The sequence below is a fragment of the Actinoplanes sp. NPDC051537 genome, from assembly GCF_055586105.1.
Genome location: NZ_JBVJIU010000011.1, coordinates 265,996 through 322,214, shown reverse-complemented (window position 1 = coordinate 322,214; position 56,219 = coordinate 265,996). Strand labels below are relative to the sequence as shown.

53 protein-coding genes, 1 tRNA gene and 1 other RNA gene (2 of these 55 only partly in view) are annotated in these 56,219 nt (G+C 71.8%); 36 read left to right on the top strand and 19 right to left on the bottom strand.

The window, feature by feature from the left end; genetic code table 11:
- From ACZ6TB_RS27770 to ACZ6TB_RS27755, 4 genes are all read left to right on the top strand, one after another.
- Positions 1-2,154, top strand: the 3' portion of a protein-coding gene (locus tag ACZ6TB_RS27770) for a thiamine pyrophosphate-dependent enzyme (RefSeq protein ID WP_465558642.1). 33 nt of this gene lie to the left of the window's left edge; the window shows 2,154 of its 2,187 coding nt (coding positions 34-2,187); its start codon lies beyond the left edge, outside the window; it ends in the stop codon at positions 2,152-2,154.
- Positions 2,155-2,255: 101 nt separating this feature from the next.
- Positions 2,256-2,687: a DUF3052 domain-containing protein gene (locus ACZ6TB_RS27765; protein ID WP_465558528.1), complete on the top strand. Its 432-nt coding sequence runs from the start codon at positions 2,256-2,258 to the stop codon at positions 2,685-2,687.
- A gap of 65 nt (positions 2,688-2,752) precedes the next feature.
- Complete coding sequence (locus ACZ6TB_RS27760; protein ID WP_465558526.1) at positions 2,753-3,217, top strand: peroxiredoxin; 465 nt, start codon at positions 2,753-2,755, stop codon at positions 3,215-3,217.
- A 42-nt stretch (positions 3,218-3,259) separates the two neighbouring features.
- Positions 3,260-3,331, top strand: a tRNA-Val gene (locus tag ACZ6TB_RS27755).
- A gap of 1,116 nt (positions 3,332-4,447) precedes the next feature.
- Here the strand turns inward: ACZ6TB_RS27755 and ACZ6TB_RS27750 are convergent.
- Positions 4,448-4,966 (bottom strand): hypothetical protein, encoded by a 519-nt coding sequence (locus tag ACZ6TB_RS27750; protein ID WP_465558524.1) that lies wholly within the window; start codon positions 4,964-4,966, stop codon positions 4,448-4,450.
- An 83-nt stretch (positions 4,967-5,049) separates the two neighbouring features.
- The gene (locus tag ACZ6TB_RS27745; protein ID WP_465558522.1) at positions 5,050-5,556 is read right to left on the bottom strand and encodes a DUF402 domain-containing protein; all 507 of its coding nucleotides are present in this window, start codon (positions 5,554-5,556) and stop codon (positions 5,050-5,052) included.
- Positions 5,557-5,789: 233 nt separating this feature from the next.
- Between ACZ6TB_RS27745 and ACZ6TB_RS27740 the strand changes: the two genes are divergently transcribed.
- Positions 5,790-6,641 (top strand): hypothetical protein, encoded by an 852-nt coding sequence (locus ACZ6TB_RS27740; protein ID WP_465558521.1) that lies wholly within the window; start codon positions 5,790-5,792, stop codon positions 6,639-6,641.
- Positions 6,638-7,219 (top strand): helix-turn-helix domain-containing protein, encoded by a 582-nt coding sequence (locus ACZ6TB_RS27735; RefSeq protein ID WP_465558519.1) that lies wholly within the window; start codon positions 6,638-6,640, stop codon positions 7,217-7,219. Before ACZ6TB_RS27740 ends, ACZ6TB_RS27735 begins: the two co-directional genes overlap by 4 nt.
- A 165-nt stretch (positions 7,220-7,384) precedes the next feature.
- Here the strand turns inward: ACZ6TB_RS27735 and ACZ6TB_RS27730 are convergent, their stop codons facing one another.
- Positions 7,385-8,065, bottom strand: coding sequence for a bifunctional DNA primase/polymerase (locus ACZ6TB_RS27730; RefSeq protein ID WP_465558640.1), 681 nt, complete (start codon positions 8,063-8,065; stop codon positions 7,385-7,387).
- A gap of 244 nt (positions 8,066-8,309) precedes the next feature.
- Here ACZ6TB_RS27730 and ACZ6TB_RS27725 point away from each other — a divergent pair, with 244 nt between their 5' ends.
- From ACZ6TB_RS27725 to ACZ6TB_RS27700, 6 genes are all read left to right on the top strand, one after another.
- Positions 8,310-9,536, top strand: coding sequence for a helix-turn-helix domain-containing protein (locus ACZ6TB_RS27725; protein WP_465558517.1), 1,227 nt, complete (start codon positions 8,310-8,312; stop codon positions 9,534-9,536).
- Between the two features lie 16 nt (positions 9,537-9,552).
- Complete coding sequence (locus ACZ6TB_RS27720; protein WP_465558515.1) at positions 9,553-10,134, top strand: flavoprotein; 582 nt, start codon at positions 9,553-9,555, stop codon at positions 10,132-10,134.
- A gap of 19 nt (positions 10,135-10,153) precedes the next feature.
- A complete protein-coding gene (locus ACZ6TB_RS27715; protein ID WP_465558513.1) occupies positions 10,154-11,008 on the top strand; it encodes a Nif3-like dinuclear metal center hexameric protein in 855 nt (284 codons plus the stop codon).
- Complete coding sequence (locus ACZ6TB_RS27710) at positions 11,005-11,739, top strand: zinc ribbon domain-containing protein (RefSeq protein WP_465558511.1); 735 nt, start codon at positions 11,005-11,007, stop codon at positions 11,737-11,739. Before ACZ6TB_RS27715 ends, ACZ6TB_RS27710 begins: the two co-directional genes overlap by 4 nt.
- Entirely contained in the window at positions 11,736-12,839 is a 1,104-nt protein-coding gene (locus ACZ6TB_RS27705; RefSeq protein ID WP_465558509.1) for a bifunctional RNase H/acid phosphatase, read from the top strand. Before ACZ6TB_RS27710 ends, ACZ6TB_RS27705 begins: the two co-directional genes overlap by 4 nt.
- Before the next feature lie 90 nt (positions 12,840-12,929).
- The gene (locus ACZ6TB_RS27700) at positions 12,930-13,340 is read left to right on the top strand and encodes an SHOCT domain-containing protein (protein ID WP_465558507.1); all 411 of its coding nucleotides are present in this window, start codon (positions 12,930-12,932) and stop codon (positions 13,338-13,340) included.
- Positions 13,341-13,432: 92 nt separating this feature from the next.
- On the opposite strand, the gene lipB is transcribed toward ACZ6TB_RS27700, so the two are convergent.
- The gene (gene lipB / locus ACZ6TB_RS27695) at positions 13,433-14,068 is read right to left on the bottom strand and encodes a lipoyl(octanoyl) transferase LipB (protein WP_465558639.1); all 636 of its coding nucleotides are present in this window, start codon (positions 14,066-14,068) and stop codon (positions 13,433-13,435) included.
- A gap of 39 nt (positions 14,069-14,107) precedes the next feature.
- Between lipB and ACZ6TB_RS27690 the strand changes: the two genes are divergently transcribed.
- Entirely contained in the window at positions 14,108-14,959 is an 852-nt protein-coding gene (locus ACZ6TB_RS27690; RefSeq protein ID WP_465558505.1) for a 1-aminocyclopropane-1-carboxylate deaminase/D-cysteine desulfhydrase, read from the top strand.
- Here ACZ6TB_RS27690 and ACZ6TB_RS27685 read toward each other — a convergent pair.
- Positions 14,949-15,524, bottom strand: a complete 576-nt coding sequence (locus tag ACZ6TB_RS27685) for a TetR/AcrR family transcriptional regulator (RefSeq protein WP_465558503.1) — start codon at positions 15,522-15,524, stop codon at positions 14,949-14,951. The genes ACZ6TB_RS27690 and ACZ6TB_RS27685 overlap by 11 nt on opposite strands.
- A gap of 46 nt (positions 15,525-15,570) precedes the next feature.
- Here ACZ6TB_RS27685 and ACZ6TB_RS27680 point away from each other — a divergent pair, with 46 nt between their 5' ends.
- The 6 genes from ACZ6TB_RS27680 (at position 15,571) to ACZ6TB_RS27655 (ending at position 19,546) form a co-directional block, all read left to right on the top strand.
- Positions 15,571-16,740: an MFS transporter gene (locus ACZ6TB_RS27680; protein WP_465558501.1), complete on the top strand. Its 1,170-nt coding sequence runs from the start codon at positions 15,571-15,573 to the stop codon at positions 16,738-16,740.
- 9 nt (positions 16,741-16,749) lie between these two features.
- Positions 16,750-17,214 (top strand): MarR family winged helix-turn-helix transcriptional regulator, encoded by a 465-nt coding sequence (locus tag ACZ6TB_RS27675; RefSeq protein WP_465558499.1) that lies wholly within the window; start codon positions 16,750-16,752, stop codon positions 17,212-17,214.
- 30 nt (positions 17,215-17,244) lie between these two features.
- Positions 17,245-17,937, top strand: coding sequence for a DUF4097 family beta strand repeat-containing protein (locus ACZ6TB_RS27670; RefSeq protein WP_465558497.1), 693 nt, complete (start codon positions 17,245-17,247; stop codon positions 17,935-17,937).
- A gap of 10 nt (positions 17,938-17,947) precedes the next feature.
- Positions 17,948-18,508 (top strand): GNAT family N-acetyltransferase, encoded by a 561-nt coding sequence (locus tag ACZ6TB_RS27665; protein WP_465558495.1) that lies wholly within the window; start codon positions 17,948-17,950, stop codon positions 18,506-18,508.
- Positions 18,509-18,599: 91 nt separating this feature from the next.
- Positions 18,600-18,821 carry a hypothetical protein gene (locus tag ACZ6TB_RS27660; RefSeq protein WP_465558493.1) on the top strand — a complete coding sequence of 74 codons (222 nt, stop codon included), beginning with the start codon at positions 18,600-18,602 and terminating at the stop codon, positions 18,819-18,821.
- Complete coding sequence (locus ACZ6TB_RS27655) at positions 18,818-19,546, top strand: hypothetical protein (protein WP_465558491.1); 729 nt, start codon at positions 18,818-18,820, stop codon at positions 19,544-19,546. Before ACZ6TB_RS27660 ends, ACZ6TB_RS27655 begins: the two co-directional genes overlap by 4 nt.
- Here ACZ6TB_RS27655 and ACZ6TB_RS27650 read toward each other — a convergent pair.
- Positions 19,543-23,202: a CHAT domain-containing protein gene (locus ACZ6TB_RS27650; RefSeq protein ID WP_465558489.1), complete on the bottom strand. Its 3,660-nt coding sequence runs from the start codon at positions 23,200-23,202 to the stop codon at positions 19,543-19,545. The genes ACZ6TB_RS27655 and ACZ6TB_RS27650 overlap by 4 nt on opposite strands.
- 174 nt (positions 23,203-23,376) lie before the next feature.
- Here ACZ6TB_RS27650 and ACZ6TB_RS27645 point away from each other — a divergent pair, with 174 nt between their 5' ends.
- The gene (locus ACZ6TB_RS27645; RefSeq protein ID WP_465558487.1) at positions 23,377-24,153 is read left to right on the top strand and encodes a phosphotransferase family protein; all 777 of its coding nucleotides are present in this window, start codon (positions 23,377-23,379) and stop codon (positions 24,151-24,153) included.
- A gap of 68 nt (positions 24,154-24,221) precedes the next feature.
- On the opposite strand, the gene mctP is transcribed toward ACZ6TB_RS27645, so the two are convergent.
- The 4 genes from mctP to rnpB all read right to left on the bottom strand — a co-directional run bounded on the left by mctP (position 24,222) and on the right by rnpB (position 28,481).
- Entirely contained in the window at positions 24,222-25,868 is a 1,647-nt protein-coding gene (gene mctP, locus ACZ6TB_RS27640) for a monocarboxylate uptake permease MctP (RefSeq protein WP_465558485.1), read from the bottom strand.
- A 4-nt stretch (positions 25,869-25,872) separates the two neighbouring features.
- Positions 25,873-26,211 carry a DUF3311 domain-containing protein gene (locus ACZ6TB_RS27635; protein WP_465558637.1) on the bottom strand — a complete coding sequence of 113 codons (339 nt, stop codon included), beginning with the start codon at positions 26,209-26,211 and terminating at the stop codon, positions 25,873-25,875.
- Between the two features lie 360 nt (positions 26,212-26,571).
- A complete protein-coding gene (locus ACZ6TB_RS27630; protein ID WP_465558483.1) occupies positions 26,572-27,867 on the bottom strand; it encodes a glycoside hydrolase family 18 protein in 1,296 nt (431 codons plus the stop codon).
- A 220-nt stretch (positions 27,868-28,087) separates the two neighbouring features.
- Positions 28,088-28,481, bottom strand: an RNA gene (gene rnpB / locus ACZ6TB_RS27625) — RNase P RNA component class A.
- 43 nt (positions 28,482-28,524) lie between these two features.
- On the opposite strand from rnpB, the gene ACZ6TB_RS27620 reads away from it, so the two are divergent.
- The gene (locus ACZ6TB_RS27620) at positions 28,525-29,289 is read left to right on the top strand and encodes a sulfite exporter TauE/SafE family protein (protein ID WP_465558481.1); all 765 of its coding nucleotides are present in this window, start codon (positions 28,525-28,527) and stop codon (positions 29,287-29,289) included.
- 143 nt (positions 29,290-29,432) lie between these two features.
- On the opposite strand, the gene ACZ6TB_RS27615 is transcribed toward ACZ6TB_RS27620, so the two are convergent.
- Positions 29,433-30,353, bottom strand: a complete 921-nt coding sequence (locus ACZ6TB_RS27615) for a threonine/serine dehydratase (RefSeq protein WP_465558479.1) — start codon at positions 30,351-30,353, stop codon at positions 29,433-29,435.
- 11 nt (positions 30,354-30,364) lie between these two features.
- On the bottom strand, positions 30,365-31,423 hold the full coding sequence (locus ACZ6TB_RS27610) for a type I glyceraldehyde-3-phosphate dehydrogenase (protein ID WP_465558477.1): 1,059 nt from the start codon (positions 31,421-31,423) through the stop codon (positions 30,365-30,367).
- A gap of 538 nt (positions 31,424-31,961) precedes the next feature.
- On the opposite strand from ACZ6TB_RS27610, the gene ACZ6TB_RS27605 reads away from it, so the two are divergent.
- From ACZ6TB_RS27605 to ACZ6TB_RS27595, 3 genes are all read left to right on the top strand, one after another.
- On the top strand, positions 31,962-33,098 hold the full coding sequence (locus ACZ6TB_RS27605; RefSeq protein WP_465558475.1) for a hypothetical protein: 1,137 nt from the start codon (positions 31,962-31,964) through the stop codon (positions 33,096-33,098).
- Positions 33,099-33,136: 38 nt separating this feature from the next.
- Positions 33,137-33,739: a GTP cyclohydrolase II gene (locus tag ACZ6TB_RS27600; protein ID WP_465558473.1), complete on the top strand. Its 603-nt coding sequence runs from the start codon at positions 33,137-33,139 to the stop codon at positions 33,737-33,739.
- A gap of 90 nt (positions 33,740-33,829) precedes the next feature.
- Positions 33,830-34,456 carry a M15 family metallopeptidase gene (locus ACZ6TB_RS27595; protein WP_465558471.1) on the top strand — a complete coding sequence of 209 codons (627 nt, stop codon included), beginning with the start codon at positions 33,830-33,832 and terminating at the stop codon, positions 34,454-34,456.
- On the opposite strand, the gene ACZ6TB_RS27590 is transcribed toward ACZ6TB_RS27595, so the two are convergent.
- Positions 34,453-35,250 (bottom strand): class I SAM-dependent methyltransferase, encoded by a 798-nt coding sequence (locus ACZ6TB_RS27590; protein ID WP_465558469.1) that lies wholly within the window; start codon positions 35,248-35,250, stop codon positions 34,453-34,455. The two genes, ACZ6TB_RS27595 and ACZ6TB_RS27590, sit on opposite strands and share 4 nt — an antisense overlap.
- Positions 35,251-35,362: 112 nt before the next feature.
- Between ACZ6TB_RS27590 and ACZ6TB_RS27585 the strand changes: the two genes are divergently transcribed.
- The 4 genes from ACZ6TB_RS27585 to ACZ6TB_RS27570 all read left to right on the top strand — a co-directional run bounded on the left by ACZ6TB_RS27585 (position 35,363) and on the right by ACZ6TB_RS27570 (position 40,379).
- Positions 35,363-36,403 (top strand): aspartate-semialdehyde dehydrogenase, encoded by a 1,041-nt coding sequence (locus ACZ6TB_RS27585; RefSeq protein WP_465558467.1) that lies wholly within the window; start codon positions 35,363-35,365, stop codon positions 36,401-36,403.
- Between the two features lie 142 nt (positions 36,404-36,545).
- Positions 36,546-36,752 carry a hypothetical protein gene (locus ACZ6TB_RS27580; protein WP_433377019.1) on the top strand — a complete coding sequence of 69 codons (207 nt, stop codon included), beginning with the start codon at positions 36,546-36,548 and terminating at the stop codon, positions 36,750-36,752.
- A 91-nt stretch (positions 36,753-36,843) separates the two neighbouring features.
- Entirely contained in the window at positions 36,844-38,877 is a 2,034-nt protein-coding gene (locus ACZ6TB_RS27575) for a hypothetical protein (RefSeq protein ID WP_465558464.1), read from the top strand.
- An 80-nt stretch (positions 38,878-38,957) separates the two neighbouring features.
- Positions 38,958-40,379 (top strand): RNB domain-containing ribonuclease, encoded by a 1,422-nt coding sequence (locus ACZ6TB_RS27570; protein WP_465558463.1) that lies wholly within the window; start codon positions 38,958-38,960, stop codon positions 40,377-40,379.
- A gap of 419 nt (positions 40,380-40,798) precedes the next feature.
- Here ACZ6TB_RS27570 and ACZ6TB_RS27565 read toward each other — a convergent pair whose 3' ends face one another.
- Together ACZ6TB_RS27565 and ACZ6TB_RS27560 are read right to left on the bottom strand one after the other, a co-directional pair.
- Positions 40,799-41,224, bottom strand: a complete 426-nt coding sequence (locus ACZ6TB_RS27565) for a DUF350 domain-containing protein (RefSeq protein ID WP_465558461.1) — start codon at positions 41,222-41,224, stop codon at positions 40,799-40,801.
- A gap of 28 nt (positions 41,225-41,252) precedes the next feature.
- Positions 41,253-42,605 carry a glutamine synthetase family protein gene (locus ACZ6TB_RS27560; RefSeq protein WP_465558459.1) on the bottom strand — a complete coding sequence of 451 codons (1,353 nt, stop codon included), beginning with the start codon at positions 42,603-42,605 and terminating at the stop codon, positions 41,253-41,255.
- 123 nt (positions 42,606-42,728) lie between these two features.
- On the opposite strand from ACZ6TB_RS27560, the gene ACZ6TB_RS27555 reads away from it, so the two are divergent.
- The 4 genes from ACZ6TB_RS27555 to ACZ6TB_RS27540 all read left to right on the top strand — a co-directional run bounded on the left by ACZ6TB_RS27555 (position 42,729) and on the right by ACZ6TB_RS27540 (position 47,415).
- Positions 42,729-44,510, top strand: coding sequence for an NAD+ synthase (locus ACZ6TB_RS27555; protein WP_465558457.1), 1,782 nt, complete (start codon positions 42,729-42,731; stop codon positions 44,508-44,510).
- 100 nt (positions 44,511-44,610) lie between these two features.
- Positions 44,611-45,441, top strand: a complete 831-nt coding sequence (gene panB / locus ACZ6TB_RS27550; protein ID WP_465558455.1) for a 3-methyl-2-oxobutanoate hydroxymethyltransferase — start codon at positions 44,611-44,613, stop codon at positions 45,439-45,441.
- Between the two features lie 145 nt (positions 45,442-45,586).
- Complete coding sequence (locus ACZ6TB_RS27545; RefSeq protein ID WP_465558453.1) at positions 45,587-46,447, top strand: MEDS domain-containing protein; 861 nt, start codon at positions 45,587-45,589, stop codon at positions 46,445-46,447.
- Between the two features lie 2 nt (positions 46,448-46,449).
- A complete protein-coding gene (locus ACZ6TB_RS27540) occupies positions 46,450-47,415 on the top strand; it encodes an anti-sigma factor RsbA family regulatory protein (RefSeq protein WP_465558451.1) in 966 nt (321 codons plus the stop codon).
- Between the two features lie 97 nt (positions 47,416-47,512).
- On the opposite strand, the gene ACZ6TB_RS27535 is transcribed toward ACZ6TB_RS27540, so the two are convergent.
- A complete protein-coding gene (locus ACZ6TB_RS27535) occupies positions 47,513-48,667 on the bottom strand; it encodes a low temperature requirement protein A (RefSeq protein WP_465558449.1) in 1,155 nt (384 codons plus the stop codon).
- 47 nt (positions 48,668-48,714) lie between these two features.
- Between ACZ6TB_RS27535 and ACZ6TB_RS27530 the strand changes: the two genes are divergently transcribed.
- The gene (locus tag ACZ6TB_RS27530) at positions 48,715-49,410 is read left to right on the top strand and encodes a helix-turn-helix transcriptional regulator (protein WP_465558447.1); all 696 of its coding nucleotides are present in this window, start codon (positions 48,715-48,717) and stop codon (positions 49,408-49,410) included.
- Positions 49,411-49,414: 4 nt separating this feature from the next.
- On the opposite strand, the gene ACZ6TB_RS27525 is transcribed toward ACZ6TB_RS27530, so the two are convergent.
- Positions 49,415-49,807, bottom strand: a complete 393-nt coding sequence (locus ACZ6TB_RS27525) for a VOC family protein (RefSeq protein ID WP_465558445.1) — start codon at positions 49,805-49,807, stop codon at positions 49,415-49,417.
- A gap of 99 nt (positions 49,808-49,906) precedes the next feature.
- Between ACZ6TB_RS27525 and ACZ6TB_RS27520 the strand changes: the two genes are divergently transcribed.
- Positions 49,907-50,692, top strand: a complete 786-nt coding sequence (locus ACZ6TB_RS27520) for a type 1 glutamine amidotransferase (protein ID WP_465558443.1) — start codon at positions 49,907-49,909, stop codon at positions 50,690-50,692.
- On the top strand, positions 50,692-53,769 hold the full coding sequence (locus ACZ6TB_RS27515) for a bifunctional [glutamine synthetase] adenylyltransferase/[glutamine synthetase]-adenylyl-L-tyrosine phosphorylase (protein ID WP_465558441.1): 3,078 nt from the start codon (positions 50,692-50,694) through the stop codon (positions 53,767-53,769). Before ACZ6TB_RS27520 ends, ACZ6TB_RS27515 begins: the two co-directional genes overlap by 1 nt.
- A 21-nt stretch (positions 53,770-53,790) precedes the next feature.
- Here the strand turns inward: ACZ6TB_RS27515 and ACZ6TB_RS27510 are convergent, their stop codons facing one another.
- Positions 53,791-54,807: a Glu/Leu/Phe/Val dehydrogenase dimerization domain-containing protein gene (locus tag ACZ6TB_RS27510; protein WP_465558439.1), complete on the bottom strand. Its 1,017-nt coding sequence runs from the start codon at positions 54,805-54,807 to the stop codon at positions 53,791-53,793.
- Between the two features lie 108 nt (positions 54,808-54,915).
- Between ACZ6TB_RS27510 and ACZ6TB_RS27505 the strand changes: the two genes are divergently transcribed.
- The gene (locus ACZ6TB_RS27505; RefSeq protein WP_465558437.1) at positions 54,916-55,374 is read left to right on the top strand and encodes an Lrp/AsnC family transcriptional regulator; all 459 of its coding nucleotides are present in this window, start codon (positions 54,916-54,918) and stop codon (positions 55,372-55,374) included.
- Here ACZ6TB_RS27505 and ACZ6TB_RS27500 read toward each other — a convergent pair.
- Positions 55,371-56,219, bottom strand: the 3' portion of a protein-coding gene (locus ACZ6TB_RS27500; RefSeq protein ID WP_465558636.1) for a hypothetical protein. It continues 660 nt past the right edge of the window; 849 of the gene's 1,509 nt are visible here — the last part of the coding sequence; its start codon lies beyond the right edge, outside the window; its stop codon occupies positions 55,371-55,373. The genes ACZ6TB_RS27505 and ACZ6TB_RS27500 overlap by 4 nt on opposite strands.

The window sequence follows — 56,219 nt, the reverse complement described above, 5'->3', positions numbered from 1 at the left end:
GACGCCGTCCGCGACGGCGCCCTGCTCACCGGCGGCCGGGCCGCCGAGCTCTTCGACGCGCAGCTGGCCAGCCGGCATCTCGACCTGGCCGCGCGCTGGCTGCGCAGCTTCAACGAGGGTTTCTACACGATCGGCTCGTCCGGCCACGAGGGAAACGCGGGCGTCGCGGCGGCGCTGCTGCCCACCGATCCGGCGCTGCTGCACTACCGGTCGGCGGCGTTCTTCTGCGCCCGGGCCAAGAGCATCGGCGACGCCGCCCGCGACGTGCTGCGCGGGGTGGTCGCCTCGGCCCACGAGCCGATCGCGGGCGGCCGGCACAAGGTCTTCGGCAGCGCCGACCTGCACATCGTCCCGACCACCTCGACGATCGCCTCGCACCTGCCCCGGGCGGTCGGTCTGGCCTGGTCCCTGGCCCGGCCGCGCTCGTCGCAGCGGCGCTGGCCGGCGGACGCGATCGCGGTCGCCTCCTTCGGGGACGCCTCGGCCAACCATGCGTCGGCGACGGCCGCGTTGAATGCCGCGGGGTGGTTCGAGCATTCGGCCGTACGGCTGCCGCTGCTCTTGATCTGTGAGGACAACCGCCTCGGCGTGAGCGTGCCGTCGCCCGATGGCTGGCTGGCCGCGATGCTCGCGTCGCGCCCCGGCGTGCGCTACACGTCCGCCGACGGCTGCGACCTGGCCGCCACCTACGACGCCGCGGTCGAGGCGGCCGGCTTCGTCCGGCGCGAGCGACGCCCGGCCGTGCTGCATCTGTCCACCGTGCGGCTCATGGGGCACGCCGGCGCCGACGCCGAGGTCGCCTACCGCACCACCGAGGAGATCAACCGCGATCTCGAGCGCGACCCGCTGGTCGGCACCGCGCGGCTGCTCGTCGGGGCCGGCCTGTTCAGCCCCGAGGAGGTCATCGCCCGCTACGACGAGATCGGCTGGCAGGTCCGCAAGGTCGCCGAGGAGGTGCTCGGCGAGCCCAAGCTGGCCACGGTCGCCGACGTGGTCGCCCCGCTCGCCCCGCGCCGCCCGCTCCGGGTCGCCCACGAGATCACCGAGATCGCCACCCGGGCCGTCGGTCCCGGCGCCGCGACCAGGCTCAAGGCCTTCGACGGCAAGCTGCCCGAGCAGTCCGGCCCGCTCACGCTCGCCCAGACGATCAACGCGACGCTCGCCGACTCGCTGCTGTCCCACCCCGGCATGGTGCTGTTCGGCGAGGACGTGGCGCGCAAGGGCGGCGTCTACGGCGTCACCAAGCGGCTGCAGGAGCGGTTCGGCGCCGAGCGGGTCTTCGACACGCTGCTCGACGAGACCACGATCCTCGGGCTGGCCCTGGGCGCCGGGCTCGACGGGCTGCTCCCGGTCCCCGAGATCCAGTACCTGGCCTACCTGCACAACGCCGAGGACCAGCTGCGGGGCGAGGCGGCGACGATGTCGTTCTTCTCCTCCGGGGCGTTCAAGAACCCGATGGTCGTACGGATCGCCGGGCTCGCCTATCAGCAGGCGTTCGGCGGCCATTTCCACAACGACAACTCCGTCGCGGTGCTCCGCGACATCCCGGGCCTGGTCCTCGCCGTGCCCGCGCGCCCGGTCGACGCCGCGCCGATGCTGCGCTCCTGCCTCGCCTCCGCCGCGGCCGACGGCAGCGTCTGCGTGTTCCTCGAGCCGATCGCGCTCTACCACACCCGCGACCTCTACGAGCAGGGCGACAACGAGTGGCTGGCGCCCTACTCGGCGCCCAGTTCCTGGGCCGTCGAGCACGTGCCGATCGGCCGGGCGCGCACCTACCCCGTCGGCAACGCCGCCGATCTGACCATCGTCACGTTCGGCAACGGCCTGCGGATGTCACTGCGAGTGGCGGCGCGGCTGGCCGAGGAGGGCTACGGATCCCGCGTCGTGGACCTGCGCTGGCTGAGCCCGCTGCCGGCCGCCGACCTGGTCCGGGAGGCCGCCGCGACCGGCCGGGTGCTGATCGTCGACGAGACGCGGCGCTCCGGCGGCGTCGGCGAGGGCATTCTCGCGGCCCTGGTGGACGGCGGTTTCGTCGGTTCGGCGAGGCGGATAGCCTCGGCGGACTCGTTGATTCCGCTCGGTCCGGCCGCACAACACGTGCTGGTGGGGGAGGATGCCATCACACAGGGTGCCCACGCCCTGCTGGCGCGGTAAATTGCCACACACTCGGTGCGCCACTTGCGCACGAGGCCGCAAGTGTGTGGACTACCCCCAGGTTTCGTGCAATTTCATTCTTGGCTAGGAGGACTTAGACAGTGAGCGCGACCGCTGGTCAGGCCGACGGCGTACGCAGCCTGGCGGACCGGTTCGGCTTCGAGCCGAACATGGTGGTCATGGAGATGGGCTACGACGACGATGTCGACGAAGACCTCCGTGACGCCCTGACCGAACGAGTCGGCGAGTTGGTCGACGAAGACACCGACGAGGTCGTCGACTCGGTGCTGCTCTGGTACCGCGACGGTGACGGTGATCTGTTCGAGCTGCTCACCGATGCCCTGGGCCCCCTCGCCGACAACGGCGTGGTGTGGCTGCTGACCCCGAAGGCCGGCCGCGACGGCCACGTCGAGCCGAGCGAGATCTCCGAGTCCGCCCCCACGGCGGGCCTGCAGCAGACTTCGACGGTCAACGCCGGCAAGGACTGGACGGGTGCCCGGCTCGTCTCCCCCAGGGGTGCCAAGAAGAAGTAGCTCGCTGTCCCCTCCGTTCGCGCCGGCCGGCGTCCCTCTGGCGCCGGTCCGGCTAGGGTGGGCGCATGCCGCTGAGTGTCGGAGCCCAGGCGCCAGACTTCGAGCTGAAGGATCAGAACAATCAGCTCGTACGCCTTCGTGACTTCCGCGACCGCAAGGCGGCGCTCCTGGTCTTCTACCCTTTGACCTTCACCGGCACGTGCCTCGGCGAACTAACCGTCATTCGCGACAATATCCACTTTTATGCCAATGATTCGGTCCAGGTGCTGGCGATCAGCGTCGACTCGGTCTACGCCCACAAGGTCTGGTCCCTCCAGGAGGGCTTCGACTTCCCGCTGCTGGCCGACTTCTGGCCCCACGGCAAGGTCGCCACGGACTACGGCGTCTTCAACGCGGAGGCCGGCTTCGCCAACCGCGGAACGTTCTTGATCGACCCCCGCGGCGTGATCGTTTTCGCCCAGGAGGAGGGCCCCGGCGTCCCCCGCGACCAGCACCCCTGGCAAGACGCCATCGCCGCGCTGAGGCCCTGATCCCGGCAAGGTACGATGACCATTCCGGTCGCAAGCCGATCCGGGCGCGTAGCTCAGTGGGAGAGCACTCGCCTTACAAGCGAGGGGTCGTAGGTTCGAAACCTACCGCGCCCACGCGGGGCGGAGCCCCGCGTCCGCACAAATCGCGGACCTTGGCCCCGCGTCATGCTGGCTCCGGGGGCCGAGCCCCCGGACCCCCGCGTCAACCCCGCTGCGCGCCGCTCCGCGTGCAGCGCAGTTCCGCTCCACGTGCAGCTCCGCTCCACGTGCAGTGCTGCTCCGCTCCGCGTGCAGTGCAGTTCCGCTCCGCGTGCAGTGCAGTTCCGCTCCTCGTGCAGTGCAGTTCCGCTCCACGTGCAGTGCAGTTCCGCTCCACGTGCAGTGCAGTTCCGCTCCGCTCCGCGTTGAGTGCAGCTCCGCTCGCTCGTCCAGCGCAGCTCCGCATAGTTCCGCGCAGGCCCACCCCGCGTGTCAGCCGTGACCCGCCTGCGCGCCCGGCGCTGGAATCGCTCGCCGCGGAAGTCTGACGCCCGCCTATCGCCGGCTCGGCCCTCACCGCAGGCCTGCGTGGTTGAGCAGGCCCGTGCGGTTGAAAAGGCTCGCGCGGTTGAGCAGGGCCGCCCGGCGGAGCGGGCCCTCGGCAGAGCTGGCTCGCGCGGTTGGGCTGGCTCGCGCGGTTGGGCTGGCTCGCGCGGTTGGGCTGGCTCGCGCGGTTGGGCCGGCCCGCGCGCGCGGTTGGGCTGGCTCGCGCGGTTGGGCTGGCTCGCGCGGTTGGGCTGGCTCGCGCGGTTGGGCCGGCTCGCGCGGTTGGGCCGGCCCGCGCGGTTGGGCCGGCTCGCGCGGCGGAGCGGGCCCAGGCAGAGCAGGCCCGCGTGGTTGAGCAGGCCGCTATGCCACGCCGCGCCGCGGCAGCCCGGAGCCGCCCACCCGGTCGGCTAGGCCTGGCCGCCTGCGGTCTCAGTTCAGGGCCACCTGCGGTCTCGGTTCAGGGCCGGCCGCGGCCTCCGCCCAAGGTCGTCTGTCGCCTCGGCATGGGGTGGCCTCGCGGCGGCGGCTGGCACCGGCGCGGCCTTGTTCGGCGGCTGCCGTGTGGTCTCGTCTCCTCTGATTGGCCGGGGCGGCGGGCCGGCTTGTTGGCCCTGCCCTGGTCGGGCGGGGCCTCGATCCTGGCGCCTGCGGCCCCGCCCCAGCGCGGGACGGGGCGGGGCGGGAGCGGCGGGCGGGCGTGGGCTAGGCGGCCTGGGCTGGGAGGGGGGACGGGAGCGGGGTGGCGTGCGGCGCGGGAGTGGGCCACGGCGCCGCCACGGGGAGCTCGGCCAAGTGGTCGAGGCGGGCTCGGATGGCGGTGGGGCTGCGGCCGAAATGGGTGGCCAGGTCGCGCAGGCGGGGGTGGGACTGGAAGAGGGCGGTCAGCTGGGCGTCGTCGTCGGGGGTCCAGCGGGCTCCCTGGTTGGGGTGGCGGCCTCGGCGGTCGGGAGGTGGGGCCGGGCGGGAGGACAGCGGGGGCTGGGTCATCGCTATCAGGCCGGCCAGGGTGGAGGTCAGGACGTCGGTGAGGGGGATCAGGTCTTGGGGCGCCAGGCCGCCGCTGACCTCGCTCAAGACCTGGCCGTTGCCGTCGGTGCTGACTATGCACAGGTCTATCCGGTGGTCTTCGGTGGGGAAGGCGGTGACCTGGTAGTCGGTCTCGCCGAGCATGAGGCGGCGGTCGAGGGTGATGGGGGACTGCTGGAGTGGGGTGTCGTTCATGCGGGGGACTTTAGGGGTGGCCTATGACAGTTTTCGGGGGCGGCGGAGGCGGGCCACCAGGGTTGGCACACCGGGGCCGGGCGTCAGACCAGGGCCAGCCATTTTCGGTAGTGCTCGGTGAACGGCTCCTCGTTCTGGGCCAGCGCCGCGCGTAACGACTCGGCGCCTCGCAACGCGCCCTCGACGATCTCCTCGGGGTAGCCGAGGGACACCCGGTGCTCCTCGAACTCGTCCTCGTCCTCCACCTCGACCCGGCCGTCGGACCGGTAGCGGACCAGGTCGATGTCGAGGTCGATCAGGGTGATCTCGGCCGGGCCGGTCCACTCGGCGGGGGTGGTCACGTCGCAGTACAGGTCGCGCGTGGCGGGCTCGGCCAGGAACATCGCCATCCACCAGCCCTCGACCGGGATGAGGCGCACGGCGTCGGCGCGGGTGACGCCGGTCGGGCGGGTGCCGTAGTGGTAGCTGACCACGCTGCCGCGGGGAGTCGCCACCCACGTCCCGTACGCGTCCTCGCCGAGCAGCCGGCCGGTCACCTGCCGATGCGGCCGTCCGCCGTACTTGCACAGGACGAGATCGACCGCGGTCACCACGCGAGGCTACCGCGATCATCATCGGGCGACAGCCCCGGTGTGACCCGAATCGGCCAGGCCGAGGGCAACCGGCCCGCACCCGACGCAATCGTCAACCGCGCACCGCGGGCGCCGATCCTTGAGGTTGCCTGCGGGAGATCCCGCACGGTGGGCGGGCCCCGGTCGGATTCCCCTCGGCGATCGGGCCCGCCCGGGCGAACCAGGGGAGAATGCGAACAAGGGGAGACGCGATGCCGGACCTGCACATCGGCTCTGATGCCGAGAAGACCGTGGTCTCCGCGTACCCCCTCAAGACCCGCACCGGCCGCGCTCGCCGCCGCCGCGCCGGAAGCTTGATCGAATCCCGCCCGGTCCTCCCGAGCGGCCGCGGCCGCGAGGTCCGCGTGACCTTCCTCGCCCGTCTCAGCCTGCCGCTGTTCTTCGCCGGCGCCCTACTCATGGTGGCCGGCGTCCCCGCCTGGCTGCTCGGCGGCGCCATCATCGCCACCCTCGGCCTGGCCGGCCTGCACGACCGCCGCCGGTCCCAGCAGGCGATCTTCGAGCTTCCCAAGGACGATCAAACCCGCGTTCTGCGTACGCGTGAGGAGCGCGCCGCCTACGCGCGGGCGCTCACCATGGCCCAGCGGGTCCGTCGCACCTGGCCCGAGCTCCCGGGCATGATCGACCCGGAGGCGGCCGACCGCTCGCTGACTCTGGCCCTCGACGACCTGGCCACGCTGCTGGCCCGGCGGCAGGAGCTGCGCCGGCTCCGGGCGGGCCTGGAGGCTGTACGCCATCAGGAAGCCGAGAGCCGAGCGGGCAAAGCGCTGGCCGAGCAGGCGGACCGCGCCGACGAGCTGTGGCTCAGCACCGGCGAGCAGGCCAACCGGATCCTGCGCGCGATCGACGACGCCGCGCTGGCCGGCGAGACGTTCCTGAAGGAGCGCCGGATCGGCGCGACCGCCCGCCAGGCCGAGCTGGTGCTGGCCCGCCTCACCGCGGGCGCGCCCCCGGTCGAGGCCGCGCCCGAGCTGGCCGACCGGACCGCCGCCGTGCTCGACGCCTACCGGGAGCTGACCGATAGGGAATCATTGTTGCCATGACGGCAACGGACGACGTGCTGCGCGAGGTCGGCCCGCGGCTGCGGGCGCTGCGCCGCAAGTCGGGAATCACCCTGTCGGCGCTGGCCGAGACCACCGGGATCTCGGTGAGCACGCTCTCCCGGCTCGAGTCCGGTCAGCGCCGGGCGACCCTCGAGCTGCTGCTCCCGCTCGCCCAGGCCTATCGCGTGCCGCTGGACGAGCTGGTCGGGGCGCCGCAGACCGGCGACCCGCGGGTCTACGCACGGCCGATCACCCTGCACAACCAGCTGATCCTGCCGCTGAGCCGCAACCCGGGCGGGCCGCAGGCGTTCAAGCACATCATCGCGGCCGGCGACCGGCAGGAGCCGGAGCCCAAGACGCACGAGGGCTACGAGTGGCTCTACGTGCTCAGCGGCAAGCTGCGCCTGGTGCTGGGCGAGCACGACCTGGTGCTGCCGGCGGGCGAGGCGGCCGAGTTCGACACCCGGGTCCCGCACTGGTTCGGCAGCTCGGGCGGCGGCCCGGTCGAGTTCCTGACGATCTTCGACCGGCAGGGCGCCCGCATTCACGTACGAGCTCGCCCCAAGAAACCTCAGTAGGCGCCGCGCTCACGCACGTTCATTCCATTGAGTGACTCGACCGTCACCAGGAATGCAACTACGTTGTCTGACGACATGCGTGCTCCCACCCATGCCCGTCTACCGTCCGCCACCAGCGTCAACGATCTGGCGGTCGGACGGACGTCGTTGTCCCCGCGGCCGGCCTCAGGCGGCCCGGCGAGCGGTGGACAGCTGCCGTGGCACGGCGGGGCGGGGCGACGGCGCGGCGCCGATGGCGTCCACGAGCAGCGCCTGCACGGCGTCCGGGCCGGGCAGCCACCACCGGGTCCGCTCGGGCGGGACGGCCCAGCGCACCGGGCCCTCGAGCATCCGGCTGGGCGCGGCCGGGATCCACGATCCACGGCCGTGCCGCACCACGTCCAGCCGGTGGTCCAGCTCGGGGCGCAGCGGCGTGCCGGGCTCGACCAGGAACATCCAGCGTCCGCCCGCGGTCACGGCGACCGGGCCGCGGGCGTCGGGACCGTGGCGTCCACCCTGGAGGCGGGCGGCGCCGAGGACGCGCAGACCGAGCGAGGCCGGTACCTCCAGCGCGTCGAACTTCCAGCCGGTCGCCAGCAGCACGCTGTACGGCCGGCGCCGCCACCACTCGGCGACCAGGCCGGGGTCGGTCGTCGCCGAGTCCTCCCAGGACTCCAGCGCCGGGTGGCAGGTCATGATCGGGCAACCGGCCCGGCCGCAGGTGAACCGGTGCCCGGTGAGACAGGCACCGGGCGTCACCGCCCAGCCGTGCTCGGCGTAGCGCAGCGCGTGGCGGCGCAGGCGCACCCGGTCCAGCCGTTCGGAAATCGCCTGCGGCACGAACGGTCCGTTGGCGGTCCACTGCATGGCTCGCATTACCCCCGATCTTTGGGAGACCCACGGCCATATCAGCCGCGGGAGCCGTATCCAAGCGCGACACGCGTCGTTGGGCTCGGCAGATTCACCCTTTGCAAGTTGCAACAAAAACTACGAGCATCGGTGAGCAGGCGATCACACACGCTGTGCGACAGCCGCGCACGTGGACGATCCAAACTGCAAACGACACAAGGGCTCGCCGGCGGGGGTCGCCTGGCGAGTCGGGGGAGGCATCGTGGACGAGCTGCCGATCGGCCGCCGCGTCGCCTACTGGCGCGGCCGACGCAAGATGTCCCAGCAGGTCTTTGCCGACCGGCTGGGAAAGTCCAAGAGCTGGGTCGACAAGGTGGAGCGGGGGGTCCGCCGACTCGACAAGTTCTCCGTCGTCTACGAGATCGCTGACGTACTTCAGGTCGATGTCCAGTTGTTGCTGGGCAAGGACGTGGAACGCCGGCCGGAAACGCAGAACTGCATCGACCAGGTGGAGGTCGAGGAAATTCGGGCGGCTCTGGAGCGCTATGACCAGATGAGCGCGTTCTTCCAGGCTGTGCCCAACTCGCCACCTCTGTCGGAAATGCGCAAAGCGGTCAGCCACGCGTGGCTGACCTATCAGCACGCCAAGTACGGCGTGCTGGCGAGGGCCCTGCCCAAGCTGCTGCGCGACGCGCAGGCGGCGGACAGCGCCCACGCCAGCTCGGCCGAAGCCCGGGACGCGGCCCATCTGCTCGGGCAGGTGTACCAGATCGCGTCGTCGGCGCTGCGCAAGGTCGGCGAGCACGAGCTGTCCTGGCTCGCGGCCGACCGGTCGATCGCGGTCTCCCAGCGGGCCGGCGACCAGCTGCTGGCCGGCCTGGCCAGCTACCGCGTCGGCAGCGCGCTGCTCGCCCTCGGCCGGGTGCGTCCCGCACTGGAGGTCAACGTCAACATCGCGAACCGGCTCGCGCCCAGCCGCGACCAGGCGCAGGCCGACCGGCTCTCCGTGTACGGCATGCTGCTGCTCAACGGCGCGATGGCGGCGGCGCGGATCGGCGACAGCGCGACCGTGCGCGACCTGCTGTGCGGCGCCGAGCAGGCGTCGCTCGAGCTCGGCGGCGACTTCAACCATTACTGGACCAGCTTCGGTCCGACCAACGTGCAGCTGCACCGCTGCGCCACGGCGGTCGAGCTGGGTGACGGCCGCACCGCGGTGGAGACCCACGAGAAGATCGATCAGGTCGGGTTCCACGCGTTGCTGCCGGAGCGCCGGGCGCACCACTACCTGGACATCGCCCGCGGCTACACCCAGATCGGCAACATCGACAAGGCGAGCGAGATGCTCCTGGAGGGCGACCGACTCGCCCCGTCCGAGATCCGCTGCCGCCCGCTCGCCCACGAGGTTCTTTCCGACGTGCTGCGCCGTACGCGTGGGACGCCGCCGGCTCCGATCGCGGAACTGGCCGAGCAGATGGGAGTCGGAGTATGAGGTGGGTCCGCCAGTGATGACGAACCCTTCTGCCGGCGTGCTTTACATCCTGGTTTGTGGCTCGCCCATGGCCCGGGACGTCGGGGTCCTGGTCACTCTCGCCCAGCAGGAAGGCTGGGAGGTCTGCGTGATCACCACGCCGGACGGCCGCAAGTTCGTCGACGTCGCGGCGCTCCAGGCGCAGACCGGACATCCGGTACGTACCTACTACAAGAGTCCCGGCGACCCGGACGTCCTGCCGGACGCGGACGCCATGATCGTCGCGCCGGCGACGGTCAACACGGTCAACAAATGGGCCGCCGGGATCACCGACACTCTGGTCCTCGGCCTGCTGGTCGAGGGCTACGGGTACGGCGTGCCGACGGCCGTCGTCCCGTACACGAACAAGGTCATGGCTTTGCACCCCGCCCTGCACGAGAGCCTGGCGAAGCTCCGGGACTGGGGTGTGCACGTCCTGTACGGCGAGGATGTGTGCCGGCTGGGCGGTCCCGGCCAGACCGATCGCTTCCGCGGGCAGTTCCCGTGGCGACGCGCGCTCCAGGCGGTGAGCAATCCGGTGACGATGAGCAGCCGAGTCGAGCCGGGAACGCACGCGTAGCCCGATAGAGTTGTCGGCCGTGACCGACACTGCCGCCGCACCGACCGTCCTGGACGTGGTCAACGCCCTCGACCGGCGTTACCCCCGGGACTGGGCGGAGTCCTGGGACCGGGTCGGCCTGGTGCTCGGCGATCTCACGCACGCCGTCACCCGGGTGCTGGCCGTCGTCGACTGCGTCCCCGAGACCGTCGACCAGGCGCTCGCGGCGGGCGCCGACCTGATCGTGGCCCACCACCCGCTGCTGCTGAAACCGGTGTCGACGATCGCCCCCGATACGTACAAGGGCCGGATCATCCACCGGCTGATCCGCGGTGACGTTGCTCTCTACGCCGCGCACACCAACGCCGACGTGGCCAACCCCGGCGTCTCCGACGCCCTCGCCCACCGGCTCGAGCTGACCGGGCTGCGCCCGCTGGTGCCGGCGACCGGCGCCGCCGAGGGGGAGGGCCGCGGGCTGGGCCGCATCGGCGAGCTGCCCGAGCCGATGACGCTCGCCGAGCTCACCGGGTTCGCGGCGGTGCGCCTGCCGCAGACGGCAGCGGGCATCCGCGCGGCCGGCGACCCGGAGCGGGCGATCCGCACGGTCGCGGTCTGCGGCGGCGCCGGCGACTCGTTCCTGGCCGACGCGACCAGGGCGCGCGTCGACGCGTACCTTTGCTCCGATCTTCGCCACCACCCCGCCAGTGAGCATCTCGCCGAGGGAGGCCCCGCCCTGCTCGATGTCGCCCATTGGGCGACCGAGCGACCCTGGCTCGACGAGGTGGGCGCCTGGCTGCGCGAAGAGTTCGGCGTCGAGGTGACGGTGTCCGACGTGGACACCGACCCCTGGACGGTTCATGCTTTCAGTTCCCTTCAGAAGGAGACCCAGCCGTGAAGGCCTCCCCGGATGCCCAGCGCCGCCTGCTCGACCTGCAGGCGGTCGACACCGCCCTCGCCCAGCTCGCGCACAAGCGCAAGTCGCTGCCCGAGCTCGCCGAGATCGACGCGGCGTCCCGGGAGATCTCCGCACTCGAGGACGAGCGGGTTCGCGCCCAGGTCGCCGTCGACGACCTCGAGCGCGACATCAGCCGGTTCGAGAAGGACATCGAGCAGGTGCGCACCCGCAAGGACAAGGACCAGAAGCGGCTGGACGCGGGCGGCGCGCTCCGTGAGATCGAGGGCCTCCAGCACGAGCTCGCCACGCTCAACCGGCGGCAGTCCGAGCTCGAGGACTCCGAGCTCGAGCTGATGGAGCAGAAGGAGACGGCCGACGCGGCCCTGACCGAGGTGGGTGGCCGGCTGGCGGCGGCGGTCGAGCGCCGGGCGGCGGCCGAGCGCCGGCGCGACGAGGCGCTCAGCGACATCACCAAGGAGCAGGAGTTCAAGTCCTCCAGCCGGGGCCCGCTCGCCGCCGATCTGCCCGCCGACCTGGTCGGGCTCTACGACAAGATCCGGTTGGAGTCCGGGCTCGGCGCGGCGCTCCTGCGCTCCGGGCGGTGCGGCGGGTGCCGCATCGAGCTGTACGGCGCCGACCTGGCCCGGGTGAAGTCGGCGGACGCCGACGACGTCGTCCGGTGCGAGGAGTGCCGGCGGATCATGGTGCGAACCGCGGAGTCCGGACTGTGAGAGTGCTGGTCGAGGCCGACGGCGGGTCCCGGGGCAACCCGGGGCCGGCCGGTTACGGCGCGGTGGTCCGCACCCACCCGACCGCGGAGATCCTTCTCGAGCGGTACGGGTCGCTGGGCACCACGACCAACAACGTCGCCGAGTACACGGGCCTGATCGAGGGGCTCAAGGCGGCGCTCGAGCTGAACGCGACCGAGGTCGACGTCCGGATGGACTCGAAGCTCGTGGTCGAGCAGATGTCCGGCCGCTGGCAGATCAAGAACCCGGGCCTGCGGCCGCTCGCGGCGTCGGCGGCCGAGCTGGTCAGCCGCTTCTCCCGGGTCTCGTTCGAGTGGATCCCGCGGGAGCGCAACAAGGCGGCCGACGCGCTCGCGAACCGGGCGATGGACGAGGCGCAGGGCAAGACCCCGCGACCCGAGCTGATCGACGAGCCGGCGCCGGCGCCGGCTCCGCCGGTCTCGTGGGCGCCGCCCTCGATGGAGAACGCGACCCGCCTCATCCTGGTCCGCCACGGCGAGACCTCGCTGACCAAGCAGGGCCGCTACTCGGGCCGGGGCGACGTGCCGCTCTCCGACGAGGGGGAGGCCCAGGCGATGGCGGCCGCGGGCCGGGTCGCGGGCATCTCCCGGGACGTCACCGCGGTGCTGGCCTCGCCGCTGCGCCGGTGCGTGCGGACCGCCGAGCTGATCGCGGCCGAGGTCGGCGGCGTGCCGGTGACCGTGGTGGACGACCTGATCGAGTGCGACTTCGGCCAGTGGGAGGGGCTGACCTTCGCCGAGGTGCAGGAGCGCTGGCCGCACGAGATGAACGCGTGGCTGGGCTCGACGTCGGTGGCGCCGCCCGGTGGCGAGTCCTTCCAGGCGGTGGCGAAGCGGATCCGGTCCGCGATGGCGACGGTGCTCAAGGCGTACGCGGGAGGGGTGGTCGTGATCGTCTCCCACGTCTCGCCGATCAAGCTGATCCTGCGGGACGCGCTCGCCGCCTCGGACACCTTCCTGCACCGGCTGTACCTGGACGCGGCCGGCGTCTCGACGATGGATGCGTGGCCGGACGGGAACGTGGCGGTCCGCTCGGTGAACGAGACCGCGCACCTGCGCTAGCTCTGGCGAAGTTAGCCCTCTGAGGATGAGGCCGGAAACTCCCGTTCGCGGTGGACTGATCACAACATTCCGCGGCTCCGGGAGGGCGTCGTGTTCGACAACAATGGGTCGTTCCTGCTCGCGCTGTTCGAGTTCTTCATCTTCTTCGCCTGGTTCATGTGTCTCTTCTGGATCTTCGGAGACCTGTTCCGGAGCAAGGACCTCGGCGGTGGGGGCAAGACACTCTGGACCCTGTTCCTGATCATCCTGCCGCTGCTGGGCATGCTGGTGTACCTGATCGCCCGCGGCGGCGGCATGCAGGAGCGGGCGATGGCATCGGCGGCCGAGTCGCAGAAGCGGCAGGACGCGTACATCCGTTCGGTGGCCACATCGGACGGCAAGCGCAGCGCGACCGACGAGATCGCGTCGGCCAAGTCGCTGCTCGATTCGGGCGCGATCACGGCCGGCGAGTTCGAGAAGCTCAAGGCGACTGCGCTCGGCCAGACTCCGGCGGCCGCCTAGCCCGGCATCGGCCGCGGGTTCGCCCGCGGCCGTTCCGGCTGTTCCGGCTGTTCCGGCTGTTCCGGCTGTTCCGGCCGCTCCGGCCGGCCCGCTCAGGCGGCGAAGGCGGCGGCGATCGCTTCGCGGATCTCGGGCTCGGGCGGCAGCGGGATGCCCTGTTCCGAGGCCATCGCGCGGAGCGAGGTCATCGGGACGCCGTCCAGGCTGCAGGCCACGAAGCGGTGGTAGGCGCTCAGGTCGGGGTCGATGTTCAGCGCGAAGCCGTGGCTCGTGACGCCGTGCCGGATGCGCATGCCGATCGAGACGAGCTTGGCGTGCTCCGGGGTCCAGACGCCGACCAGGCTCGGGTGGCCCTTGGGCGTGTCGCGGCGGATCGTCCGGAAACCGAGGCCGCCCAGGGCCGTGATCAGCGAGTTCTCGACCCAGCGGACCACGTCGCCGGGGCCGCGCTCGTGCAGGTCGACGACCAGGTAGCCGACGAGCTGGCCGGGACCGTGGTACGTCGCGTGACCGCCGCGATCGACGGCCACGGTCGGAATCGGGTCGCCGGCCGAGGGCAGGTCGCCGGGCGGGGTCTGCTTGCCGTACGTGATCACTTCGGGGTGGGTGAGCAGGAACAGCCGGTCGGGCGCGATGCCGGTGCGGCGCTCCTCGACCCAGCCGGCCATGTCGTCGATCGCCCGCGTGTAGGGCACCTCGCCGAGGTCGACCCGCTTCAGGTCGGTCATCGCGTCCACGGATCGAGCGTACGTCTCTATCGTGATGGGGTGCCGATCGCGCTTCGCCTGCCGTCGCCGCTCCAGGCGCTCGACGGGGATGTCGGCGGCGTGCGTGTCCTGCTCAAGCGGGACGACCTCATCCACCCCGATTTCCCGGGGAACAAGTGGCGGAAGCTGAAGTACAACCTCGAGGCGGCGGCGGGGCACGAGACGTTGCTGACCTTCGGCGGGGCGTATTCCAACCACATCCTGGCCACGGCGGCGGCCGGGCATCATTTCGGGTTCCGGACGGTGGGGGTCATCCGGGGGGAGGAGCGGTTGCCGCTCAACCCGATCCTGCGGCGGGCCGTCGGCTTCGGCATGAGGCTGGTGTACGTCGATCGTGCGCTATATCGCGATAAATCGGGCAGGGGAGGAGTGCTGGGCAGAGGGGAGAGCGGCCGGTGCGGCGACTGCTTCGTCATCCCCGAGGGCGGCGCGAACCGGCACGCCCTGAGAGGCGCCGCCGAGTTGGTCGGTGAGATCGACGTGCCGTTCGACGTGCTGTGTTGCGCCGCGGGGACGGGGGCCACCCTGGCCGGTGCGGCCACGGCCCTGAGCGCGGGGCAGACGGCGATCGGCTTCGCCGCCCTCAAGGGCGACTTCCTGGCCGGCGACGTGCGCCGCCTCCAGGCGGACTACGGCATGCCGACCACCAACTGGCACGTCGAGGGCGGCTTCCACTTCGGCGGCTTCGCCAGATCCACGCCGGAGCTGGACGCCTTCATCGCGGACTTCCGGGACAAGCACGGCATCACCCTCGACCGCGTCTACGAGGCGAAGATGATGGCCGGCCTCTTCGCCCTGATCGCGGAAGGGCGCTTCCCGGCCGGCACGACGATCGTGGCCGTCATCGCGTGAGCTGGGTGCTCAGATGAGCCCCGACGACGGCGGCCATGTCCAGCGCCGGGTCGCCCAGCAGCCACTGGATCTGCAGGCCGTCCATCAACGCGATCAGCTCGCGGGCGGCCCGCGCCGGATCGACCCCGGGCACCAGGTCGCCGGCCGACTGCGCCTCGGCGTACGCACCCTGGATCTCGTGCAGTATGCGGCGGTAACGCTGGACGAAGTAGTCGTGCGCGGGGTGATCGGCCGCGGTCGCCTCCGCCGACAGCACCGTGAACAGCTCGACGATGCCCCGCCGGGTCTGGTTGAGCGCGACCAGGTCGACCAGCCGGCGCAGGGCCGCGACCCCGGCCGGCGAGCCCGCCGAGATGCGCTCCTGGTCGACCTCGTCGCGATGCTCGAGCACCGCCAGCAGCAGCGACTCCTTGGTCGGGAAATGGTGCAGCAGGCCCGGATGGGAGATGCCGCAGCGGGCCGCGATCTCCCGCAGGGACGTGCCCCGGTAGCCGGCCTCGCCGAACAGGGCGGTGGCCTGGTCGAGGATGTCTCGCCGCTTGGCGCGGCCCTTCGCGTACCCCACGCCTAAATACTTACCAAGCGGTTGGGATTCGTCTAGCGTCGGTCTCATGGCCGTCACTCACCTCCAGCCGGCCCCGGCCCTGCGCCGGGCGCGCGTCGCCACCTCCGCGATCTTCGCCGTGCACGGCTCGGTGACGGGCACCTTCGCGGCGCGTGTCCCCTGGGTGGCCGACCACGTCGGGGTCAGTGCCGGCGGCCTGGGCATCGCGCTGCTCATGCCCGGCGTCGGCGCGCTGCTGGCGATGCCGATCTCCGGCCGGCTCGCGCATCGTTTCGATCTGCGTCCGCTCGTACGCCTCCTGATCATCCTCTGGTGCCTGGCGCTGCTCCTCCCGGCCCTGCCGACCAACCTGCCCCTGCTCTGCGCGGTGCTGGTGATCTACGGCGCCACCGCCGGGCTCGCCGACGTGGCCATGAACGCGCACGCCGTGCTGGTCGAGGAGCGGTACGAGCGATCGGTGATGTCCGGCTTCCACGGCTGGTGGAGCGTCGGCGGCCTGGCCGGCTCGGCGGTCGCGGCGTTCGCCGCCCAGGCCGGGCTCGGCGCGCCGCTGCACTTCGCACTGACCACCGCCGCGCTCATCGTGATCGCCCTGTTCGCCTCGACCTGGCTGATCTCGCACCGGCCCGAGCCGACCGTCGACGAGCCGCCGGCATTCGCGCTGCCGTCGCGCGAGGTGCTGCCGATCGGGCTCATCGGCCTGTGCGCGGTCTTCGCCGAGGGCGCGAGCCTCGACTGGTCCGCGGTCTACGTGCGCGATCTGCTGAACCACCCGGCGTCGACCGCCGCCGCGACCGTCGCGATCTTCTCGATCTGCATGGCGGCGGCCCGCTTCGGCGGTGACTGGGTGGTGCGCCGGCTCGGGCCGGTGACGACCGTGCGGATCTCCGGCGTGCTGGCGACCGTGGGTGCGTTGACCGTGGTGCTGGCCTCGCCGGTGGCGCTGGTGATCGCCGGGTTCGGGCTGCTCGGGATCGGGATCGCGGTGGTCGTACCGCTGGTGTTCGCGGCCGCCGGCAAGCTGGACGGGCATCCGGGGCGGAACATCGCGGGGGTGGCCGGCATCGCGTACGGGAGCGGGTTGATCGCCCCTGGCATCATCGGTGCCGTCGCCCACGTGTCCAGCCTGACCGTGTCGTTTACGCTGATTGTCGGGTTGACCGCCCTGATGGGCCTCGGGGCGACGGCCCTACGCCCCCGTGCGAGGTCGCTGTAACATACAACTATGAGTGATGACGCGGTTCTGGGCACGATCGAGACGCAGGTGGCGATGCTGATGCGGCTCGGCGAGGCGACGCGCCGTTCGACCGGTGTCCAGCCGCATCGCGCGCTCGACCGCGCGGCGTACGTCATCCTCCGCCGGTTGCAGCAGGACGGCCCGATGAACGTCTCCGTGCTCGCCGCCGCGCTCAACCTCGACGGCTCGACGGTGACGCGCCAGGTCACGGCCCTGCAGCAGGACGCGCTGATCGAGCGCCGCGCCGACCCCAAGGACGGCCGTGGCACCGTCGTCGCCGCCACCCCGCTCGGGCTCGAGCAGGTCGAGGCGGTGCGACGGGCGCGGCGCGCGCTCTACGGCACCGTGCTCAAGGGCTACTCCGACGCCGAGAAGCAGGAGCTGGCCGACGCGCTCGAGCGGTTCAACGGCGCGCTGGCCGAGCACATGCGCAGCCGGGGCCGGTCGGTGTAGCTTTTCCCGCTTCCGGGAACATTCAGGGCCGTGAACATCTCCCGTCGCCGGCCCGCGGTCCTCATCGGTCTCGCGCTGGCCGCCGTCCTCGTCGTCGGTCTCGTCGCGATCCTGGCCGGCCTGCACAAGGGCGATGACACGCTGACCGGCCCGGTCGACGGCGCGCGCAACGCCACCTTCGAGGTGCTGAACGGGGCTACCTCGGTGCATGTGCGGGCGGGTTCGCTCGGTGACGACCTGTATCGGGTGACGGCGTCGGATGGGCTCACGGCTTCGGTTGATCGGGACAATGCGGACGTACGGTTGAAGCTCGCCGGAAATTCCGGAAATATCAATGTATTGCTGAACGCCGACGTGGGTTGGACGTTGCGGATGACCGGCGGCGCCCAGGACATGGGGATCGACATGGGCGCCGGCACCACCGACGCGATCCAGCTGACCGGCGGCGCGAGCCGGATCGACCTGGTGCTGGCCCGTCCGGCGCGAGCCACCGCCGTGACCATGACCGGCGGCGTCGACCAGTTCGGGGTGCGGCTCGCGGCGGGCACGCCGGTGCGGGTCGCGGCCCAGTCCGGGGCCGGCCAGGTGACCATCGACGGTCAGACCCATCAGGGCGTCGGCGGCGGCCAGGTCTTCACGGCGGACGGCTGGCAGGACGGCGCGGCCGGGGTCGACGTGCAGGCCCGGGCGGGTGCGGGCGGCATCACGATCACCGAGGGCTAACGTCAGCGGCATGGACCCTTCTGACAACCCGCTGATCGGCACCCGGATCCGGCTCCGGGAGATGCGCGAGGACGACCTGAGCGACCTCGTGGCCTGGTGGCAGGACCCGGAGGTGCTGTCCCGGCAGACGAGCGGCCCGCTCCTGCCCCGGCCCGGTGACGCGCTCGCCGAGCAGTTCCGGTCGTGGAACCGCAACCAGGGCATCGACGCCGGCTTCACGGTGACCACCCGCAACGAGGACACGATCATCGGGCACGTCGCCCTCTTCGGCGCCGAGGCGCACAACCGCACGGCCACCTTCGCGATCATCATCGGCCCGCCGTTCCAAGGCCAGGGCTACGGCAGCGAGGCCACCCGGCTCACCCTCGGCTATGGGTTCGGCGAGCTCAACCTGCATCGCATCCAGCTCGGCGTCCTCGGTTTCAACGAACGAGCGATTCACACGTACGCGAAGGCAGGCTTCGTGGAGGAGGGCCGGGACCGGGAGGCGGTCTTCCGCGGCGGCCGCTGGCACGACCAGGTCCGCATGGCGATCCTGGACCGCGAGTGGTGGTCCGCGAATCCGGCGTAGCCACCCGTTCGACGGACTCGGCCGGTTCCACTGTGGCTCTACCATGGGCGACACCCCGCTGGGTCACCCCATCAACCGTCGGAGCGCGCATATGACTCGGCTGGACCCGTCATCGTTCGAGTGCCCCGAGCATCCCGGCGCCGACCTCACGGAGCTCGTGCTGGAGCAGCTCGAGGAGACCGGCGGGCCCCTCGCGTACGACTCCCGGAAGCTCTTTCGCCGCAAGCCGCGGGATCCGAGTTTCGAGGTCGTCGTGACCTGTCCGGCCGGCGACGGGCATCCGCAGCCGTGCACCGGGATGTACTGGCCGTGACGCTCACCGCGCGGCAGCGGGCGCTCGTGGCGCTGGCCGACGAGCTCACCCCGGCCAAGTCGCTGGCCCGGATGGACGCGGCCACCGGGCGGGTGGTGACCACGGTGAGCGTCGTCGGCACGCTGCTGACCGGCTTCGGGCTGATCGCGGCCCAGATGCCGGGGGTCGAGGGCGCGGCGCGGGCGTTCGCGGTGGGCGCGGTGGCGGTGGCGTTCGCCGCGGTCCTGTGCGCGCTGGCGGCCCAGATCCTGACCGTGGTCCGGGGGCTGAACACCAACAACCTGCTCGAGGTCGAGCGCTGGTACCGGCGCCGGTTTCTGACCCGGGCGCCGCTGACCGGGGCCGCCGGCGTGCTGCTGGTCGTCGCGGTCGCGGCGGCGGGACTGGCGGCCGTGCTGGCCCTGGCCGGGGACGACCCGCACCGGCCGTCGGTGGCGGTCACCCGGACCGCGTCGGGGGACGGCGTCGAGGACGTGACCGTGGACGTGACGTTCCGCGGGGTGGACGCCGGTCAGGTCGCGAGCGTGACGATCGCCGTGGACGGGAAAACGGTCGCGCAGGCGGCGGTCACGCCCACGCCCGACGGGGTGGTGAGCCGCACCCTGACCGCGACGAAGGTGCCCGCCGCCGGGACGGTCGGCGTGAGCGCCCGCGCCGGCGACACCACCTGCACCGCCGCCGGCGCGCCGGGGCAGCCGCTCACCCTGTCCTGCCGGGCCGCCTAGCCCTTCGCGAGCGCGCTCCGGATCCGTTCCACCAGCGCGCCCGCCTGGTCGGCGCTGGCGGCGCTGTCCGGCCCGAGCGCGACGAACGCGTCGCGGGCGGCCACGGCGTAGGACAGCGCATCGTCGAGTCGCCCGGCGCCGCTCAGCGTCACGGCGATGTTGTGCCGCGTCTGGGCGGCGCCGAACGCGTCGTTCAGCGCCTCGCGGTGCCGGATCGCCTGCTGGAAGTTGCGCATGGCCTCGGTGACGTCGCTCGCCGTCCCGTAGATCACGCCGAGCTGGTTGTGGATGGTCGACCGGTACTCGTGATGATCCGGCGGGGTGAGCTCGAGAACCTGCCGGTAGCCCGCGAGGGCGGAGGCGAGGTAGCCGCGCAGCACGTCCTGCGGCGCGTTGGCGGCGTAGGCGGCGATGAAGCGCGCGAGGGCGTTGCCGGCCAGCGAGGCCAGGCTCGCGACCTGGCCGGAGAGATCGTCCGGGTCACGCAGTTCGAGGCTGCGCCGATGCCAGATCTCGCCCTCGTCGAAATCCTTCAGGTTGTCGTAGGAGTGGCCGAGCCCGGTGGCGATGTCGGCCTGTGAGGCGGTGTCGCCGACCCGCCCGAACAGCTCGTAGCCGGCCTTGCCGTGGCGCAGCGCGGCGGTCAGGTCCCGTTGCTCGTGGTAGAGCCGGGCGAGGTCGTGCTCGTGGACGCCGAGGGACCGGATGTGCGTGCGGCCGGTCCGGTCGAGCTCGGCGTCCGGCACGTCGATGTACGGGCGCGCACGTTCCCGGGCCCAGGCGAGCAGCTCCGTCTGGAGCTGGGTGGCGCCGCTGAGGTCCCGCAGGTCGCGCGCGATCCGGACCCGCCACGTCGTGACGTAGGGGTAGTGCTCCTCGCGACCCGGCCGGGGCTTGCCGTCGGGGGTGATGAAGTCGGGGAGTGTCCGTTCGACGAGCCGCGCCCATTCCGTGCTGCGGCCGGTCTCGGTGTAGAGCTTGCTGACGGCGAGCAGCAGGTTGTTCTCGGCGTCCAGCAGCTCGAGGCGCCGGGCCAGCTCGAGGGCGTGCAGCAGGTTGGCCTCCTCCACCCGCAGGACGCCGATCGAGGCCGACGTCGCGACCTGGATGCGGCTGTCGTGCTGGCTGTTGTGCAGGGCGGTGGCGTACACGTAGGTGCGTTCCGCGTGCCGGGCGGCCGCGCCGTCGGCCGGCCCGAGATGCTGGTCGTACAGGCCGTGGAAGTACCACGGCAGGGCGGGATGGATCCGGTAGACGCCATCCGCGTAGGACTCGAGAAGGCCGATGCCGGCCGCCCGGTCCAACAGCCCGGTTGCCTCGTCCCGCGTCATCCCGGCCAGGGCGGGCACGGGGCCGGCCTCCATCCGGGAGTCGCCCATGATCTGCAGGCAGCCGGCGTTGACCGTCTCGCGGAACAGGTGCAGGACGGCCAGTCTCGTCCGCTCCTCGGGGGTGAACGCGGTGGTGAAGCCGTAGTCCAGGGACGCGGCGAGCGAACCCGACCGGCCCAGCGCCACGTCGTCCGGGTTCTCCAGTCGCGACCGCCCGGCGGTGACCCGCCCGACGAACTCGGCCAGGGCCCGGGAGGTGGCGGCGGCGTGCTCCCGGAGCGCCTGCCGCACGGTGACCGTGATGGTGAGCGGGTTCCCGCCGGTGAAGCGCAGCAGCGGCCGCCAGTCCACCTCGTCGTCCTCGGCCGCGTGGCCCAGGCTGTCGGTGAGCGCCCGGGCCAGCTGAAGGCGCTCGGCCATCGGCATCTCCGGCAGCCGACGCCGGGCCGGCAGCGCGCCCAGCCAGGCCTGCTCGTCCCGGCGCGAGGTCAGCAGCACCTTGGCCCGGGTCCTGGTCTTGAGATCGCCGAGGAACCCCCGCAGCTCGGCCTGTTCCCCCGCGGTCCAGGCGCTGGCCGCGCCCTGCGGGAACCCGGTCACCGGCTCCACGTTGTCCCAGATCCACAGCACCGGCGTCTGGGCCAGCAGGCGAAGCACCAGTTCGCGGCGGACCGCCCGGTCGGTGATCGCCGCCCACGGGTAGCCCTGGGCCTCGAGCAGGCCGGCGAACTCGGTGCCGACCGTGTCGAGCACTCGGTCCAGGGGCGTGTAGTGCTCGAACGAGGTCCACAGCACCGGCCCCGAGCCGAGCTGGGGATGGTGCAGGCCGCCGGTCGACGAGTACCACCGGGCGAACTCGGCCACCGTCGTCGTCTTGCCCGCCCCGGCCAGGGCGTGCAGCAGCACGATCCGGCCGGTGTCGAACGCGCGGTCGAGCGACAGCAGCGTCTCGTCGCGGCCGAAGAAGCCCACGTCCGGCGCGGCCGGCACGCCGCCGTCGGGGCCGGTCGGCGGCGCCTCGTCGAGCCGGATGCGGACCGCCTGCGGCTCGGCCGGCTCGAGCAGGGACAGCGGCTTGGTCTCGTAGACGGTCGGGACGACCCAGTCCTGCAACGCGATCGGCGCCGCGCCGATGTGCCGGGTCGGATCGCCGGCGAGCTGCTGCCGCGCGACCGTGGCCGCCTCGCCGAGGCTGCGTCCCGTGCCGAGCTGCTGGTACAGGTCGGCGACGAACTGGGCGGCGGTCACGACGTACACGTTGTAGCGCATCGCGACGACGCCGGCCACGCCGGCGTCGGCGACCTCGGCGGCCAATGACCCGTACGCCCGGATCCGCCCCTGCATTTTGGTGGTGGACGGGGTGTCCTGCGGCTCGGCGTAGGCGGATCGGCACGCGTTCAGCACCAGCACCGGCACGCGGTGCCTCACCAGCAGGTCGGCCAGCGTCGGACCGTCCACCAGCTGCTGGTTGCTCTCCGCCCGGGGGTCCTCGAACAGCAGGTAGCCGTGGCGGCCGGACCGCTGCGGACCGGCCAGGTTCACCCGGTACTGCATGGACGAGACGGTCAGCCCGTCGTCGTCATCGTCGGTCAGGCCGGCGATGTCCAGGTACGCGCCGTGGCCGTCGAAGTGGACCACGTGGTACGGCCGCTTCGCGTCGGCGGCCGCCCGGAGGACCTCGCCGAGCCGGGCGAAGGTGGCCGGGCGCAGGACGTCGAGCTTCAGCCCCGGCAACCGGTCCGCGCCCGCCCGGATCAGGCGCGACGCCACCGACCGGAACGGCACGTCGTCGCGGCCGCCCGGCCGGCAGATCACCAGCAGCACGCGCAGCTCGTCCGACGTCTCCCGGGGCAGCCGCACCGATCCCGCGGTCTCGCGATGGGTGCGCACGAACTGCCCGGCCGCCAGCACCAGGGCCCGCCCGCCGACCGGTTCGCGCAGCAGCTCCCACGGCAGCCCGGGCGCGTCGGCCGGATCGGAGTCGACCTCGATGCGTACGGCGTCGAGATCCTGAGATGCCTTTCCCCAGATCTCCGCCGCGACACCGGCGCCGAACACGGCCTCGAACAGGCGGCCGCCGAGGTCCGCGAGCATCGTCTCGGCGCGGATCGCCAGCGCCGGCGACGGGTCGGAGGGGAACTCGGCGTACTCCTCCAGATACCACCGGATCAGCTCGGCCGGTCCGTCCTCGACGGTGACGTCGACCGGGACCGTCACCTGGCGCTCGCCGAACCCGGCGGCGCTCCATGAGACCGTCACCGATCGCCCGCCGTCCGCCGGCCGATCCACCAGCCGCAACACCGACAGCTCTTCGTCAGCCGGCATCGGCTCACCTCCTGGCCAGTCGCGCTGCCCCCCGCACCAGCCACACCCGACACGGTCGGCATCTTGACCGTGACGCACCGCGCACACTAGCGAACCCGGGCCAGTGCCGATCGCTTGACGGGCGGGTCGGCGCGGACCACAGTCGACCGGTGCGGGACGGGTAAAAGAGAGGCCGTGCGGTCGCTGCACGGCGGCGAGAGCCCATGGTGGATCGATCTGATGTCACCCGATGGGGTGATCTCGTCGGTGGTGTTCCGGTCGCCGAGCAGCCGCATCACGGCCGACCAGATCGCGACGAACGCGGCGGCGCTCGTGGTGGCGGCCGAGCACGGACTGCCGGCGCCCCGGCTGCTCGCCGCGGGGGGAACGGCCAGCCTGGAGACCGTGTTGCCGGGGACTAGCACGTGGCCGGTCGCGCCCGACGTCGCGTTGCTCCGGTCGGCGGGGGCGCTCCTCGCGCGGGTCCACGCCGTGACCCTCGCGCCGCGGCCGGCGCTGCCGTTCCGGCCACGGCCGATCGCGGTCGACGACTTCGCCGGGGAACGCCGCCGGGGGCGGATGCCCTCCACCCCGCTGCTCGACCGGGCCGACGAGCTGGTGCGGGCGAGCACGCCACCCGAGGGGCCGGCCGTCTTCGTGCACGGTGACGTCTGGCCCGGTAACACGCTGGTGGTCGACGGCCGTGTGCACGCCCTGATCGACTGGAAGACGGCCGGCGTCGGTCATCCCGGGGTCGATCTGGGGGAGCTGCGCAAGCAGGTGGCGATGCTGTACGACGACTACGCGCCCGGGCACGTGCTGGCGGGCTGGGAACAGGTCGCCGGGACCGGTGTGGGCGACATCGCGTACTGGGATGCCGTGGCCGCTCTCAACACCCCGACCGAGTCTTACAGCGCGCACGCCGCTCGCCGGCGCGACGACTTCCTGCGGGCGGCGATCGCCCGGCTTTGACGGTTTCGACGGCGAGGGCGCCGCACCCCGATGGATGCGACGCCCTCCGACCCGGGAGCGGGTCAGGCCTACGTGGACGAGACCGCCTCGACGGCCGTCTTCTCGCGTTCCACGCGCGGGTCGCCCTCGTCGGCGAAGTAGTCGTCCGGCGTCGTTCCGTCCACGCCTTCCGGCGTCTTCATGGCCCGGAACAGGAACGTCGCCAGCACCGCGACGATGAGGTTGACCGCGACGGCCACGAATCCCACATAGATGGTCTTGGGGCTGTCGAAACCCCAGAACTTCTCGAGGGGGAACGCGGATCCGCCGAAATGCGCCTTCTTGGTGGCGGCGTTGGGAATCTGCCAGAGCATCCACAGGGCCAGGGCCATGCCGGCCGTCCAGCCCGCGATGAGCGCCCCGCGATGCAGCCAGCGGGTGTAAAGGCCGATCGCGACCGCCGGCGCGGTCTGCAGAATGATGATGCCGCCGATCAGCTGCAGATCGATGGAGAACTGCGGGTCGAGGAACACGATGAACGCGACCGCGCCGATTTTCACGACCAGCGAGGCGATCTTCGATACCTTCGCCTGCTCGGCGTCGGTGGCGTCACGCTTCAGGTATTCCTTGTAGATGTTGCGGGTGAAGAGATTCGCCGCCGCGATCGACATGATGGCGGCCGGAACGAGCGCGCCGATACCGATCGCGGCGAACGCGATCCCGGCGAACCAGGACGGAAATTTCTGGTCGAACAGCAACGGCACCACCGTGTTGCTGTCCACCGTGCCGGCTTTCGCGCCGGGCAGCGGCTTCACGCCCGCCGAAATGGCCATGTAGCCGAGCAGGGCGATCAAACCCAGCAGGAAGCTGTACGCGGGAAGCGCCGACATGTTGCGCTTGATGACATTCCGGTTCCGGCTCGCCAGCACGCCGGTGATGCTGTGCGGGTAGAGGAACAGGGCCAGCGCCGAACCGAGCGCCAGCGTCACGTATTGAATCTGATTGTTGGCGTTCAGCAGGATGCCGTCACCCGGGTTGGGCGACGCCTGGAATTTCTTGTCGGCCGCGTCGAAGATGTCGCCCCAGCCGCCCAGCTTGTAGGGCAGGTAGATGACCGCCACCAGGATCACGATGTAGATCAGCGAGTCCTTGACGAAGGCGATCAGCGCCGGGGCGCGAAGACCCGATTGATAGGTGTACGCCGCCAGGATCGCGAACGCGATGATGATCGGCGCATGCCGGGCGAGCAGGCTGTCGCCGGTCACGCCCATCGTCTTGAGAACCGCCTCGATGCCGACCAGTTGCAGCGCGATGTACGGCATCGTGGCGACGATTCCGGTGATCGCGATGAGCAGCGCGAGGGTCGGCGACTCGAACCGGGTGCGGACGAAGTCGGCCGGCGTCACGAAACCGTGCCGGTGCGACACCGACCAGAGCCGGATCAGGATCAGGAAGAACAGCGGGTAGATGATCACGGTGTAGGGCACCGCGAAGAAGCCGGCGGCGCCGGCCCCGAAGATCAGGGCGGGAACGGCCACGAAGGTGTACGCGGTGTAGAGGTCCCCACCGACCAGGAACCACGTGATCCAGCCGCCGAAGCTGCGGCCGCCCAGGCCCCACTCGTCGAGGTGAGCCATGTCCTTCGGCGCCCGCCACTTGGCCGCCACGAAGCCCATGCCGCTGACCAGCAGGAACAGCGCCGTGAAGATGATGATTTCGGTGATGTGGTCGCTCATCGGGTCACCGCCTCGTCATTCGGTAGACCAGACTGGTGGTCGCCACGCCGAGGAGAATGAACGCGAACTGCAACCAGTAGAACATCGGGAATCCCCACAACCGCGGGGAGTCGTGGTTGTACAGGAACGTCAGCAAGGGCACCACAATGGGGATGATCAGCAGCCAGTTCCACGGGCTGTGATCGGATTTTCTCTGGAGAACCGCGGATTCCCGCACGGCCGCGCTTTCTTGCGCGGGCGCCGGGCTTACCGGCGCGGCCGCCGGGCTTTCCGGGGCGGGTGCCGGGCTTACCGGGGCGGGTGCCGGGCTTACCGGCGCCGCCGCCGCGCTTTCCTTCGCCAGATTTTCCGGGGCGGGCGCCGGGCTTTCTTGCGCAGCCGCCGGCTCGGGAGATTCAGGCTCGGCCATCAGCCGCACCTCCTCGCTCTTCGTCGGGCCGGGGATGAGGGCCCACCATGAAGCTAACGACGAGGGTCGGAACGAGTCGATCACCGTGCGCCGAACGGGCGAGGGGGGGGGGGGGGGGGGGAACACACCCCCCCCCCCCCCCCCCGCCAGAGCCACACTGCAACCGAACCTCCCGCCTCCCCGCTAGCTGCCTCTTCTTCTCCCCCCCCCCCCCCCCCCCCCCCCCCCCCCCCCCCCCCCCCCCCCCCCTCCCCCCTCCCCCCCCCCCCCCCCCCCCCCCCCCCGCTCCGGGACTTAGCGGGAGCCCAGGCCGAAACTGATGGCCTTGGTCAGCGACGCGTTCTCGTCATCGCCGTCCAGGGACCACATCATCGCCCCGCCCAGGCCCTTGGCCCGGATGTAGAGCGTCTTCTGCAAAAGCTGCGCGGGATCGTCGTACGTCCAATAGGTCGTCCCGTCGAAAAGCCACGAGTTGCCGGCCTTCCAGTCGCGGTAGACCTTGAATCCCGGCAGGTTCTTGACCGTCTTGTAGTCCTCGGTGCCGCCGCCGAAGACGCTCGGCGCCGGACCGGTCGCCGTGGCGAACCGGCCGTTGCCGCCGCTCGTGATGCCCGTCCAGCCCTGGCTGTAGTAGGGCATGCCCAGCACGAGCTCGCTCTTCGGCGCGCCCGCCTTCACCCAGGCGTTGATCGCGTTGTCGGCGGAGAAGTCCGGGTTGTCCGGCGCGCCCTTCGGCACGAAGATCGACGACTGCTGGTTGGTCCGCGTCTCCCACGTGCCGTGGTAGTCGTAGCCCTGCACGGTCCCGAAGTCGAGGTACTTGAAGATCTTGTTGCCCTCGAACCCGGCCACGATCTTCGCGGGCGCGGCCGGCAGGAACGCCGTCAGGTCGTAGTGCTTGCGGGTGGTGCGGCCGAGCTTGTCGAGCTGGCTGCGGAACTCCGCGGCCAGCAGCGTGAAGTTGTGCTTGTCCTCGGGCCGGATCACGTTGCCGGCGTTGCCGTCCGAGCCCGGCCACTCCCAGTCGAGGTCGATGCCGTCGAAGATGTTCGCCGCGACACCGGCGGCGAGATCCGGCAGGTTCCCCTTGATCCAGAGATCGATGCAGGAGCTGACGAGCTTCTTACGCGAGGCGTCGGTCAGGGCGGCGTCCGAGAAGTACGCGGACCCGGTCCACCCGCCCAGCGAGATCAGCACCCGCAGCTTGGGGTTCTTGGCCTTGAGCTCGGCGAGCTGGTTGAGGTTCCCGGCGATCGGCTGCCCCGCGACGTCGCCGACACCGTCGACGCTGAGCGCATCCGAGAACGACGTTCCCCAGTCGGCCCAGGGGTCGGCCGAGATGCAGGTGCCGGCCGCGGTGACCGGTCCGAAGGCATAGTTGAGGTGGGTGAGCCGGGCGGCCGCGCCCGAATTCTGCACCTTGCTGAGCTGGAAGTTACGGCCGTAGATACCCCACTGCGTGAAGTAGCCGGCCTTGACGTACGACTTGCCCTTGCCACCACCATGCGCCTGTGCCGCGACAGGCGAGGCCGCCACGATCGAGGTGGCCACAGCAGCCACCGCGACAAGACGGCGGGTCAGACCGCGCATGAGCCCTCCAGGGCCAAAACGTTGAAGAAACTTTCCTAATTGAGGAAGCTAAACGTCCACACGCGCCGAAGCAATCGTCTGTTCATCGAAGCCGGGCCATGGTGCGCCCTTCGCGTCTTTCTTGCGCATTTTCCGGCCGTACGCCGCGACGCCCTGCCCGATCACGCCAGGCTCTCCGCCGCGCACCCAGCTCGGGTGACCGTCTCGACTTCGAGGACGACGGACGAGTCGGCCTGTACGCCGGATTCTGTGCCCGGCTCGCGCCGGGGGCGGTCATCCATCTCGGCCTGCCGTTGCCGGCCGGCTCTTGCGGCCTACCCGCAGGCTCGGGCGAGCAGCCCTCGAACGCCTGCGCCGGCCGGGGCCTTGCGGTCCCGGCCTTTCTTGGCCTTGCTCCGGGTGGGGTTTACCTAGCCACCCCGGTCGCCCGGGGTGCTGGTGAGCTCTTACCTCACCGTTTCACCCTTACCGGCCTCTCGGCCGGCGGTCTGTTTTCTGTGGCACTGTCCCGCGGGTCACCCCGGGTTGCCGTTAACAACCACCCTGCTCTTCGGAGTCCGGACGTTCCTCGGTGACGCCCCGGAGGGCGCCGACGCGACCGCCCGGCCGACTCGTCCGTCGGGAGGATTCTAGCGACCACGTAGATTCGGCCTTGCCATGGATCTCTCGCATGTACTTCTGCTGCTGGTCGCCGGGGTCGCCGCCGGTGGGGTCAACGCGATCGCCGGCGGCGGGTCGCTGATCACGTTCCCGAGCCTGATCGCCACGGGGCTGCCGACGGTCGACGCGAACGTGACCAACTCGGTATCGGTCTTCCCGGGGTACGTGTCCAGCGTCGTCGGCAGCCGGGCCGACCTCGCGGGGCAGGGCCGGCGGGTGCGGTCGATCCTGCCCACGAGCCTGGTCGGGTCGGTCGGGGGCTGCGCGCTGTTGCTGCTCACGCCGGCCCGGGCGTTCGAGGTCATCGTGCCGTTCCTGGTGCTGGGGGCGGCGGCCACGCTGGCGTTCCAGGAGCGGCTGCGCGGGCTGGTCGGGCACCCGCGGCACATGTCGCCGCGGCGGGCCGCCGTCACGCTGCAGTGCGTGGTCTTCGTGGGGGCGATCTACGGCGGCTACTTCGGGGCGGCGCTGGGCGTCATGTACGTGGCGGCGCTCGCCCTGATCCTCGACGAGCCGCTGAAGCGGATCAACGCCCTCAAGAACGTGCTGTCGGCCGCGGTCGGCCTGGTCACCGTCGTGGTGTTCGCGATCTTCGCGGACGTGCACTGGGGCGCGGTGCTCGTCCTGGCGCCGGCGACGATCATCGGAGGGTACGCGGGGGCGAAGCTGGCCCGGCGACTCCCGGCGCGCGTGCTGAGGGTCCTCATCGTCACCTTCGGCACCGCAATCGGCCTGGTCCTGCTGTATCGCGCAATAAAGTGATAAATCGGGCGGGAGAAAGAGCCTCCTCCGGTCTGACGCGCCGGCGGGAACGGTGGCCGGCGGGAACGGTGGCCGGCGGGAACGGTGGCCGGCGGGAACGGTGGCCGGCCGGGGAGGATGGCCCGCGCCGGGTGGGGCGCCGCCTAGATCAGGTCTGACGGGTTGGTGTTGGCGCCGCAGAGCAGGACGACCACGCGCTCGGACGGCGCCGGAATGTAGGCCCCCGAGGTCAGCGCCGCGTAGGCCGCCGCGGTTCCGTGCTCGACCACCATCCGGTAGTCCTCCCACAGCCGGCGGCGGGCGTCGACGATGGCTTTGTCGTCGACCAGCAGGGCGCTGATCCCGGCGTCCTGGGCCAGCTCGAAGGCGATGTCCCCGACCCGCCGCGCGCCCAGTGAATCCGCCGCCACGCCGGACACCGGCACGTCGACCGGCGCCCCGGTACTCAGCGCCGTGTGCAGCGCCGCGGAGGTCGAGGGCTCGACCGAGATCACGTCGGCCGTGTCGCGCAAGGTGGCGATCATGCCGGCGATCAGGCCGCCGCCGCCGACGGCGACCAGCACGGTGTCGAAGCCGTCCGGCAGCTGGGACAGCAGTTCGAGGCCGAGCGTCCCGTTTCCGGCGACCATGTCCGGGTCGTCGTAGGCGTGACAGAAGTACGCTCCGGACGCCTGGGCCCACTCGACCGCCGCGAGGTACGCCTCGGCGTACTCGCTGCCGGTCTGCACGACCGAGGCGCCGAGCTTGCGGAGCTTTGCCACCTTGATCGCGGGCGCCGTCGCGGGCACGTAGACCTCGGCCGGCACGCCCAGCTCGCGGGCGGCGTAGGCGGCGGCCAGGCCCGCGTTGCCGCCGGACGCGGCCACGATGCCGGCCGACGGCAGGACGCCGCGGGTGGCGGCCGCGACGATCTGGTTGAACATGCCGCGGGTCTTGAAGCTGCCCGCGTGCTGCGTCAGCTCGAGCTTGAACCAGACGTTCCGGTCGGCCCGCATGACCGGAGTCCGCCGGATCCGGTCGCTGATCCGCTTCTCCGCCGCCCGTACGTCGTCGATGTCAATCATCGAAAACGACTCTAGGCGATGCTCCAGGTCATGCGTCGGGAGGAGACGGCTGAGCGCTCACCTACCAGCCTCGCGAGGTCGAGCAACCGGTTCGAGAAGCCCCACTCGTTGTCGAACCAGCCGCGCACCTTCACGCCGCCGTCGGCCGTCGTCTGGGTGCCGGACGGGTCGAACAGGCAGGACGCCGGGTTGTTCTTCACGTCGATCGAGACCGTCGGATCCGGGTCGTACGCGAGGATGCCGCGCAGTGGCCCGGCCGCCGCCTCGGCCATGGCCCGGTTGACGTCCTCGACGCTGACCGCCCGATCGGTCAGGCCGGACAGCTCGGCCAGCGACCCGATCGGGGTGGGCACGCAGTAGTAGCTGTACCGCATCTCGCCGATCTCCGGCAGCGCCGCCCGCACCAGGTCACCGACCACGTAGTTGTGCGGGATGATGCTCTCCCCGGTGGCCCGGCCGAGGCGCGGGTCCTCCCGGGACGTGCCCATCACCGAGTCCTGCGCCTTCTGCCAGCCCTGGGTGGCCAGCACCACCGAGGTGTTCACCGACCGCAGGCCGAACCGATCCAGCAGGACCTTCGCCATCATGGTCAGGGCGTTGACCCCGCACGAGCCGGGGGAGACCACGTCGTGGGTCTCGGGGTCGTAGGTGTGGTGGTTGGCCCCGTAGACCAGGAATGCGTCCGGGTCGTCGGCCGAGGCGCTGATCACGACCTTGCGGGCGCCGCCGTGGGTGATGTGGGTGCGGGCCGTGGTGCCGGCCCGGAAGCGGCCGGTGGCCTCGATGACGACGTCGACCCCGGCGTCGGCCCAGGGGATGCGCTCGGGCTGTGCATGATGGAATACGCGGATCGCATGGTCATTCACGACGAGTTGGTCGGTGCGGGCCGTGACGGTGCCGGGAAATGAGCCACGAATGCTGTCCCGGCGCAGCCCGTAGGCCATTTTCTCGGTCGACGCAAGGTCGTTCACGGCGCCAATGGATATTCCGGAATCTCCGGAGGCGGCCACTATCCGCGTGAGACTGCGGCCAATCCGTCCTAATCCGTTGATGCCGATCGTGACAGTCATCGAGGCGCTCCTAGACCGCTTGTGATCCGTGCTTGTCGCGGGCCCGGGCAGTTCCAGCAACCCTGGCTTCAACCCGGTGTTACGCCCCCGACACTATGAGTCGTGCAACTTGCACGTCAACGCAGGACACGTCACAGGGTGACCTAGATCCACATAAGACCTGGTCGGCGGGGTCACACGTTGGGGAACGGTGACTAACGGGCATTGCTGGCGCTTGATGCGACATCGCTCGGAAAGGTGAATGAGTATCTTGCCGATGACCCGCGTCATCCGGATTGCCCGTGCGTTTTCCGGCCAGGCGTGCCATTCTTCGGCGAGAATTTCAGCGCGGGCGCGGCGGATCGGTATTCCGGAACCGATCCGCCGCGTGGCGACAATCACTGAGCTGGATGTCTGTGCGAAAGGCCACGCGGGGACGGGGCGATAGCGCCGAGGACGGTGGTGCCCGGCTGGGGGACGGTGCCGGCCTCGCGTTCCGGGCGAGCCCTTATCGGCGAATCCACCTCATGATGGGCTTTCGTCCGTAATGCTTCCAGGTGTGGTGGCTCAGGAGAACCCGCAGGTCGCGTCGGTCATGCAGTTCCGCCGGTTCGCGCTCGCGGTCTGCGTGATCGGCGTGCTGGTGCAGCTCGGCCTGACCGCGTACTACCTGAGCATGGGCCACAAGGCGCAGCCGCATCACCTGCCGGTCGGGCTGGTGACGCCGGCGGCCAAGCGCGACGCCGTGATGAACCTGCTCTCGAGCAACGACTACTTCAAGGTCACCGACTACGCGACCTCGGACGACCTGGTCATCGCGATCAAGCGGCGGGACGTCTACGGCGGCGTGGACATCACGGCGAGCAAGCCGCACCTGTACGTCGCGAGCGCCGCCGGGCCCGCCGCCGCGAGCCTGCTGCGCGCCACCTACACCGGCGTCGTGCAGCAGCAGACCGCCGAGACCCTCGACCAGCTCGCGTCGGAGGGCAAGAGCATGACGGTGAGCGCCGCGCAGGACCTCAACACGCCACCCGCCGTCACCGACGTGGTGCCGCTGCCCAGCGACGACGTCAACGGGGTGTCGCTCGGCTTTCTCACCCAGGCGCTGGCGCTCGGCGGCACGATCGCCTCGATGGGGCTGGGCCGGCTGATCCCGCGCGCCCGGCGCTCCTGGCGGCGCGGCCTCGCGCACGTCACCATCCTGATCGTGTACGCGGTCGGCTCCGCGGCCGTGATCCTCTGGTCGATGACCTGGTTCGGCGTCGGCGAGACCGCGGACCGGGGCGAGATGCTCGGCATCTTCTCGCTGATCTCGCTGGCCATCACGGCCTCGACGGCCGGCGCGGTGGCGCTGCTCGGCCCGGCCGGCGCGTTGATCGGGGCGATGTACTTCACGCTCGGCACGGTCATCTCCGGGGCCAGCATCCTGCCCGAGTTCCTGCCCGCGTTCGGCCGGCACGTGGGGGAGAACCTGCCGACCGGCGCCGGCGTGCAGGCGGTGCGCGACGACCTGTACTTCCCGGCCGCGCACATCTCCGGGCATCTGACCGTGCTCGGCCTCTACGCCGGCATCGGGGCCGTGGTCGTGCTGATCACCAACATGCTGCCGCACGCCAAGAACACCACCTCCGAGGTCGAGCTCGACCTGGTGGAACGGCTCGAGGGCGCGGAGCGCCGGGAGCCGGTCAGCATCTAAGGCTCAGCCCCGGCGGCGTACGGCCGATTCTTGGGATCATGTCCGTGCGCACCACCGTCACCGTCCCGATGCGCTTCCCCGACGGCTACGCCACGACCGCCCGGGTGACCACGTTCACCGGCCTGGTCGACGGCAAGGAGCACCTGGCGCTGGCGTTCGGTCCGGCGACCGCCACGCCGCTGGTGCGGCTGCACTCCGAGTGCCTGACCGGGGACGTCTTCGGCTCCGAGCGCTGCGACTGCGGACCGCAGCTGCGCGAGGCGGTCGAGCGGATCTCCATCACCGGGGGCTACCTGCTCTACCTGCGGCAGGAAGGGCGAGGCATCGGCCTGTACGCGAAACTCGACGCGTACGCCCTGCAGGAGGCCGGCCTGGACACCTACGCCGCGAACCGGGCGCTGGGGCGGGCGGATGACGAGCGGGACTACGCCGTCGCGGCGCAGATGCTGGGCGTGCTCGGCGTCACCGCAATCGACCTCCTCACCAACAATCCCGATAAGTCGGCACAAATGCGGCTGAACGGCATCGAGGTGCGGAATGTGCTTCCGACGGGTGTGTACGCGTCGGCGGCGAATGTCCGATATCTGGAGGCGAAGGCGGCGCAGACCGGCCACACCCTCTCGCTGCCGATGGCGGGCTGAAGCCCAGATTCGGCCGGCACGCTCAGATTTCGGCCCGCGCACTCAGATTTGGGCTGGCGCGCCGAACGGAACGGTGTGGGAATCGAGGGATTGAACTCGCGGATCGCGGACATCCAGAGCCGGATCATCGCGCTGCAGACCCAGCAGACCGGGCGCACCACCCAGAGCCAGTCGACCACCACCGGCTCCGGCGGCGCGTCGGGCGAGGACTTCGCCAGCTATCTCTCCGACGCCGTCGCCCAGACGCCGTCGTCGGGCCGCACCTATTCGCTGAACAGCAAGGGCATTCCGACCGACCTCGCCGCGTACGGCAACGGGAAGATCCCGGCCGGCGCGCTGGAGCAGGTCGGCGCCACCCGGCACAAGCTCTGGGCGCCGGCCGCCGAGGCGCTGACCAAGATGATGTCGGACGCCGAGAAGGACGGGGTGCACATCGGCATCACCGACTCCTACCGCCCGTACACCGAGCAGGTCGATCTCGCCCGCCGCAAGGGCCTCTACTCGCAGGGCGGGCTGGCGGCCAAGCCCGGCACCAGCGAGCACGGCTGGGGCATGGCCGCCGACCTCGACCTGAACGGCAACGCGCTGGCGTGGGTGCGGCAGAACGCCGACAAGTACGGCTTCTTCAATACCGCGTCGCGGGAGAGCTGGCACTGGGGTTACAAGCCGGACTCCGACGGCGCCAAGGCGATGGGGGTGCAGACCAGCGTGAGCTAGGCCGTCGCCAGCAGCTCGCCGTGCAGCAGCGACAACCAGCCGTCCGGGTCGGCGGCCCAGCGCCGCCACCCGTCCGAGATCCGCTGAAGGTCGTCCTGCGTGGCGGCGCCGGTGCGCACCGCGGTGCCGGCGAACGCGGACTGCAGCACCCGGTCGGCCCACATGCCGCCCCACCACGCGCGGTCCTCGGGCGTCGCGAAGCACCACGTGCTCGACGTCGCGGTGATGTCGTCGAAGCCGGCCTCGCGCGCCCAGGCGAGCAGCCGCCGGCCCGCGTCGGGCTCGCCGCCGTTGCGCCGCGCCACCAGCTCGTACAGATCGAGCCACTCGGTCAGCTCGGGAAACTCCGGGAACCAGGTGAAGGCCGCGTAGTCGCTGTCGCGCACGGCCACCACGCCGCCCGGCTTCGTCACCCGGCGCATCTCGCGCAGCGCCGCCACCGGGTCGGTCACGTGCTGCAGCACCTGGTGGGCGTGCACCACGTCGAACGTGTCGTCGGGGAAGTCGAGCGCGTGCACGTCGCCGGTGGCGAAGTCGACGTTGGCCAGGCCTCGGCGCGCGACCTCGGCGCGGGCCAGGTCGAGCGCCTCGTTGGTGACCTCCAGCGCGGTGACCCGGGCCGGTGTGACGAGCGTCGCCAGGTCGGCCGTGATGGTGCCGGGACCGCAGCCGACGTCGAGGACCGAGACTCCGGAAGTCAGCCGGGGCAACAGGTATGCCGCCGAATTCTCTGCGGTGCGCCAGCGGTGTGAGCGCAAGACCGACTCGTGATGTCCGTGCGTGTAGGTCGCCATGCGTTCGAAGCTAGCCCCGCTGTCTCTAAATATGGGAGCAAGATCTCATTATTTGGTACGCGGTGAGTTAAGCGATTTCTTTGCGGGCAGGTGAGGCCGTATTTTTGTCGGCATGAGGATCGGCATTGTGGGCGCGACGGGACAGGTGGGCGGCGTCATGCGGCGCATCCTGGCCGAGCGCAGCGGTTTTGATGGGGCACTGCCCGTTGACGAGCTCCGGCTCTTCGCTTCCGCCCGCAGCGCGGGTCGCACCCTTCCGTGGAAGGACGGCGAGGTCACCGTGGAGGACGCCGCGACGGCGGACTTCGGCGGGCTCGACATCGTGCTGTTCTCGGCGGGCAAGGGCAGCTCCAAGGAGCTGGCGCCGCGCGTGGCCGAGGCGGGCGCGGTCGTGATCGACAACTCGTCGGCCTGGCGGATGGACCCGAACGTCCCGCTGGTGGTCAGCGAGGTGAACCCGCAGGCGGCCCGCAACCGCCCGCTCGGCATCATCGCCAACCCCAACTGCACCACCATGGCCGCGATGCCGGTGCTGCGCCCGCTGCACGACGAGGCCGGTCTCGTGGCCCTGGTCGCGACGACCTACCAGGCCGTCTCCGGCGCCGGGCTGGCCGGCGTCAGCGAGCTCGACGAGCAGGTGAAGAAGGTCGCCGACCGGGCCGCCGAGCTGACTTACGACGGCAGCGCCGTGGAGTTCCCGGCGCCCCGCTCGTTCAGCAAGAACATCGCCTTCAACGTGCTGCCGCTGGCCGGCTCGATCGTCGACGACGGCCGCGACGAGACCGACGAGGAGCAGAAGCTCCGCAACGAGACCCGCAAGATCCTCGACATCCCGTCGCTGCTGGTTTCCGGCACCTGCGTGCGCGTCCCGGTTTTCACCGGCCACTCGCTGCAGCTCAACGCCCGCTTCGCGCGGCCGATCGCGCCGGCCCGCGCCCGCGAGCTGCTCGCGACCGCGCCCGGCGTCGAGCTGTCCGACGTGCCGACCCCGCTCGAGGCGGCCGGCCGCGACCCGTCGTTCGTGGGCCGCATCCGCGCCGACGAGACGGTGGCGAACGGGCTCGCGCTCTTCGTCTCCAACGACAATCTGCGCAAGGGCGCCGCGCTGAACGCGGTGCAGGTGGCCGAGCTGGTCGCGGCCGAACTTCGCTGATTTACATATCTCAAACCGCCCCGGGTCGTTGTGACCCCGGGGCGGTTTTTTATGTGGAGATCCCCTCATTTCCAATGTGGAAATCTGGGACTTTTTGCCCGAATCGGTGGCGGATGGTCGGTTTGAGGTGCACAGTGATTGCATGAACGACAGTGGGCCCGGCGGAGGCGGCTACTTCTGGTGCCTTCGCGACAGCCGTGTCGAGACCGGCGACGACTTGTGTCCCGCCCAGTACCGGCTCGGTCCCTACGCCACGGCCGACGAAGCGACGCGGGCACTCGAGACCGTCGAGAAGCGCAATGCGGAGTGGGACGCCGAGGATGCCCGCTGGACCGGGGAGGTCAGCTAGCACCGGCTCCGCGACCCCCTGTGTCCAAGCCGGAATTCGCAGTCTCCAGGCGGAGACGAGCCCGCAGTCATTCGCAAGGAGGAACACCCTGATGGCCGCTGCCAAAAAGGCTCCGACCAGAGCAACAACGGGCGCCGGGAAGGCCGTGCGCGCTACCGGCGCCAAGGCGTCGGCGGGAAAGAAGGTGGCCGCCGCGGCCGCCCGCAAGCCCGCGACCACGACCGTACGGACGACGAGCACACGGACGACGACCACGACCCGGCCGGCGGTGCCCAAGCCCAGCACGCCGAACCGGAAGACGGCGGCGCCCGCCGCCCGTAAGCCGGTGGCGGACAAGGCGACCAGCACCGGCCGCACCGCCGCGGGGAAGAAGACGATCGCCACGAAGACCGCCGCCGGCAAGGCGACCGCGACCCGGGCGACCGCCGCCAAGCCGGCCGTTTCGCTCGGGCGCGGCGCGAAGGCCGCGACGACCAAGACGACGGCCAACCGCGCGGCGGGCCGGGCCGGCACCGGCAAGCGGCCGGTCACGCCGCGCCGGACGGCGGCGGCCGTGAGCCCGATCCCGGGGATGACGACGGCGATGATTCCGCCGGAGCCGACGCCGGCCGCGGACATGGACGACTCGATGCCGATGACGATGTCCGAGGCGACCGAGTCCGGGATCCGTCCGGCCGGGCGGCGCGGCCGGGCCGCGGACATGCCGGCGGTGATCGGGTCGATCAGCGGCATGCCGGTGGTCACGCCCGAGCCGTCGGCCAAGAAGCCGGCCGGCCGGGCGACGAAGACGGCGACCAAGGCGGCGGCCAAGTCGGCGTCCCGGGCGAAGGCGGCGACGGGCCGGGCCACGGCGGCGGCCAAGGCGACGGCGGCGAAGACGACGGCGGCCCGGAAGGTCGCGGCCAAGGCGACGACGACGGCCAAGAAGGCGGTTGCCAAGACGACGGCGGCGGCCAAGACGACCCGCCCGGCCGCGAAGACGGCGACGGCGGCGATGAAGAAGGCGACGGCTTCCAAGATGACCGCTAAGAAGGCGCCCGCCGCGAAGACGATCGCCACCAAGGCGCCGGCCTCGAAGATGACGGCCAAGAAGGCGCCGGCGACCAAGAAGGCGGTCATGCCGAAGACGACGGCGGCCAAGAGCGCGGCGAAGACGGCCTCGGCCACGCGCGCGGCGGCGGCCAGCACGGCGGCGGCCAAGACCGCGGCGATGGCTCGGGCGGCGGCCAAGACGGCGGCGGCCAACAAGAGCGCGGCGCGGGCGGCCTCCGGGAAGTCGGCCACGGCCACCGCGAACCGGGAAGCGGCGCGGACGGCGTCGGGCCGGTCGTCGACGGCGATGGCGAACGTGCGGGCGGCCAAGGCGGCGGCTGGGCGGGACGCGATGAAGCGGGCCGCGAAGATCACGGCGCCCAAGCGGGCGGCGGCCAAGGCGACCGCTACCAAGGCGACCGCTACCAAGGCGACCGCTGCGAAGGCGACGGCGGCCAAGGCGACGGCGGCCAAGGCGACGGCGGCCAAGAAGACCGCGGCCAAGGCTACGGCCGCCAAGTCGGCCGCCGCTAAGTCGGCGGTGGCCAAGAAGGCGCCGGCGAAGACCGCGGCGACCAGGACGGCGGCCACCCGGGCCACGGCCACGAAGGCGACGGCTTCGCGGGCCACGGCCACCAAGGCAACGGCTTCGCGGGCGACGGCTACGAGGGCGACGGCGGCCAAGTCGGCGGCGGCCAAGGCCACCCCGGCCAAGACGGCGGCCAAGACCACGGCGGCCAAGGCGACCGCGGCCAAGGCGACGGCGACGGCGACCAAGGCGACGGCGGCCAAGGCCGCGGGTACGGCCGCCCGGGCGTCGCGGAGTGCGGCGACCGTGGCGGGGTCGATGGCGGGGAAGGCGGCCAACAAGGCGACCACGCGCAGCCGGCCGGCCAAGACCACGAACGTGGCCAAGGCGACCAACGCGGGCCGGGCGGCGAAGACCACCAAGACGTCGGCGACCAACGCGGCCAAGGTCGCGAAGGCGCCCACGGCCGCGGCGGCGCGGAAGGCGGCGGCCGGCAACGCGGCGGCGGCTGCTTCCACGCGTACGGCCGCCGGACGGAAAGTGGCCGCCAAGCGCGCCCGATAGTGGGGTTTCCCGCCGGTGGCCACGCCTTCGGGCGTGCCCACCGGCGTTTGCGTGGCGGCGCGGACTGGTAGTAATGAGCGGTGCCGATCAAAAGGGTGTGGGCGCCGCAGATCGACTTCTCGGTGCTGCGGCGGGAGTTGCGGCTGCCGGAGGAGTTTCCCGAGGCCGCGCGGGCCGAGGCCGAGCGGGCCGCCGCCGATCCGCCGCGGGCCGCGGCCGACCTGACCGACGTGCCGTTCGTGACGATCGACCCGGCCACGTCCCGCGACCTCGACCAGGCCATGCACCTGGCCCGGCGGCCGGGCGGCGGCTACCGGGTGAGCTACGCGATCGCCGACGTGGCGTCGTTCGTGCGGCCCGGTGGCGCGCTCGAGACCGAGACGTGGCGGCGCGGCCAGACCATCTACCTGCCCGACGGCCGCATCCCGCTGCACCCCGAGGTGCTCGGCGAGGGCGCCGCGAGCCTGCTGCCGGACGGCGATCGGCCGGCCGTGGTGTGGACGATCGACCTCGACGCCGACGGCGAGACCACCGGCGTCACCGTGCAGCGGGCGATGGTCCGCAGCCGGGCCAAGCTGGACTACCCGACCGTGCAGGGCCAGGTCGACGCGGGCACCGCCCCCGAGCCGGTCGCCCTGCTGCCCGAGATCGGCCGCCTGCTGGCCGCGCGGGCCGCCGCCCGGGGCGCGGTCAACCTGCCGCTGCCCGAGCAGGAGGTCGAGCGCGACGGCGACGGCTGGCGCCTGGTGCTACGCGCCCCGCTGGCGGTCGAGGAGCACAACGCCCACATCTCGCTGCTCACCGGCGTGGCCGCGGCGTCGCTGATGCTCACCGGCCGGGTCGGCCTGTTGCGCACGATGCCCGCCGCCCGCCCCGAGGCCGTCGACAAGCTGCGCGCGGCCGCCGTCTCGCTCGGCGTGGACTGGCCGGCGAACGCCTCGGTCGGCGCGGTCGTCGCCGCCGTCGACCCGGCCACCCCGCGCGGCGCGGCGTTCCTCGACCAGGCCGCCGAGCTGCTGCGCGGCGCCGCCTACACGCCGTTCGACGGCGAGCCGCCGGCCGAGACCGGCCACGGCGGCGTCGGCGCGCCTTACGCGCACGTGACGGCCCCGCTGCGGCGCCTGGCCGACCGTTACGCCACCGAGGTCTGCCTGGCCCTTGCGGCCGGGGCGGAGATCCCGGCGTGGGCCCGCGAGGCGCTGCCCAAGCTCCCGAAGACGATGGGCGACACCGACCGCCTGGCCGGCGCCGCCTCGCGCGGCGCGGTCGACCTGGCCGAGGCCGTGCTGCTGGAGAGCCGGGTGGGCGAGCAGTTCGACGCGGGCGTCGTCGACCGCGACGAGCCGCGCGGCAACCGCCCGGCCGGCGGCACGGTGGCGATCGACGACCCGGCCGTCCGGGCGCGCTGCGTGGGCGACCTGCCGCTGGGTGAGCGCATCCGGGCCACGCTGACGGTGGCCGACCCGGCCAGCCGGAAGGTCGAGTTCCGGCACACCGCCTGACCTGGTGTCTCCGCGCCCTTTGCTCTGCTTACCGATACGCGCCTCGCGGCGCATTCCCGATAAATCCGGCAGAAGAGCAAGCCGCCGCGCGGGCGCGGGCAATGCGCGTATTGGTGAGCAGAGCCGGGGGTAGGGGGCGGCGGGCGATGCGCGTATTGGTGAGCAGAGCCGGGGGTAGGGGCGGCGGGCGGTGCGCGTATTGGTGAGCAGAGCCGGGGGTAGGGGCGGCGGGCGGTGCGCGTATTGGTGAGCAGAGCAAAGTGCGGGCGGGGTGGAGGTGGGGCTGGGGTGACGGCGGGGCGGGCGGCGGAGTGACGCGGCAGCCCCGCCCGGCAGCGGCGGCACGGAGGCCGGGGACGGCAGCGCCCGGCCCGTGACGCACGGGGCCGGGCGGAAATCCCGTATCTCTGAATGCTCTTTTAAGAAATGCAGGCGCAGATGATGAGCGCGGCGCCGAAGTGCGTGGCGGCCGAGACGATCGCGCCGCCGTGGCGCTCGGGCGTGCAGATTACCTCGCCGAGCTTGCCGGGCGTCATCCAGTCGAGCACCAGGAACGCGAGGCCCATGATGGCGATGCCGATGAGGCCGAAGATGACCGTGGACGCGAGGCCCTGGCCGAACGAGTCGTAGCTCGTGAAGATCGCGGTGAAGACGATCAGGGCGATGCCCAGCTGGTTGGCCGCGAGCAGGATCGACGCGTTCCAGTTGCGCTCGGCCCAGATCAGGTCGCGCAGCTTTCCGGGCGTCAGAATATCGATCAGGACATATCCCAAGGCCATCAGGCCGATACCGACGAGTCCGAAAACGATGCTGCGGCCGGCGCCCTCGAGCAAATCTTGCAGCACGGTCTCTCCTTTCCAAGGTCAGGAGAGACTACAGCGCCCCCAGGTAGCGCTGGCGCTCATACGGCGTGACCTCGCGGCGGTACTGCTCCCACTCGGCCCGCTTGTTGCGCAGGAAGAAGTCGAAGACGTGCTCGCCGAGCACCTCGGCGACGAGCTCGGACTTGCTCATCACGTCGATCGCCTCGGACAGGTTCTCCGGCAGCGCGTCGTAGCCCATCGCCTTGCGCTCGGCCGGGGACAGCGACCAGACGTCGTCCTCGGCGCCGGGGGGCAGCTCGTAGCCCTCCTCGATGCCCTTGAGGCCGGCGCCGAGCATGACCGCGAACGCCAGGTACGGGTTCGTGGCCGAGTCGATCGAGCGGACCTCGACGCGGGCCGAGTTGGGCTTGCCGAACGCGGGCACCCGGACCAGGGCGCTGCGGTTGAGGTGACCCCAGCTGACGAACGCGGGGGACTCGGTGATCGCGTTGGGCAGCTGGAGCGGGAACAGGCGCTTGTACGAGTTCACCCACTGGTTGGTGACCGCGGTGTACTCCCGGGCGTGCACGAGCAGGCCGGCGATGAACGCGCGGGCCGTCTTGGACAGCTTCATCGGGTCGTCGCCGTCATAGAACGCGTTGCGCTCGCCCTCGAACAGCGACAGGTGCGTGTGCATGCCGCTGCCGGGCTGGTCGGTGTAGGGCTTGGGCATGAAGGTCGCGCGCACGCTCTGGGACAGCGCCACCTCCTTGACCACGTGCCGGAAGGTCATGATGTTGTCGGCCGTGGTCAGCGCGTCGGCGTAGCGCAGGTCGATCTCCTGCTGGCCGGGGGCGACCTCGTGGTGGCTGAACTCGACCGAGATGCCGATCCGCTCGAGCGCGAGCACGGCCTGGCGGCGGAAGTCGCGGGCGACCGAGTGGGTGGTGTGGTCGAAGTAGCCGCCGGTGTCGACCGGGATCGGCACCGAGCCGTCCAGATCGCCGTCCTGCACCAGGAAGAACTCGACCTCGGGGTGGGTGTAGAAGGTGAAGCCCTTCTCCGCCGCCCGGGCCAGGGCGCGGCGCAGCACGTGGCGCGGGTCGGCCCAGGCGGCGCTGCCGTCGGGCAGCAGGATGTCGCAGAACATCCGGGCGCTCTCGCCGCTGGCGCCGCCCTCGAACGGGAAGACCTGGAACGTGGTGGGGTCGGGCATCGCCACCATGTCGGACTCGTAGACCCGGGCGAAGCCCTCGATCGCCGAGCCGTCGATGCCGATGCCCTCCTCGAAGGCGGACTCGAGCTCGGCCGGCGCGACGGAGACGCTCTTCAGGGTGCCCAGCACGTCGGTGAACCAGAGCCGGACAAAACGGATGTCGCGCTCCTCGAGAGTGCGAAGCACGAACTCCTGCTGTCGGTCCACGTTCACTCCCGGTGCTGGCTGCCCTGACGAGCCAGTCTTCCCCGGCTCCGTTACGCCGAGATTACGCTGACCGGGCCCCGGCGCGGCGTCCTGGGTGGTCGGCGCGTGGGGAACAATGAGGCCATGCCCACGCTGCGGATCGCCCTGGCTCAGGTGAACTCGACGGTCGGCGACATCGCCGGTAACGCGGCGGCGATCCGGCGGTGGTCGCGATCGGCGGCCGACGCCGGAGCGCAGCTGGTCGCCTTCCCGGAGATGATGCTGACCGGCTACCCGATCGAGGACCTCGTCTTCCGGAACTCGTTCGTTTCGTCCTCTTTGTCGGCCTTGGAGGCCCTGGCCCGCGATCTCGCCGGTGACGGTCTGGGCGATCTGGCGGTCGTTGTCGGATATGTCGACGCGGATGGGCCGCCCGCGACGAGCGCCGACCACACGCCGGGGCTGGGGCGGCGCGACGCCTCGGCCCTGCTCTTGAATGGACGGATCGCCGCCCGCTATTACAAGCACCACCTGCCGAACTACGGGGTCTTCGACGAGGACCGCTACTTCGAGCCGGGGGACACGCTGACGGTGGTCCGCTTCGGCGGGGTCGACGTGGCGCTCACCGTCTGCGAGGACATCTGGCAGGCGGGCGGGCCCTTCACGGCGGCCCGGCGGGCGGGGGCGGGGCTGGTCCTCAACATCAACGCTTCCCCGTACGAGCTGAACAAGGACGATGTGCGGCTGCCGCTCGTGATGCGCCGGGCGGCCGAGGCGGGTGCCGCGGTGGCCTACGTGAACGCGGTCGGCGGCCAGGACGAGCTGGTGTTCGACGGCGACTCGATGATCGTGACGGCCGGCGGCGAGCTGCTGACCCGGGCCGGGCAGTTCACCGAGGAGCTGCTGATCCACGACCTGTCGCTGCCGGCCGCCGACGCGACGCCGAACCGGGCGGAGAAGACGGACGCCGAGCCGCTGCCGATCGTCGAGCAGTGGATCGACGACGAGATGGAGATCGCCCGGGTCGTCCTGGAGGCCGCGCCCCGGCCCGCGCACCGCGACAAGAAGGACGGCGGGGTCGCGGAGCGGATCGTCGACGAGGCCGAGATCTGGTCGGCGCTGGTGCTCGGCCTGCGCGACTATGTCAACAAAAATGGGTTCAGATCGGTAATTTTCGGGCTGAGTGGCGGCATCGACTCGGCGGTCGTGGCGGCGATCGCGGTCGATGCCCTCGGCGCCGATCGGGTCTTCGCCGTCTCCATGCCGAGCGGCTACTCCTCCCAGCACTCCCGCGACGACGCGGCCGACCTCGCCAAACGGACCGGTATCGACTACCGCGTGGAGGCCATCCAGCCGATGGTCGACGCGTTCCTGGCAGGCATGTCGCTCTCCGGCGTCACGGTCGAGAACCTCCAGGCCCGGGTGCGCGGCGTCATCCTGATGGCGCTGTCGAACCAGGAGGGGCACCTCGTGCTCACCACCGGCAACAAGAGCGAGCTCGCGGTCGGCTACTCGACCCTCTACGGCGACTCGGTGGGCGGCTTCAACCCGCTCAAGGACGTGCCCAAGACCGCCGTCTACCGGCTGGCCCGCTGGCGCAACACGCAGGGCGAGCCGCCGATCCCGGAGAACTCGATCACCAAGCCGCCGAGCGCCGAGCTGCGGCCGGACCAGAAGGACTCGGACTCGCTGCCCGACTACGCCGTGCTTGATCCGATCATCAAGGGGTATGTCGACGAGGACATGGGCCGCGACGAGCTGATCGCGGCGGGCAACGACCCGGCCCTGGTCGACCGGGTGCTGCGGATGGTCGACCTGGCCGAGTACAAGCGCCGCCAGTCCGCGCCCGGCACCAAGATCTCGGGCAAGGCGTTCGGCCGCGACCGCCGCCTGCCCATTACGAACAGGTTTCGAGAAGGTGTGTGAGAACCTCCACTGACCCCTGACCGGGCGCCGTCTCCGGGTGCGACCATGGCCGGACCCGGGGACCGCAGGAGCGCGGCCTCGAGGGAAGGAGAGTTACGACATGTCGGACATTCCCACCCTGTATGGCGGCCCGCCGACGCGACGGGTACGCACCCGCGACCTGATCGCCGCCAAGTCCCGCGGCGACCGCTGGCCGATGCTGACCTCCTACGACCAGTACACGGCGTCGATCTTCGACCGGAACGGCGTGCCGGTGCTGCTGGTGGGCGACTCCGCCGCCAACAACGTCTTCGGCTACGAGACCACGCTGCCGGTCACGGTCGACGAGCTGCTCCCGCTGGTCCGCGCCGTCGTCCGCGCCACCAAGACCGCGCTGATCGTCGCCGACCTGCCGTTCGGCAGCTACGAGGAAGGCCCCACGCAGGCGCTGCGCACCGCCGTCCGGTTCATGAAGGAGGGCGGCGCCCACGCGGTCAAGCTCGAGGGCGGCCGCCGCGTCGCGGCCCAGATCGAGGCGCTGACCGGCGCCGGCATCCCGGTGATGGGCCACGTCGGCTTCACCCCGCAGAGCGAGCACACCATCGGCGGCTACCGGGTGCAGGGCCGCGAGGCGGACGGCGCCCAGGTGCTGGCCGACGCCCGCGCGGTGGCCGACGCGGGCGCGTTCGCCGTGGTGCTCGAGATGGTGCCGGGCGAGGTCGCCAAGACGATCACCAAGGAGCTGCCGATCCCGACCGTGGGCATCGGCGCGGGGCCCGACACCGACGCCCAGGTGCTGGTCTGGCAGGACATGGCCGGTATGCGCACGGGCCATATGCCGCGCTTTGTCAAGCAATACGCGGACCTGTCCGGAATTCTGGCCTCCGCGACCCAGCAGTTCGCCGCGGAGGTGCGGGGCGGCGAGTTCCCCGCCGCGGAGCACACCTTCTAGCCCGTACGCGAGGGGAAGCGCCCGGTCGGCGACACCCGATCGGGCGTTTCCCGCGCCCACCGGTGGCGCCCCGGCGGGCCGCGCCCATAGTGTTCGCGGCAGCCGCGATCCGGCTGTTCCGGGGCCAAGCGCAACGAGCGAGGAAGTGATTGTCGTGCCGGCCGTCCGCGCCGTCGCCGACCTGACCGTTCACGACCACCTCTGCTACGTCTACGACCACGAGGCCGAGACGGGCCGGGATCTGCTGGAGTACGTGGTGGCCGGCCTCGGCCGCCGCGAGCGCGTGCAGGTGCACACCTCGCCCGGGGCGGCGGGCGCCACGATCGAGGACGACCTGTGCGCGGCCGGGCTGCCGGTGCGCGAGCTGGTGGACCGCGGGATGCTGGTGGTCGGCCCGGCCCGTTCGGCCTTCCTGGACGGCCGCGGGTTCGACGCCGGCCGGCGGCTGACCGCCTTCGCCGCCGAGGCCCGTGCGGCCGTCGACGCCGGGCTCACCGGCCTGCGGACGTACGTGGACACCCGGTTTCTGCTCGACCACCCCGGCGCGCTGGCCGCGTGGCCCGGTTACGAGCTGCGGGCCGACCTGCTCGCCAAGCAGCTGCCGATCACCGCCGTCTGCGCGTACGACGCCCGGCACTGGACGCCCGAGGACCTGTTCCGGGCCGAGACGGTGCACACCCGCGGGTCACGCGACCACGGCGCCTTCCGGATGCACGCCGGTCGCGACGGCGCCCTGCGGCTCTCCGGCGAGATCGACTCCCTCGCCGCCGACCAGGTCTACCGGCTGCTGGTCGCGACGGCGCCGAGCCGGCCGAGCGCGGTGCTCGACGTGCGCGGGGTGAGCTTCGTCGACGTCAGCGGCGCCCGCAGCATCGGCAACGCCTGCGAGGTCATCTCTCGCCGGCACGGGCCGACCCGGCTGCGGGGCGCCCCGCCGTTGCTGCGCCGGATCTGGGAGTCGGCGACCTGGTCGGCCTGCTTCCCGAGCGTGTGCATCGAGGACTGACCATGGACAGCACTCCGCCGACTGATAGTCCAGGCTCGGGTAGCGACAGGGCGTTCCGCCACGAGGCCCTCGTCTACGACGACGACCAGACGTTCACCTCGACGCTGGCGCCGTTCCTCGCCGGCGCGGTCCGCCGGCGGGAGGCCGCCATCGCGGTCGTGCCCCGGCACAACATGCGGCCGCTGCGCGACGCCCTGAGCGGCGACGCCGGTCAGGTCACCTTCATCGACAGCGACGGCTGGTACGAGCGCCCGGCCGCCACCATCGCCGGGTGGAAACGGCTCGTCGACCAGGCCCTGGCGAGCGGCCGGCCGGCGGTGCGCGCCGTCGGCGAGGTGGCCTTCGGCCCCGGCCCGCGGCACGACAGCTGGACCCGGTACGAGTCGGCGGCCAACGACGTGTTCGCCGGCGTGCCCGCCTGGATCATCTGCCCGTACGACACCCGCCGGCTGCCGGACCGGGTGATCGCCGGCGCCCGGCGCACCCATCCCGCCCTCGTCGCCGACCGGCGCGGGCCGAACACGTTCTACGAACCGCCGGACCGCCTGCTGCGCACGCTGGCCGAACCGATGCCGCCGGTCGGCCCGGAGCCGCTGGTGGTGCTGGCGCTGACCGAGCCCGAGCGCCTGCGGCACGCCCGCCGGACGCTCGAGGTGATCGCCCGCAACCTCGGCTGGGACCAGCCGGCGATCGCCGGGCTGCTGCTGGTGGTCACCGAGGTCGCCGCCAACAGCCTGCGCCACGGCGGCGGCGACCGGCGCATCCAGGTCTGGGTCGAGCGGGCGGTGATCACCTGCGAGGTGACCGACGACGGCGCCGGCCCGGCCGACCCGCTCGCCGGGTATCGCCCGCCGCCGAACCCGCGCAGCTCCGGCGTCGGCCTGTGGCTGGCCAACCAGCTCAGCGAATGGCTGGCCGTCGAGCACCGGGACGGCGTCACCCGGGTGCGGTTCCGGTGCCGCCGCTGACCGTCATGCGGGCGCCCCTACCGCACCCCCACCCGTGCGCTGGGTGGGGCCGATTCAACCCGCCGGGTCCGACAATTTCGCGACCCTGTCCACAGCCCTACTCGTGCGGCGCCGTCCGGCCGAAGTCGCTGATCGCGGAGCTGCCCGAGCGGCGTACCTCGGGAATGTCCTCGATGATCGCGGCGGCGACCATCACGACCACCACGGCCACCAGCTGGTAGATGGCCATCAGCTGGCTCAGCGGGATCACCGCCAGCACGGCCAGCGCGCAGCCGATGCGGTGATAGACGCCGCGCAGGCGCAGCTGGGCCAGGAACGCCGCGTGGCCGAGCAGGTAGAGCGCCACGCCGCCGCTCAGGGCCAGGGCCTGCGACCAGAGCAGGGGCTCGGTGGTGTGGCCGACCGTCTTCTTGATGCCGACCGCGACCAGCACGATGCCGAGCAGCATCGGGTAGTGGGCGTACCCCCACGCCTGCAACGCGAGGCGGGCCCGGCGGCGCGGGTTGTCGGTGTTCGCCAGCACGTGCTCGGCGCGGGCGTCGTCGCCGGCGAAATAGAACCACCACAGGTAGTACGCGACGCACAGCCCCAGCACCGCGACCAGCACCTCGGGGAAACCGAGGTGGTGGACGTCCGCGAAGCCGGCGCCGATCGCGATGATCGACTCGCCGATCGCGATGATCACGACGAGGCCGTGGCGCTCGGCGAAGTGGCCGGCCGCGATCGTGTGCATGTCGATGCGATGCAGGTAGCTGCCGGTGATCTGGACGATCGGCGCCGCCAGCCAGAGCAGGTGCCGCCACGGCTCCGGCACCAGGCCGCCGGCCAGCACCAGCAGCGCGGCCAGGATGTTCAGCGGGCCGAGCAGCCGCAGCGCCTCCCGGGCGCCCGGGCCGGCGGTGCGGAACAGCAGCGTGTGCACCACGTTGACGACCAGGTAGCTGACGCCGAACAGCCAGCCGTACTCGTCGAACGCGCCCGGGATCGCCAGCGCCATCACCAGGAAGCCGGCCATGCCGGTGAGCAGCAGCGTGCGCCGGGTCGTCGAGTTCGGCGCCACCGCGTTGGTGAGCCAGGCGTACCCGGAGTACATCCACCAGACCACGGCCAGGATCAGCAGCACGTTGCCGAGCGTGGGCAGGTCCAGATGCTCGGCCAGGGTGGCGGCGAGCTGGGTGATGGTGAAGACGAAGACGAGGTCGAAGAACAGTTCCAGCGTCGACACCCGGACCGCGGGCGTGGGGTCGGCCATCCGCGCAGCCTAAAAGATTGTCGTACCCCCGGCCTAGCGTGAATCCCGTGAACCGGACCGACCGTCTCTACGCCCTCGTCGAGGAGCTGCGCGCGGTGTCGCCCCGCCCGCGAAGCGCCCGCTGGCTGTCCGACCGCTTCGAGGTGAGCGTGCGCACCGTCGAGCGCGACATCTCCGCCCTGCAGCAGTCGGGCACCCCGGTCTACGCCGAGCCCGGCCGCACCGGCGGCTACTGCCTCGACAAGACCCACACGCTGCCCCCGGTCAACTTCACCGCGGCCGAGGCGGTGGCGATGGCGCTCGCCCTGCACCGGCTCGACGGCACGCCGTTCCACGGGCCGGCCTCGACCGCGCTGCACAAGCTGGTCGCCGCCATGCCGCCGGCCGACGCGGCGGCGGCCCGGCAGCTGGCCGGCCGCGTCCATTTCGTCGGCAACGTGCCGCCGACCGCCGTGCCGCGCCTGGTCGCCGACTCGCTCTCGCTGCGCCGGGTGCTGCGCATCCACTACGAGGACCGCGGCGGCGGCACGACCCGGCGCGAGATCGAGCCGATGGCCTTCGTCGGCACGCCCCTGCACTGGTACCTGGTGGCCTTCTGCCGGCTGCGCCGGTCGGTGCGCGTGTTCCGCACCGACCGGATCACCTCGGTCACCGTCACCGCCGAGCAGGCGGCGCCGCGCGCGCTCGAGCCCTACGACATCGACATCCCCGACAAGGTCGTGCACGCGCTCACCCTGGGGTGACCGATCACTCGCCGCCGGCGCCGGGGGTGAAGATGCCGAACTGGTTGCCGGACGGGTCGAGCACGTGGGCGAAGGTCAGCCCATCGGGCGTGCGCTGGGTCGGCACGAGAATGCGGCCGCCGGCCGCCTCGGCCGCCTTCGCCGACGCGTCGACGTCGGCCACCAGCACGTAGAAGACGGCGTAGTTGGGCACCCGGCCGCCGGTCGGGAACAGGCCGCCGGTCGGCCGGCCCTCGCCGGGCGTGGTGATCATCCGATAGGGCGCGCCGTCGGCGCCGGTCGCCGCCCCTTCGTCGTTGCCGAACGTCCAGCCGAAGACGTCGCCGTAGAAGCGCTCGGCCTCGGCCGGCTTGTCGGTGCCGACCTCGAACCAGCCGATTCCGTTGATCGCGGGCATGTCAGAACTCCTTAGCGGTTGACTGAGACCCACCCTGGTCGGCGGTGGCGACAACCTCCTGTCGGTGTTTCCGAAGTCGGCACGGACTAGCCTCGGGGCGTGGGCACCGCACTTGTCATCGAGAACGATCCGACCGACGACCTGCGCCGGCTGGGCGAGTGGCTGACCGAGGCCGGCCTGGAGCTGACCGTGGTCCGGCCGCACGCCGGCGACCCCCTGCCCGAGACGCTCGACGGCTTCCTGGGGCTGGTCGTGCTCGGCGGCGACCAGAACGCGTACGCGGCCGCCGACGGCACGCCCGGCGCACCCTGGTTCCCCGAGCTGGAGGGGCTGCTGCGCAAGGCGGTCCGCAACCGGGTGCCCACGCTGGCGGTCTGCCTCGGCGCGCAGCTGCTCGCCCAGGCGCACGGCGGCCTCGTCGAGCGCAGCACCTCCGGCCCCGAGATCGGGCCGGGCCTGGTCGGCAAGCGCGACGCCGCCGAGACCGACCCGCTGTTCAAGTGGGTGCCGCTGCTGCCCGACGTGATCCAGTGGCACCGCGACGAGATCACCGAGCTGCCGCTCACGGCCGTGCTGCTCGCCGCCTCCAGCCGCTACCCGCACCAGGCGTTCCGGCTCGGCGACCGGGCCTGGGCCGTGCAGTTCCACATCGAGTGCGACCTCGACATGATCGAGCGCTGGGCCGCCGACGACCGGGACAGCCTCGACGAGCTCGGGTACGACGCCGAGGCGGTGACCTACGCGATCGCCGAGGTGCTGCCCGACGTCGAGGAGGTGTGGCAGCCCTTCGCGGCCCGGTTCGCGTCGCTCGCGCTCGGCACGCTGCCCGGCGCCGACATCCCCAACCCGGGAACGGGCCGGACGCTGCCTCTCCTGGGCCAGTAGTGACCAGGCCCAGCCGCCTCGCCCGATACGGCTTCGCCGACGAGGGCGCCAAGGATGAGGGCGTCAAAGCCGCCACGTTGCTCGGGCCGACCGGGCTGCGGCTGTGGGACGCCGAGGCGCAGGCCCCGACCGGCACCGACGCGGCCGAGCTGATCCACTCGCTGTCCCGGGCCGCCGACCCGACCCTGGCCCTGCGCCAGCTGCACCGGCTGGTCGAGGCGGCCGGGCGGGCCGCCGACCGGAGCAACGGCCGGGGAGTCGCCGGGCCGGGCGGCGAGATCAACCCGAACGACGCGACCGACGCACTGTTCGAGGCGCTGTTCCGCGACCACGGGCTGCGCCGGCGCCTGGTCGCCGTGCTCGGGGCGTCCTCGGCGCTCGGCGACCACCTGGTCGCCAACCCGGACGACTGGCGGGTGCTGGCCACCGGCCGGACCGGGCTGCCGCCCAACGCCGAGGGGCACCTCGGGGTCGAGGGCGAGCTCACCGTGCCCGAGCTGCGCCGGGCCTACCGCAGCGCCCTGCTGCGCATCGCGGCCGCCGACCTCACCGGGGGACGCGGGCTCGAGCCGACCATGGAGGCGCTCTCGGGTCTCGCCGACGAGACGCTCGGGGCCGCGTACGGGATAGCCGTGGCCGGCCTCCCGGAAAGCGCGACCGAACCGCGCCTCGCCGTCGTGGCGATGGGCAAGTGCGGCGGGAACGAGCTCAACTACGTCTCCGACGTCGACGTCATCTTCGTCGCCGCCACCGACGAGGACCTGAGCGCCGGCACCACCGTGGCGGCCCGGCTCATCGAGATCTGCGGGCAGGTGGCGTGGCCGGTCGACGCCGCGCTGCGCCCCGAGGGCAGCCGCGGCCCGCTCGTCCGCACGCTCGCCAGCCATCAGGCCTACTACCGGCGCTGGGCGCGCACCTGGGAGTTCCAGGCCCTGCTCAAGGCCCGCCCGGCGGCCGGCGACCTGGCGCTCGCCCGGGAGTGGATCGACGACCTCGCGCCGCTGGTCTGGCACGCGGCCGAGCGGCCCGAGGCGGTCGCCGACGTCCGCGACATGCGCCGCAAGATCATCGAGAACGTGCCCGCCAACCAGCTCGACCGGGAGATCAAGCGGGGGCCGGGCGGGCTGCGCGACATCGAGTTCGCGGTGCAGCTGCTGCAGCTCGTGCACGGCCGGATCGACGAGACGCTGCGGGCCGGCGGGACGCTCCCGGCGCTGCGCGCCCTGGTCGCGGGCGGCTACGTGGGCCGGGAGGACGGCGAGACGCTGCTGCGGGGCTACCGCTTCCTGCGCGGGGTCGAGCACCGGCTGCAACTGCAACACCTCAGCCGTACGCACACGGTCCCCGACGATCCGCAAGGCGTGCGCTGGCTGGCCGCCTCGCTCGGGTACACGGCGCTGCCCGGCCGCGACGCGGTCGAGTCGTTCCGCTCCGACTGGGTCGGCCACGCCGCCCAGGTGCGCCGCCTGCACATCAAGCTGCTCTACCGGCCGCTGCTCGAATCGGTCGCCCGGGTGCCGGCCGAGGCGCTGCGGATGACCCCCGAGTCGGCCCGCAAGCGGCTCGAGATCCTCGGGTTCGCCGACCCGGCCGCCGCGCTGCGACACCTGCAGGCGCTCACCGGCGGCGTCACCCGTACCGCCGCCATCCAGCGCACCCTGCTCCCGATGCTGCTGCAGGAGTTCGCCGACGCGCCCGAGCCCGACCGGGGCCTGCTCAACTACCGCGACGTCTCGGACAAGCTCGGCAGCACCCCCTGGTACCTGCGGCTGCTGCGCGACGGCGGTCCGGTCGCCCGCCGGCTGGCCCGGGTGCTGAGCCTCTCCCGGTACGCGACCGACCTGCTCACCCGTGACCCCGAGGCGCTGCGGCTGCTGGCCGACGACAACGAGCTGGTGCCGCGCGACCGCCAGGCGATCATCGTCGGCTTCGCGGCGGCGGCCGAGCGGCACGCCGGAAATGCGGAAAAAGCGACCGCGGCCGTACGCGCATTGCGCCGTCGCGAGCTGTTCCGGCTGGCCTGCGCCGACATCCTCAGCAAAGCGGGCGACCTGGCTCCCAAATTGCCCGGGATCTCCGCGCCGTCCGAAGGACCAGGCGCCGGTGGCGGCACAGCGCAGCCGCTCGACGTCGGCGCCCTCGGCCGGGCCCTCTCCGACGTCACCGACGCCACCCTGAACGCGGCCGTGAAGGCCGCCCGCGCCGTCAAGCCCGGGCCGCCCGGCCTCCGGTTCGCGGTGATCGGGATGGGCCGGCTCGGCGGGTACGAGATGAGCTACCCCTCCGACGCCGACGTGCTGTTCGTCCACGACCAGCCGGCCGGCGGCGTCGAGCGGGAGGCCAGCGCGGCCGCCCACGCGATCGCCGAGGAGATGCGCCGCCTGCTCAACGCGCCGGCGCCCGACCCGGCCCTGGGCATCGACGCCGACCTGCGGCCCGAGGGACGGCAGGGCCCGCTGGTCCGCAGCCTCGGCGCCTACCAGCAGTACTACGCGCGCTGGTCGAAGGTGTGGGAGGCGCAGGCGTTGCTGCGGGCGAGGTTCGTCTGCGGTGACGAGTCGCTCGGCCGCGAGTTCGAGCAGCTGGCCGACACGATGCGCTACCCGTCGGGCGGCCTCAGCCGCGAGCAGGTCATCGAGATCCGGCGGATCAAGGCCCGGGTCGAGACCGAGCGGTTGCCGCGCGGCGCCGACCCGAACACCCACACCAAGCTCGGCCGCGGCGGCCTGTCCGACGTGGAATGGGCCGTGCAACTTCTGCAACTGCGGCATGCGTACGCGGTGCCGGAGCTCCGCAAGACGCAGACCCTCGAGGCGCTGGCCGCCGCGGTGGCCGCCGGCCTGGTCGACAAGGTCGACGCCGCGGCGATGGAGGCGGGCTGGACCCTGGCGGCCCGGGTGCGCAACGCGCTGACCCTGGTGCGCGGCCGCCCGACCGACCAGCTGCCCCGCCACGGCGTCGAACTGGCCGGCACGGTGCAACTGCTCGGCGGCGGCGATCCGGGCGAGTTCGTGGACCGGTATCTGCGGCTGACCCGGCGGTCCCGGGCCGCGATGGAACGGGTGCTGGAGGCCTGATCGCCGGTCAGGCGGGCGTGGTCAGGCGGGCGTGGTCAGGTGGCGGGCGGCGGCCTCGGCGGCCTCCGCGGGTGGGATGCCGGCCGCGGCGGCGGATTGCAGGATGCCGGTCAGGGTGGCGCCGATCTCGTCCACCAAGGTCAGGGCCTCCTGCTCGGTCCTGTGGTGGATCTCCAGCGCGGTGGCGTGGATGATGCCGCCGGCGCTCACCACCGCGTCGGGGGCCCAGAGGATGTCTCGCTTGTGCAGCATGGTGGCCGTCTCGGGGGAGTCCAGCTGGTTGTTGGCGGGGCCGGCGATCGCCCGGCAGTTCAGGGTGGGCACGGTACCGGCGGTGAAGAGGCCGCCCAGGGCCGCGGGAACGAGGACGTCGACCGCCTCCCGCAGGCATTTTTCCGGATTTATCCAGACAGAGCCGGCGGGAGCGGCGGCGCGCTTGGAGTCGTCGACGTCGGAGACGGTCAAGGCCGCGCCGGCGTCCGCCAGCAAACGGGCCACGTGGGCGCCGACCCGGCCCAGGCCCACGATCGCGAACGTGCGCCGCGACAGATCGGGCGAACCGAAGCGGTGGGCGCACAGGGCCCGCAGGGCGGCCACGGTGCCGATCGCGGTGGCGGGGGAGGAGTCGCCGCTTCCGCCCCGCTCGGCGGGACGGCAGAAGACGTGGGTGGTGCGCTCGCCGATGGTGACCATGTCGTCGGGGCCGGTGCCGACGTCGGGGCCGGTCGCGTAGAGGCCGCCCAGCTCCTCGATGGTCGCGCCGGCGTCGTGCAGGGCGGCCTCCCGGAGATCCTCGCCGGCGTGCTCCAGGGCGATCACGGTCTTGCCGCCGCCGTGCGGGAGGCCGGCCAGCGCGCACTTGTCGGTCATCGCCGCGGACAGGCGCAGGGCGTCGGTCAGGCCGTCCCGCCAATCCGGGTAGACCTTCATGCGGCAGCCGCCGATCGCCACGCCCCGGGTCGTGGAGTGCACCGCCACGATGATCGGCAGGCCCGACTCGCGGCCCCGCCGGATGATCACTTGCTCGTGCGGGAACATGCTTCCCTCCGTACGCTCGCCTGGTGTTTGAAGCGAAAGCTAGGCGCCTGGAGGAGCACCGCGGGGTGTTGCCGAACGATGTTCGGCGCGGAGGGGAAAGGGGCGGTCGTGGACGACGTTGATTCGGCGATCGTGCGGGAATTGCAGCGCAACGCCCGGCAGACCAACCGCGACCTGGCCCGCGCGGTCGGCATCGCGCCGTCGACGTGCCTCGAGCGGGTACGGCTGCTGGTCGATCGCGGGGTGCTGACCGGCTACCACGCCGAGGTCAGCCTGGCCGCGCTCAACCGGCACGTGCAGGCGTTCCTCCACGTGCAGGTCAGGCCGATGAGCCGGGACGTGATCGAGGGCTTCAAGGCGTACGTGTCCGGTCTGCCGGAAGTGCTGGCGGTCTTCGTGGTGGCCGGCGGCGACGACTTCCTGGTGCACGTCGCGGTCCCCGGCGTGGACGCCCTGCACTCGTTCTTGATGGACAAGTTCACCGGCCGGCGGGAGATCGTCGGGTTCCGCAGTTCGGTGATCTATCAGCACGCCCGCAACCGGGTGATCGAGTCGCTCCCGAGTTAGCTGGTCAGCGTGTATGTGCCCGGCTCCGGGACGCGAACCAGCGTCCACCCGCCCGAGCTCGACACGACCGCGCCGCCCGAGGCCCGCAGCCAGCGGTAGTAGCGCACCCGGACCACGACGTTGCCGGCGTTCTCGGCCCGGAACGTGACCGACGTGGCGTCCTGGCCGATCAGTGTGGTCGGCGCCGTGACGATCGGCTGCGCGTCGGCGACCTGGTAGAGGGTCCAATGGGCGCCGCGCCAGATCTCGGTCAGGTAGGGGAGGCCGGCCCCGATCAGCTCCGCCTCGGGGCGGCCCGACCAGGTCAGCTCGGCGTCGGGCACGGCTACGAACTGGACCGCGACGTCGTGGAGCCAGACCCGGTAGCTGTCGGCGGTCAGCGCGACCCCGGTGCCCTCCGTCCCGGGAATATTTGCAAAAAACAGGGAATTTCGAGCTATGTCGGCTTGGCGCAGCCAGCCCCGGGCCAGCGGCACGTCACCCATGTGCGCCGCCTCCCAGTAGTCGCGGGTCGGCGGAATCTCCACCCGCCCGGTCAGCGTCTCCGACCCGAGCCGATCGAGCAGCGGCGCGAAATACGCCGGATCGGCCGTCGGATTTCCCAGGTCACGCAGGTCGCCGGTCACCACCGGGGGCTGCCACCAGCACGCGACGGCGACCAGGACGAGCACCGCCCAGTAGGGAGCCCGGGGTGGGGCGCTCGATTCGTGCACGCCGTGGCTCGACGGCCCATCGGAGCGGCCCGGCCGGCGCAGGCGTGGCGGCGCGGCGTAGGCGGCCAGCACCGGCAGCGTGAACATCACCGACAACCGCGTCGCGTTGAGCCCTACCGGCGTGTGCACCAG

Bases quoted from the DNA above. Each gene is read 5' to 3' on its own strand.
- ACZ6TB_RS27590 (WP_465558469.1), bottom strand. From the start codon at position 35,250: ATGGCGACCTACACGCACGGACATCACGAGTCGGTCTTGCGCTCACAC.
- ACZ6TB_RS27525 (WP_465558445.1), bottom strand. From the start codon at position 49,807: ATGCCCGCGATCAACGGAATCGGCTGGTTCGAGGTCGGCACCGACAAG.
- ACZ6TB_RS27665 (WP_465558495.1), top strand. From the start codon at position 17,948: ATGGACCCTTCTGACAACCCGCTGATCGGCACCCGGATCCGGCTCCGG.
- ACZ6TB_RS27720 (WP_465558515.1), top strand. From the start codon at position 9,553: ATGACGAACCCTTCTGCCGGCGTGCTTTACATCCTGGTTTGTGGCTCG.
- ACZ6TB_RS27750 (WP_465558524.1), bottom strand. From the start codon at position 4,966: ATGAACGACACCCCACTCCAGCAGTCCCCCATCACCCTCGACCGCCGC.
- ACZ6TB_RS27675 (WP_465558499.1), top strand. From the start codon at position 16,750: ATGAGTGATGACGCGGTTCTGGGCACGATCGAGACGCAGGTGGCGATG.
- ACZ6TB_RS27740 (WP_465558521.1), top strand. From the start codon at position 5,790: ATGCCGGACCTGCACATCGGCTCTGATGCCGAGAAGACCGTGGTCTCC.
- ACZ6TB_RS27735 (WP_465558519.1), top strand. From the start codon at position 6,638: ATGACGGCAACGGACGACGTGCTGCGCGAGGTCGGCCCGCGGCTGCGG.
- ACZ6TB_RS27730 (WP_465558640.1), bottom strand. From the start codon at position 8,065: ATGCAGTGGACCGCCAACGGACCGTTCGTGCCGCAGGCGATTTCCGAA.
- lipB (WP_465558639.1), bottom strand. From the start codon at position 14,068: ATGACCGACCTGAAGCGGGTCGACCTCGGCGAGGTGCCCTACACGCGG.
- ACZ6TB_RS27760 (WP_465558526.1), top strand. From the start codon at position 2,753: ATGCCGCTGAGTGTCGGAGCCCAGGCGCCAGACTTCGAGCTGAAGGAT.
- ACZ6TB_RS27680 (WP_465558501.1), top strand. From the start codon at position 15,571: ATGGCCGTCACTCACCTCCAGCCGGCCCCGGCCCTGCGCCGGGCGCGC.
- ACZ6TB_RS27620 (WP_465558481.1), top strand. From the start codon at position 28,525: ATGGATCTCTCGCATGTACTTCTGCTGCTGGTCGCCGGGGTCGCCGCC.
- ACZ6TB_RS27610 (WP_465558477.1), bottom strand. From the start codon at position 31,423: ATGACTGTCACGATCGGCATCAACGGATTAGGACGGATTGGCCGCAGT.
- ACZ6TB_RS27630 (WP_465558483.1), bottom strand. From the start codon at position 27,867: ATGCGCGGTCTGACCCGCCGTCTTGTCGCGGTGGCTGCTGTGGCCACC.
- mctP (WP_465558485.1), bottom strand. From the start codon at position 25,868: ATGAGCGACCACATCACCGAAATCATCATCTTCACGGCGCTGTTCCTG.
- ACZ6TB_RS27535 (WP_465558449.1), bottom strand. From the start codon at position 48,667: ATGGCCGACCCCACGCCCGCGGTCCGGGTGTCGACGCTGGAACTGTTC.
- ACZ6TB_RS27660 (WP_465558493.1), top strand. From the start codon at position 18,600: ATGACTCGGCTGGACCCGTCATCGTTCGAGTGCCCCGAGCATCCCGGC.
- ACZ6TB_RS27615 (WP_465558479.1), bottom strand. From the start codon at position 30,353: ATGATTGACATCGACGACGTACGGGCGGCGGAGAAGCGGATCAGCGAC.
- ACZ6TB_RS27580 (WP_433377019.1), top strand. From the start codon at position 36,546: ATGAACGACAGTGGGCCCGGCGGAGGCGGCTACTTCTGGTGCCTTCGC.
- ACZ6TB_RS27585 (WP_465558467.1), top strand. From the start codon at position 35,363: ATGAGGATCGGCATTGTGGGCGCGACGGGACAGGTGGGCGGCGTCATG.
- ACZ6TB_RS27540 (WP_465558451.1), top strand. From the start codon at position 46,450: ATGGACAGCACTCCGCCGACTGATAGTCCAGGCTCGGGTAGCGACAGG.
- ACZ6TB_RS27600 (WP_465558473.1), top strand. From the start codon at position 33,137: ATGTCCGTGCGCACCACCGTCACCGTCCCGATGCGCTTCCCCGACGGC.
- ACZ6TB_RS27510 (WP_465558439.1), bottom strand. From the start codon at position 54,807: ATGTTCCCGCACGAGCAAGTGATCATCCGGCGGGGCCGCGAGTCGGGC.
- ACZ6TB_RS27650 (WP_465558489.1), bottom strand. From the start codon at position 23,202: ATGCCGGCTGACGAAGAGCTGTCGGTGTTGCGGCTGGTGGATCGGCCG.
- panB (WP_465558455.1), top strand. From the start codon at position 44,611: ATGTCGGACATTCCCACCCTGTATGGCGGCCCGCCGACGCGACGGGTA.
- ACZ6TB_RS27555 (WP_465558457.1), top strand. From the start codon at position 42,729: ATGCCCACGCTGCGGATCGCCCTGGCTCAGGTGAACTCGACGGTCGGC.
- ACZ6TB_RS27575 (WP_465558464.1), top strand. From the start codon at position 36,844: ATGGCCGCTGCCAAAAAGGCTCCGACCAGAGCAACAACGGGCGCCGGG.